The following is a 46,490-nucleotide window of genomic DNA, read 5'->3' on the forward strand; positions in this document are numbered from 1 at the left end:
GGGTTACGGAACAGCTCGCCGGGGGCGGGGGCCTTGCCGCCGGGGAGATAGACGTCGGCCGAGGAGGTCCACTCCGTCTCGAAGAGTTGACGGACGCTCTCGACGGTCTGGCCGACGCGTTCGACGGGGGCGTGGCCGTCCTCGGCGTAGCCGATGGCGTACCGCAGCACCGCGGCGAGGGACTTGGTGCCGTGGTCGCGCAGCAGCACCATCCAGGCGTCGAAGGCGCCGGGCACGGCGGCGGCGAGCGGCCCGGTGCCGGGGACGAGGTCGAGTCCGAGGGAGCGGTAGTGCTCGATGGTGGCGCCCCGGGGCGCGGGGCCCTGTCCGCAGAGCACCCGGACCTCACCGCCGGCCGGGGCGAGGATGATCGGCACCTCGCCCGCGGGACCGTTGAGATGTGGTTCGACGACGTGGAGGACGAAGCCCGCGGCGACCGCGGCGTCGTACGCGTTACCGCCGTCCTCCAGTACGGCCATCGCCGACTGTGAGGCGAGCCAGTGGGTGGAGGACACCATGCCGAAGGTGCCCTGGAGGGTCGGTCGGGTGGTGAACATACGGCCTCTCACCTCGCTGTTGAGTACATCGGCCCGGATGACGGGCGCTCAGGACGGGCCCTGGGGAGAATCCGGGGAGTCTGTGCCGGGGTTCCCCTTCTTTCACTCCCCCAGCAGGCTATCGATCACCCTGCCGCCCGGAGGCGGCGCCGGCGCCTCACGCTGATCGCGGCATGCTCATCTGCATCGCCGACCAGGACGTGCCCGCGAACTGCTCCACGTCGCGAAGTACGCGATCGCACACGAAGCCCAGCCCTTCATAGAGGCGGATCGCGCTGGAGTTGTCGGTCCAGACCCCCAGTTCGACCCGCTCCAGGCCCAGCTCCCCGAATGCGGTGGCCAGCACACTGGCGAGCATCGCGGCGCCAACCCCCTTGCCTCGGGCTTCGGGCGCCACGATGACCCGTCCGATCCGGCCGCCGGACCTCTCCGCGTCGAACCGCACCGAGGCATGGCCCACAACCTGGTCACTGGCCACATCGATCGCCATCCAGCTCCGGCGTAGCGGCGTCGCGGACTCAGCCGCGTACTCGGCAAGCTGCCGCTCGTCCAACGGCCAGCTGAAGCCGATGCCGGACCATGTCCACAGCTCAACGGGTCCGTCGATCCACGCCGCGAGCAGCCGGCCATCGGCGAGCGTGAATTCCCGCAGCTCAATCACCGATCAGCGCTCGGTGCAGAACCATCGTCATGGCCCAGACCCTATAGGCCCCGGTCTCCGAGTGCCCCTCCCCCATGCTCCGTTGAGGTCTGACCGGGTTCCTGCTGTCAGTCTGTTTTGACATCGGCGGATCGTCCCACGGCCTGCGCTCGATACCGCCCCGGTGTGGTGCCGAACTCCCTTTGGAAGGCGTGTGAGAGCGCGTACGGGCTGCCGTAGCCGACTTGGCCGGCGATGGTGGCCAGGGTGTCCGGGGTGTCGCGGAGCAGGGTGGCGGCGCGGATCACGCGCCACCAGGTGAGGTACGCCATCGGAGGGCGGCCGACCAGGGTGGTGAACCGGCGTGCCAGGGTGGGACGGGAGACACCCGCCTCCGCCGCCAGACGGTCATTGCTCCACGGCGCGGCCGGGTTCGAATGCAGCGCCCGCAGGGCGGCGGCCGCCACCGGGTCGCCCAGTACGCGGGGCCAGGCTCCGCTGGGGGCCTCTGTCATCCAGGCGCGGATCATGTAGACGAGGAGGAGGTCGAGCAGGCTCGGGAGCGCCACGCAGGAGCCGGGTCGCGTCTCGTCCAGCTCACCGGCGAGCAGATCGATGGCGGCACGGAGTTCGAGGTGGCTGCTTACTCGGCTGGGAAGGTGGACGACCTCAGGCAGCTCTGCCATGAGCGGGTGCATGCGGCTGCAGTCGAGCCAGTACTTGCCGCAGAGCAGCTCCGTCTCGTAGCGAGCCGACTGGGTTCGCGGCTCTGTCCCCACAAGCCATTGCTCGAACGGCACCGCCTCGTTCTTCGCGACCGCCGAATCGACCGGAGAATCTGCGATCACATGGCCTGTGCCATGGGGCAACAGCACCGCGTCACCCACGCCGAGAGGTATGGGGGCGCCGCCGTCGGTCAGTAGCCAGCAGTGGCCCTTGAGAACGACATAGATGCCCGCGCCGTCGTACGGGTCCAGTCGCGCGCACCAGCTCCCGCTTGTCCGCAGCCGGTGGAACCAGGGGTGCCCGAGGTGCACGGCAGAGATCGCATCGCTCACCACATCCATCCATCGAGGATATCTGTCGTATGAAGGGTGAGACGGATTCGTATCTTCTTGAGCCGGATGCGCATTGAGACGATCGTTGGACCTTCCTTAAGGTCGGTCACGTGACGAACGAGAACAAGAGTATGCAGGGCATGATGCTGGGAGACGTCGAGGTCATCCGGGTTGTCGAGTGGCACGAACCCTTCCTGCCCACCTCCGGCATGTTCCCGGGAGCTGCCGCCGATGTCTGGAAGGACAACAAGGACTGGCTGGCACCGGATCACTGGGAGCCGGACGGTGATTTGGCGGTGCTTGCTCTGCAGAGCTGGGTGCTGCGCAGCGCGGGCCGGACCGTCCTGATCGACACCGGAGCGGGGAACGGGCGCGAGCGGCCGGGCATGGGGCCGTTCCACCACTCCCGGAGTGATTTCCTCGGCCTCCTGGCGGAGGCCGGTGTCCGCCCGCAGGACGTCGACGTCGTGGTCAACACCCACCTCCACGTCGACCACGTCGGCTGGAACACCGTCGACGCGGACGGGCAGTGGGTACCGGCGTTCCCCAACGCCCAATACCTCATTCCGGCTGCCGACGACCTCCACTACGGTCCGGACAACGCGTACGGGAACGGCGCGCAGGAGGTCGACCGCCTGATCTACGAAGACAGCATCGCGCCCATCCACCAGGCTGGACAGGGTGTGCTGTGGGACGGCCTCCACCGCATCGACGAACACCTCACCCTGGAGTCCGCACCCGGTCACACTCCCGGCTCATCCGTGCTGCGACTCGCATCCGGCAGTGACCGGGCGGTCTTCGTCGGAGATCTGCTGCACAGCCCGGTGCAGATCCTGCACCCCTGTTGCAACAGCAGCGCCTGCCTGGCACCGGAACAGGCGGTGGCCAGCCGCCGTCGAATTCTCGGGCGGGCGGCGGACGAAAGGGAGTTGCTCGTTCCCGCGCACTTCGGTGGCGCAGGGGCCCTGGAAGTACGACGCGACGGTGACAGGTTCGCCCTCGGCCCCTGGGCAACAGTCAGCCCGAAGAGGAGTGCCTCCGCCATGGAGTGAGCCCTGCCCTCACCCGCTCACCGCCCGGTCGTCCCGGTGCCGGCCTTCGTGGGCATCGGGGTCGCGGCGACGCAGACCCTGCTCGTCCCGGTGATCGGTGGATTCAAGGGGTCTTTCGGTCCTCTTTGCCCTTGACGGCGTCGGGGTCCCGGAAGGACGGAGGTACGTCCTCACGGCTGCGACTACTGCGGCAGGGTGAGGATTTCCGCTCCGTCGTCGGTGATGGCGATCGTGTGCTCGCTGTGTGCTGTCCGGCAGCCCGTCGCACTTCGGAGCGTCCACCCGTCGGCGTCCGTGACAAGCTGGGCGGTGTCCGCCATGACCCATGGCTCCAGCGCCAGCAGCAGCCCGGGACGCAGTTTGTATCCACGGCCGGGCCGCCCGGTGTTCGCGACGTGCGGGTCCTGGTGCATCGTCGACCCGATGCCATGACCTCCGAACTCGGTGTTGACCGGGTACCCCGCCGCGCCGAGAACCGTGCCGATGGCATGGGAGATGTCGCCGACACGGGCCCCGGGCCCGGCGGCGGCGATCCCCGCGGCCAGCGCGCGTTCGGTCGCGCTGATCAGGGCGACGCTCTGCGGAGTTTTTGTGCTGCCCACGATGAAGCTGATGGCAGCGTCCGCGGCGACTCCGCCCCGGGAGACGGCGAGGTCGAGGGTGAGCAGATCGCCGTCGGCGAGCGTGTAGTCGTGTGGCAGCCCGTGGAGCACGGCGTCGTTGACGGCCGTACAGATGTAGTGGCCGAACGGGCCGCGTCCGAAGGACGGCGCGTAGTCGACGTAACAGGACGACGCTCCCGCCGCGACGATCATTTCCTCGGCCCACCGGTCGATGTCCAGAAGATTCGTGCCGACCGTGCTACGGCTCTTCAGCGTCTGCAGGATGTCACCGACCACGGCGCCGGTGGTTCTCGCCCGGGCCAGCAGGGTGGGGTTGAGGATCTCGATCATGTGGCGCCCTTCTCACGCAACCAATACCTATACCGTCATTACTATACCGGTACGGGAATTGGGGTCATCGCCAGATCGACCTCGCGGATCAAAGGCGCCGAGTTCCGCCTCCCGGTCCGCTCGGGCGGACCCGCGGACGGGGACGCGGGCGGGCACGCGCGACGCCCGCCGATGCCGCCGGCTCGGGCGTCGGCGACCCGGGTCAGAGGGTGTCGAGGCCGTCGGTCAGCCGGTTGAGGAACCGGGTGAAGGTGGCCTCGGGGGTGAGGGAGCGCCCGGGGGCCGCGAGGGCTTCGGCGAGCTCCGGGTGGTGGCCGTCGGCGGCGACGGTGGCGAGATAGCGGGCCTCGGCCGCCAGCCGGTCGGGCGAGCGCGCCGCCGCGGCCTGGGCGAGCTCGTGGCCGACGTGCGCGGCCACGAACGAGGTGAGCTGGGCGAAGATCTCCAGCTTCGCGGAGCCGTCCAGTCCGGTGGGGCGCAGGACGGTGAGCGCGTGTTCCAGGAAGGCCAGGGTGTGGGGCCCGGGGGTGCGGCGGGTGGACAGGGCGGTGGGCAGCCAGGGGTGGCGCAGCATGAGGGCGCGCTGGAGGTGACCGATGACCTTGAGGTCCGCGCGCCAGTCGCCGGTCGGCGCGGGGACGGTCAACGGAGCGCCGCTGGAGAGTCGTTCGGCGCCGGTCGGCGGTTCGCCATCGGTCGGCGGTTCGCCGTCGGCCGGTAGTTCGGCGCCGATCCGGGGTCCCTCATCGGTCAGCGGTTCACCGCCGGTCCGCAGTTCGCCGCTGACGTGGTCGACCATCAGCTCCAGCAGCGTTCCCTTGTCGGGGGCGTAGCTGTAGAGCGACATCACGCTGACGCCGACCTGCGAGGCGACCCTCCGCATGGTGACCGCTTCGAGTCCTTCCGCGTCCGCCAGGACCACGGCCGCCGCGGTGATCGCCTCTCGGCTGTGGGCGGGCCTGCGGCCCCTGCGGGGCTGGGTCGAGCCCAGCCAGAGCCGTTGGGGGTCGACGCCCCCGGCGCCCGGTTGTCCGTCACGGGTCACGGCTCTCGCGCCTCCTTCCCTCGATCACGGCAGCCCCTTGTGGGCGTCATCCAAGCATGCCCTATTCTCGTACACTGTACGTAAATGACGAAGGGGGAACCATGTCATCACGCACGCACGACCCTGTGCCGAAGCCCGCCTGGGCGCCGCCCGCCGGGAAACCACCGCTGTCCGCACGGATGATGAGGGCGACCTGGCGCCGTCTGCCGGCCCGGCAGTACGACGTCGGGTGGGAGCCGGGGCTGGTGGCGCCGGGGGCCGACGGCAGCCCGCTGATCACGGACCACTACTTCCCGCGCGCGGAGGGCGACTTCCCGACCCTTCTCGTGCGCTCGCCGTACGGCAGGGGGCTGCCGTGGTCACCCATGTACGGCCTGCTCTTCGCCGAACAGGGCTTCCACGTGGTCATTCAGAGCTGCCGTGGCACCGGCGGCTCGGGGGGCGAGTTCGATCTGTGGCGCAACGAACCGGCCGACGGCCGGGCCACGGTGTGCTGGCTGCGCGAGCAGCCGTGGTTCAACGGAACGCTGGGGACCATCGGCCCCAGCTACCTGGGCTACACCCAGTGGGCCCTCGCCCTGGAACCGCCGCCGGAGCTCAAGGCGATGGTGGTGCAGGTCGGTCTGCACGATCCCTACGCCCTGTTCCACGCGGACGGCGTGCTCCGCCTGGAGACCGCGCTCGCCGTCGGCGCGGGCATGACGTACCAGCACCAGGGGATGGCACCGTTCCTCAAGTCCACCCTGCGCCTCCAGCGCCGGCTGCGCGACGTCGTCACCGCGCGGCCGCTGCGCGGTGCGTACGTACCCGCCCTCGGGGGCGAAGTCCCCTGGCTGGACGGTGTGATGGCGCACCCGGACGCCGAGGATCCGTACTGGACCAGCGCCGCACTGACGGAGGCGGCGCGGACCCTGCGCGTGCCCACCGCGCTGATCAGCGGATGGCAGGACGCCCTGGTCGACCAGACCTTCGAGCAGTACGGCAGGCTCCGGCGGGCCGGCTGCGAGACCGCCCTGCTCGTCGGCCCCTGGACCCACGCCTCGGCACTGCAGCAGGGGTGGCCCGAGGTGTTCGCCGAGAGCCTCGCGTGGCTGCGCGCGCACCTGTGCGACGACCCCTCCGGGCTGCGTACCACCCGGGTACGCGTGCACGTCGGCGGCGAGGACCGCTGGCGCGACCTCGACGACTGGCCGCCGGCCCCGGCCGCCGACGCCTCCTGGCATCCCTCCCCGGAGGGGGGACTCGTACGGCAGCCCTCCGAGGACTCCCGGCCGCTGGTCTCGTTCCGCTACGACCCGGCCGACCCCACCCCGTCCGTCGGCGGCCCTCTGCTCTCCCCCTCCGCCGGTTCCCGGGACAACGGGGCCCTGGAGGCCCGGGACGACGTCGTGACATTCACCGGTCCTCCGCTGACCGAGCCCCTGGACGTCCTCGGCCCGGTCTCCGCGCGGTTGAGCGTCTCCACGGACACCGGTCACGCCGACATCTTCACCCGCCTGTGCGACGTGGACGCGGAAGGCCGCTCCGTCAACGTCTGCGACGGACTGGGCCGGTTGCGGACAACCGGGCAGGAACCCGCGCGGGTCACCGTGCCGATGAGCTCGACCGCCCACCGTTTCGCGGTCGGTCACCGCATACGCTGGCAGATCAGCGGGGGCGCCCACCCCCGGTACGCCCGCAGTCCCGGCACCGGGGAGTCACCGGTGGAGGCCACCACTTTCACACCGGTGCGCCTCACCCTCCACGCCGACTCGGCGCTGATGCTCGCCGCCGGCGGCGGCGAGCCCGCGTAACCGCGGAAGCGCGCGGTACTGTCACCGGCGGCACACTGCCCACACGGTCTTCCCGCCGGGAGAGTGCGGCCCGATACCCCAGTCGTCGGCCAGAAACCCCACAAGGAGGCTTCCGGCCGTGACCTCGCCGGCGCCCGGTCGGTGATCGGAACGGTGACGAGTGCGAGGCGGGTGGTACGGCATGACGGAACAGCCGGAGGGTGGCACGGAGGACCCGGCGGGCTCGGAGGAGGTGGCGGACCTGTTCCGCGCCATCGGGCGACAGGTCAAGGTCGCGCGGGAACGAGCCGGAATGAGCCAGAAGGAACTGGGGAAGCGGGTCGGGTACGGGGAGGAACAGATCTCGTCCCTGGAGCGGGGACGCCGGACACCGCAACCGGAGTTCCTGGTGACGGTGGACGAACTGCTCGACTGCGGCGGGCTGCTGGCGGTAGCGGCGGAGGATGTGGAGCGGGCGAAGACGCGGCGGCGGGTACGGCATCCGGAGTGGTTCCGGGACTACGCGGCGCTGGAGGCGAAGGCGGTGGAGCTGTGTTATTACGCGGCGCTCGCCCTGCCAGGCCTTCTCCAGACGGAGGAGCACGCGCACGCGGTCTTTGCCAGCCGTCGGCCGTTGCTCGACGAAGAGACCATCGAGCAACGGGTGACGGACCGGCTGGCGCGGCAACAGATCCTGACGTGTTGGCCGTCACCGCTCGTCTCGTTCACCATTGAGGAGTCCGTTCTGCAACGGCCTACCGGATCAACAGCCGTTCAGAGTGACCAGCTGCGTCGGCTGCTCGCCGTGGCATCGCTACGCAACGTGGAACTTCAGGTCATGCCCACGAACCGTCCGGATCATCCGAGCCTGGGTGGCCCGTTCACGTTGCTCACCCCGAAAGGGAAGCCACAGATCGGGTATGTGGAAGTCCAGAACTTCAGCCGACTCGTGACGGATCCGGAGGAGGTCCGTATGCTGGCCGCGCGTTATGGGAGCGTCCGTGCCCAGGCCCTCACCCCGAGCGAGTCCCTGGCCTTGATCGAGAAGTTGCTGGGAGATCAATGAGCACCGAACAGCCCGTAAAGCTCAGGTGGTTCAAGAGCACGTACAGCAGCGGAGAAGGCGGCGAGTGCGTCGAGGTCGCCGCCGGCCGCGCCACGATCCACGTACGGGACTCCAAGGAGCGCGGCGGCCCGCAACTCGCCTTCGCGTCCCGTGCGTGGGCCGGATTCGTCACCGCCGTCGGACGGGGCCGGTCCTACTGACCAGCGGCCTGTACGCGCCCCAGGCCTCGCGGGCCTCTGCCATACGGTCGTGGACGTCGAGAATGATGTCCCGGATACAGGAGTGCGAGGGCAGGCACGTACAGGATCAGACCTCACACACGCCCGCACAAAGCCATGGCCGGCACATCTGTCAGCGGCATCAACAACCCTTTACCATAGACGCGTTGACAGTGTTGAAGCAGCGCACTCGATCAAGGCCGGGGGCGGGAGCGTCCATGACCAGTCTTCCTGAAATCTCCGCTGAACTCGCCACCTATTTCTCGCTGGCGGCCGAGACCTTGGGTGCCGCCATGGTGGCGAGTGCCGCGCAGCGTGTCGCGGACGGGTCGATCGACGCGGGCCAGGGCTACTTTCGCAGGCTCTTCCGCCGTGGCGGCGGCGAGGACACCCCGATCGCCCTGCCCGAGGGCCGCAGCGAAAACCGCGCCGACCAGCTGCTCGGCGCACTCTCCCCCGAGGACAGGCAGCGGCTGGCCGAGGCCCTGACGACGTGGCTCGGCGAGCAGGGGGACGGCCGTCCGGACGAGGCCCGCCTGGCGGAGCTCATGGCCGCTGCCGAGGCGCCCACCCGCACGTACCACGTCACAGCCCACGGACCGAACTCCGCCGCCATCGGCTCGGTGGGGGACGGCGCCACCTTCCACTTCGGCGGAGGCAATCGTCACGGGGACAGACCGTGAACTCCGTCGGCCCCGGTGCGGGCGGAAGCCCCGAGGCCGGCAACGTCAGCTCCAGTGGCGTCGGCTCGTCCGCGTTCGGGTCGGTCGGTGACAACGCCACGTTCAAATGGGAGCTCAAGCGGCCGTTGACGCACGTCGCATGGCTCCCTGTGTCCGCCTGTCTCGTCATCGCCGCGACCGTCGGCTTCGCCGTGTTCGCCGTCGCCCGGTGGCCCGGCGGCCCGCAGATCCAGTATGTGTGGGCCTATGTCCTCGCGGCCCTCGCCCTGCTGATCGCCGGTGCCGCGGCCCTGTACCCGGCCGACCGGACCGGGCAGATCCGCGACGCCGCGCAGCAGGCCGCCGACACGCGGCGGCGCGGAGTGGTCCGCGCCATCCTCGTCGGCGCCGCCGCGCTCTGCTGCGGTAGCGGAGCGCTCGCCTGGGTGGACGTCGACCGCACCGGCGAGTACGACGTGGAGATGGCCATCGAGGGCATCCAGCCCGTGGACGACACCGGCGGCACACTCACGGTGGAGATGGCACGGCCGGCCTCCGGCGACGTACGGGACAGGCTGCGCCTGACGCTGACCATCGTCGACAACGATCCGAGCACACCCACCTGCGTCGGCCGGACCACGGCGACGATCAACGCCCTCACCTCGGGCATCACCCCGAACGCGCGGAAGGTGCCCGCGCAGTCGACCGTCGACTTCGACCTCGGAGGGCGCCAGGGAGCGGTCCGGTTCGCGGTCGACATGCGGCCGAAGACCGGCTGCTCCATGCGCCTTGCGCAGGCCCGTGGAACGCTGCACAACAACTGAGCCCAGACGACTGCGAGGACCGTTCATGGACAGAACCCTGCGCCGTTCCCGCACGATCCGCACGGGGGCCGCCGTGGCGGCCCTTGCGGGAGCTTCCCTGGCCGGCTGCTCCTCGGAGCCCACGTCGCTGTTCGCCGAAGGGAGGATCGAGGTCGGTGCCAAGAGCGACCAGCCGGGCACGAGCTACTCGCCCCACGACGGCGAGTTCAACGGGTTCGACGTCACGGTCGCCCGGGAGGTGCTCGACAGGGTGGGGGTCAAGTCCCCCGATTTCGAAGGCGTCCTGTCCAAGAACCGGGCCCGCGCCCTGCATGAGGGGGACGTCCAGCTCGTCGCGGCCACCTACTCGATCACGAAGGACAGGATGACGCCGAAGTCGAAATCGGGAGACGGTGAGGGGCTCGACTTCGTGGGCCCCTACGCGTCCACCCAACAGGGCATCCTTGTCAGATCCGAGGACTCAGGGAACTACAAGAGCCTGAGGGACCTCAGCGGACGCCTCGTCTGCGTCTGGCAAGGCACCACCTCCGCGGCGGTGCTGGGGGGAAAGGCGTACGGCGACATCCCCACCGTCACGGAGACGGACGCGCGGGACTGTGTCAGAAAACTGCGGGAGGGTGCCGTCGACGCCGTCTCCACCGACCAGCTGATTCTCTACGGATTCATGGAGGACGACTCCAGTCTCACCGTTGAACGGGCCCTGACGTTCGGCCCGTTCAACGACTACGGCATCGCCATGGCCAAGGGCCACCGCGAGGACTGCAAGAAGCTCCAGCAGGCCCTCATGGACTACGCGGGCAGCAACGACTGGGACCGGGACTTCCAGAACAATCTGCCCCGTGTCCCCAAGGCCTCCCGCGACGAGGCCAGGCCCACCGATGACGACATCGAGACCTACTCCTGCCGCGACAAGCCGGGCAACGCGAAGGTCGACGACTGACAGCCGTTCCCGGGCCCGGCCCCACCCGGACGGTCAGGCGTCCTCCTTCAGGAACAGTTCGACGACGGGGACGGCCACGTCGGGGCGGATGATCGGCAGGGTGAGGGTCAGGGTGCCCGCGGGCTGGCCGCCGAGGCCGGTGGTGAGGGCCTTCACCGAGGGGTCGATCTCGCGGAACGGGATCTCCGAGGCATCGTTGAGGAGCTGCGCGTACGCCACCTTGCCGCCGAGCCCCGGCAGGTGCAGGTGCTCGAAGGGCCAGGCGAAGAGGTGCAGGTAGAGGCGGTTGCCGCGCTGGGTGTAGCGGGTGTCGGCCGGGGCGCGGAAGGGGGCGGGGCCGGCGCCGCGGATGGAGCGTTCGTGGCGGCGCATCCACTCCCCCATGCCCTCCAGGGCCGTGACCGCCGTCGCGTCGAACTCGCCGCGTCCGGTGGGGCCGACGTTCAGCAGCATGTTGCCGTTGTTCGAGACACCGTCGACGAGCATCCGGACGAGGAGATCGACGCTCTTCACATTGACGTTGTCACGGTCGTACCCCCAGCTGCCGTTGAGGGTCTGGCACGCCTCCCACACCACGGGGACGCCGTCGACCTCCATCGGGCGGTCGGGCTGGTACTGCTCCGGTGTGACGAGGTCGCCGGGGATGTCGAGCCGGTCGTTGACCACGATCTCCGGCTGGAGCCGACGGGTGAGGGCGAGGAGTTCCTCCGCGCCCCAGTCCTCGGCGCCCTTGCCGTTCCACACGTCGTGGTGGTCGTCCTGCTTGTAGGAGAAGTCGTAGAAGAGGTAGTCGATGGTGCCGTACCCGGTCAGCAACTCCTCGACCTGGCCGTGCAGATAGGCCCGGTACCGGTCCATGTCCCGGCCCGTGTTGAGCCGTTCGATCTCCTCGGGAGCGTCGTCGCGGCGCGGGTGGTGGCCGTCGATCGTGAAGTCGGGGTGGTGCCAGTCGATGAGCGAGTGGTAGAAGCCGACGCGCAGCCCCTCGGCGCGTACGGCGTCGACGAACTCGCGGACGAGGTCCTTGCCGATGGGGGTGTTCATCGACGTGTAGTCGGTGAGCTTGGAGTCCCAGAGGCAGAAGCCGTCGTGGTGCTTGGTGGTGAGGACCACGTACCGCATGCCGGCCTTCTTCGCGGCGCGCGCCCACTCCGTGGGGTCGAAGAGGTCCGGCTCGAAGTGGTCGAAGTACCTGTCGTAGTCCGCGTCCGTGATCCGTTCGCGGTTCTTCACCCACTCGTGGCGGGCGGGCAGGGAGTAGAGGCCCCAGTGGATGAACATGCCGAAGCGGTCCTCGGTGAACCAGGCGGGGACAGTCATGTCGGATCCTTCCGTGCGTACGTGGGTGGGGTGCGGAGCCGGTGTTCAGCGGCCGCCGAGGCCACTGGTGACGATGCCCCTGACGAGGTGCTTCTGGAGGAGGACGAGGATGATCACGGTGGGCAGCATGGAGACCACCGACGCGGCCATGACCAGGTTCCACTGGCTGCCCTGCTGGCCGAAGAAGGCCTGGAGGCCGAGTGGGATGGTGGCGCGGGCGTCCACGTCGTTGATGACGACGAGCGGCCAGAGGAAGGAGTTCCAGTAGCTGATGAAGGTGAAGACGGCCAGGACCGCGAGGGTCGGACGGGCGAGCGGCAGCATCACACTGAAGAAGGTACGGACCGTGCCCGCGCCGTCGACACGGGCCGCGTCGTCCAGTTCCTGGGGGACCGTCAGGAAGAACTGCCGGATGAGGAAGGCACCGAGGGCCGTGAACGCCCACGGCAGGATCAGCGCCTGGAACGTGTCGACCCATCCGACGCCCTGCATCATCACGTACATGGGGATGACGAGGACGTCCTGCGGGATCATCAGGGTGACCAGGAAGAGCAGGAAGACGAGGTTCCTGCCGCGCCAGCGCAGCCGCGAGAAGGCGTAGCCGCTGAACGCCGCGACGGCGAGGTTGACGGCGGTCCCGAGGGTGGCCACGAGCACGCCGTTCAGGATGAAGCGGGCGAAGGGCAGATACGTGAAGACATCCGCGTAGTTCTGCCACTGGATGGCGGAACCCCACAGGGTGGGCGGGGTCGAGAAGGTCTCGTTGTCGGGTTTGAGGCTGGTCGCCACCATGTAGATGAGCGGCGCCATGAAGAGCAGGGCGATGAGGCACAGGAGCGCGTAGCCGATCGCCCGCCGCGCCCGCGAGCCCGCACCGGGCCCCGGGCCGGGGCCGCGGCCGGTCCCGGCGCCGGTCCTCCGGGGCGCGGTCACGGTGCCCGCCCCGCCGGCTGTGATCGTCCGCGTACCGCTACCCATAGTGCACCCAACGCTTCTGGCCGAGGAACTGGACCGCCGTGATCCCGAGGATGATGACGAACAGCACCCACGCGCCCGCCGAGGCGAGTCCGAGCTGCTGGTTCTGGAATCCGGTGTTGTAGATGTACTGGACGAGCGTCTCGGTCGAGGTGCCCGGGCCGCCCTTCGTCAGCAGGAACGGCTGCGCGAACACCTGGAACGAGGTGATGAGCGTCATCATCGTCGCGAAGAAGACCGACGGTGAGATGGCCGGGAACTTGATGCTCCAGAAGGTCTGCCACGGGCCCGCGCCGTCGAGCTGCGCGGCCTCGACCAGGTTCTCCGGCACCGCGTCGAGCGCCGCCGAGAAGATGAGCATGTTGTAGCCGAAGCCCTGCCAGACGCTCATCGCGACGATCGCGAACATCGCCCACGTCTCGTCCGCGAGGAAGTTCGGCGCCTGCGCCCCGACCGTCGACTGAAGCGTCGCGTCGATCAGCCCGTCTGGCTGGTACAGCATCCGCCATACGACGACGTTCGCCACGATCGGGGTCACCGTCGGGATGAAGAACAGCACCCGGAAGATCTGCCGGTGCCGGATCCGCGGGGTCAGCCAGGCCGCGAGCCCGAGCGAGATCACCAGATTCAGCGGCACGTACAGCACCACGAACCCGACCGTGTTGAGGATGACGGTCCGGAAGACCGGGTCCGAGAACAACTTGGCGTAGTTCCCGAACCCGTCCCACGAACGCTCCCCGATCAGGGGCCAGTTCATGAAGCTCACGAAGAGTGACGCGAGGATCGGGACGACCGTGAAGATCGCCAGCCCGATCGAGTGGGGCGCGGCGAACGCCGCTCCCCACCAGGAGCGCCGTACGTCCGCCGGCTCGGTGGCCACCGCGCCCGCCGTGCCCGTCGTGTCTTTCCTGCCCGGCGCGTCCGCCACGCCCGTCACCGCCCGATTTCTTCCGTCCTCGTCACCGGGAGGGACCGGTGACGGCACCACCGCGCTCCTCACTGGGCGAGCTGCCCCGCGATTGATTTCATCGTCTCCGCGCCCGACCCCTGGCCGTTGACCGCCTGGATCCCGTACTGGACGAACAACTGGCTGAGCTGGTCGCTCTGCTTGTTGCCCGGCAGCGGGGTCGCGTTCTTCTGCGCCACGGGGAAGACGGAGTCGGCGCCGTCGATGCCGGCGTTGTCGTACCACGCCTTCTGGGCCGCCGTACGCGCCGGGAACGCCCGGCCCTGCGTGGCCAGTGATGTCAGGGTCTTCTCACTGGTCATCGTCTCGATGGCCCGGTACGCCTGCTCGGGGTACTTGCACTGCTTCGATATGCCGAAGCCGGAGCCGGCCGAGAAGCTCGAAGGACCGGAGGTGCCGGACGGCATGGTGGCCACGCCGATCGGGAACTTGGCCTTCGCCTTCTGGTCGAGCAGGCCCCAGGGGCCGTCGGTGTAGAGGCCGACCTGCTTGCTGACGAACGCGTTGTTGTCGGCAGAGGGGTCCGAACTCGCCTGGGTGGCCTCGCCCTTCTTCACCAGGGAGGAGATCCAGTCGAGCCCCTGCGCGAACTGGGGGTTCTCCGCGTCGAGTCGGCCGTCCGAGGTGAGGACACGGCCGCCGTTGTAGCCGAGGATCATCGACTCCAGGTTGAGGTCCTCGACGGTCGAGCCGAGCATCGTCTTGCCCGCCGCCTTGAACTTCGCGGCGGCGGCCTCGAATTCGGCGACCGTCCACCCCGGCTTCGGTGCCGCCGCGCCGACCTCCTTGAAGAGGTCCTTGTTGTAGAACATCATCAGCGGTCCGGTGTCGTACGGCAGGGCGTAGAGCTTGCCACCGACCTTCATGCCGTCGAGTGCCGCGGAGTCGAACGCCGGCAGATCGGTGCCCGCGCTCTTGGCGTACTCGTCGATCGGGCGCAGGACGTCCGTGTAGTTCGCCGTCCGGAGGCTCTGTACGGTGACGATGCACGGCGCGCTGCCGGTGCCGAGCTGGGTACGGAGCTTGGTCCAGTAGTCGTTGAAGGGGGAGCCCTGGATCGTGACCTTCGGCCCGCCGTCCGCCCCGGCCCCGTCCGCGACCTTCTGCCAGGCCGCCTTGTCCGCTGTCCCCGAGATCCACATCGACCAGACGAGGCTGTCCTTCGACTGACTCGACGTGCCCGTGCTGGAGGAGCATCCCGTCAGTGCGAGCACCATGGCGGCGCCCACCGCCGTGGCACTCACGCAAAGCCGTTGTTTCATTGCGACATCCACTTCATTGTGTATCGGTGCTTCACTGGGGTGGTACGGAGCCGGGCCCTTCCTCGTGCCGCGCCCATGCCGCGCCATCGGGGTAGGAGAAGGTGGTCAGGGACGTGCCGAGCATCTCGGCGCCCGCGCCGGGCGCCGACGGCGGCCAGTAGTGTCCGTCGTGGACGTCGACCGGTGTGACGAAGTGTTCGTGCAGGTGGTCGACGTATTCGAGGAAGCGTCCCTCGTCGGTGCCCGACACCGCGACGCGGTCGAACATCGAGAGGTGCTGGACGGCCTCGCACAGTCCGACGCCGCCCGCGTGCGGGCAGACGCGGATGCCGTGCTTGGCCGCGAGGAGGAGGATGGCGATGTTCTCGTTCACACCCGCGACCCGGGTCGCGTCGATCTGGAGCACCGACACCGCCCGCGCCTGGATGAGCTGCTTGGCGACGACCCGGTTGGGCATGTGCTCGCCGGTCGCGACGGGTACCGGGGCGATCCGGCGGGCGATCTCGGCGTGGCCGAGGACGTCGTCCGGGCTCGTCGGCTCCTCGACCCACGCGAGTCCGTACGGGCTGAGGCGGTCGATCCAGGCGACGGCCTCCTCGACGTCCCACCGCTGATTCGCGTCGACCGCGATGGCGATACCGGCGCCGACGGTCTCCCGGGCGAGGCGCAGCCGTCTGATGTCGTCGTCGAGGTCGCCTCCGACCTTCAGCTTGATCTGCGTGAAGCCGTCCGCGACCGCCTCGCGGCAGCGGGCGACCAGCCGCTCGTCGTCGTAGCCGAGCCACCCCGGCGTCGTCGTGTAGGCCGGGAATCCGCGCGCGAGGAGGTCACGGCGGCGCTCGGGGCGCCCCGGCTCGGCCTTGCGGAGCAGTTCCAGGGCCTCGTCGCGGGTGAGCGCGTCGCTGAGGTAGCGGAAGTCGACCAGGTCGACGATCTCCTCCGGTGACATCCCGGCGAGCAGGTCCCACAGCGGCAGCCCCGCCCGTTTCGCCCGGAGGTCCCACAGTGCGTTGACGACCGCGCCGATCGCCATGTGCATCACGCCCTTCTCCGGGCCGAGCCAGCGGAACTGCGAGTCGTGGACGAGCGAGCGCCACGTACCGCCCATGTCGGCGCAGAGCGCCTCGGCGTCCTCACCGACGAGCCGGTCGCGCAGCGCGTCGACGGCGGCTGTCTGCACCTCGTTGCCCCGGCCGATCGTGAAGACGAAACCGGCCCCGACGTGGCCGTCGGCCGCGTCCGTGGCGATCTCGACGTACGCCGCCGAGTAGTCGGGCGACGGGTTCATGGCGTCCGAGCCGTGCTGCTCCCGGGAGGTGGGAAACCGGACGTCCCGCGTCGACACACTCGTGATCCGGCTCACTGGGGCTCCTTGTCCTGATCCATGCGCTGCCCAGGCATTTACGTTCCTGACCAAGGCGTTCCGCGCATCAAAACATCGGATGTATCGAGTGTCAAGGGATCAGTTCCCCCCTCATTACAGCGTTATTGAGCCGTGAACCGACACAGAGTTGGGATGAATTACCGAGGGTGTTCGATCCTCCGCACACAGATCAGGCCGCTCCCCGGAATCCGGGGAGCGGCCTGATGGAGGCGGTCGGGTGGAGGCGGTCGGGTGGAGGCGGTCCGCGGGTCAGATCGCCTTGCCGGGATTGAGGATGCCGTGCGGGTCGAACGCGGCCTTCAGCCGGTGGTGCAGCGCCACGCTGTCGGGGCCGAGTTCGTCGGCCAGCCACCGGCGCTTGAGGGTGCCGACGCCGTGTTCCCCGGTCAGGGTGCCACCGAGGCGCAGGGCGGTGGCGAAGATGTCGGAGGCGGTGGCCCAGGCCGCGTCCGGCACCTCCGGGAGCGCGGGGTCGATGACGAGGATGGGGTGGAGATTGCCGTCGGCGGCATGGGCGAGGGTGTGGACGGGCACGCCGTGGCGCGCCGAGATCGTCTCGATCTCCCGTACCGCCTCGGCCAGCCGGGAGCGGGGCACGGCGATGTCCTCGATGAGGGGCCGGCCCAGGCGCTCCAGGGACGGCAGCGCGAGCCGGCGCGCGACGAGCAGCTCCTGGGCCTCGTCCTCGTCGTCGGTCAGCTCTACGGAGGTGGCGCGCCCGTGGAGGACTTGGGCGACCCGCGCGGCCTCGGCCGCCGCGCCCACGCCGTCGCACTGGACGAGCAGCAGCGCGCCGCCCCGGCCGCGCAGGCCGGAGCCCGTGGCCTCGTCGATGGCGGCGAGGACCGGACCGTCCAGCAGTTCGGCCATGGCCGGTTCGATCCGGGCGGCGGTGAGCGCGGTCGCGGCGGCCGCCGCGGCGGCGAAGGTGGCGAAGTACGCGGCGAGCGTCGAGGTCGCGACCGGGCGCGGCCGCAGCCGTACGGTCGCCGCCGTGATCACACCGAGCGTGCCCTCCGAGCCGGTGAGCAGCGCGGTGAGGTCGTAGCCGGTGACGCCCTTGACCGTACGGCGGCCGGTGCGCAGGAGGGTCCCGTCGGCGAGTACGGCGTCCAGACCGAGGACGCTGTCGCGGGTGACCCCGTACTTGGCGCAGCGCAGGCCCCCGGCGTTGGTGGCGATGTTGCCGCCGATGGTGGAGAGGGCGGCGCTGGCCGGGTCGGGGGCGTACCGCAGTCCGTGCGCGGCGGCGGCCCGGTCGAGATCGGCGGTGATCACACCGGGTTCGACGACGGCGAGCTGGTCGCCGGGGGCGATCTCGACGATACGGTTCATCCGGGCCAGGTCGAGGACGAGGGAGCCCTCGGGGGCGGTGGCGCCGCCGGAGAGGCCGGTGCCCGCGCCCCGGGGGACGACGGGGACGCGCAGGGCGTCGGCGTGCCGGAGCGTGGTCCGTACGTCGTCGGTGTGCGCGGCGTGCACGACGGCCATGGGCTGGCCGTCGGGGCGGGCGCCGGACCGGTCGATGGCGTACGGGGCGGTGGCGGCCGGGTCGGTGGTGAGACGGTCGGGGGCCAGGTCGCGGGCGAGCAGGCCGAGGAGCTGGGCGGCGGCGGTGGCCTGTTCGGTGCGCTGGTGCACGGGGTGGTGGTGTGGTGGGTAGGGCTGATGCGGTGGCTGGTGAGTGAGGGTCACGCGGGCTCCTCCGTCGGGTCGGACGTCTCGGTCGGCGCGGGATCCGCCGTGCTCGCCCATGTGCTCAGCGCCGCCGCCCCGATGACCTGGAGCGCGGTGTCCTCCTGGGGCGCGTGCACCGGCGCGCACTGGATGTCGCGGACGTGGCGCTCCAGCGGGTTGTCACGGGTGAGACCGGGGTTGCCGAGCAGCCGCAGCGCGGTCCCGACGGCGGTGGTGGCGTGCCGGGTGGCGAGGATCTTGGCGCCGAGCGCCTGCTCCGGCGTGTACGTGGGGTCGGCGAGCGTCTTGTCGGACGCCTCCCAGTTGAAGTTGCCGGAGAGGATGTCGGCGCCGGAGCCGATGGTGGTGGCGCCCTGGGCGTGCGCGGTGGTGATCGCGTTGCCGTACGAGGCGAGGGCGTCGACGGAGCCGCCGGTCAGCGCCGCGAGTCCGGCGTCCGGGAGGAGCGGGACGGCCTGGATGTCGGTCCATCGCAGACCGGCCCGCTTCAGCAACTCGTAGAGGAAGTACTGGGCCGTGGTGTTCTTGACGTAACCGACCTTCTTGCCCTTGAGCTGGGCGATGCCGGTGATCTTCGAACCCTTGGGAGCTACGACCTCCTGTTGCAGGGTGTTGGCCTTCATCACGGCGACGACCTTGAAGTTCGCCTTGCCGTCGGCCGCCGCAAAGACGGGCGGGATCTCGCTGGAGGCGGCGACGTCGAGCGCGCCCGCCCGCATGGCCTGCAGTTGCAGGTCACCGCCCTGGAACACGCTCCACTTGACCTTGTACGGCGTCTCGTCAAGACCCGCGAGCTTCAGTACGGCCTGGTAGCGCGACCAGCCGGTGTCCCCCACCGCGAGGGTGACGGAGGAGAGGTCGGGCGCGCCGTCGGACGAGGTGGCGGACTTCGTCCCGGCGCCCGTACCGCCGCCGCACGCGGTGAGGAGCAGCGAGGGCAGCACGAGCGCGAGCGCGGAGGCGATCAGGGAGGATCTGCGGAAGCGGGGCATGATGGTTCCTTACGGACGAGCGGCCGGGGCGGCGCGGCCGGCCGGGCGGGGTGCCGCAGGAGGGGGCTCAGGCGGCGGTGCGAGTTTCGCGGGAGGCGAGTTCCCGCCGTACCAGCGGCAGTACGTACCGCGCGTAGTCGATCGCGTCGTTGAGCGGGTCCCAGCCGCGGATGGAGAGCAGCTCGCAGCCGATGTCCACGTAGTCCAGCAGCGCGGCGGCGACGGTCTCCGGCGAGCCGACGAGCGCGGTCGAACTGCCCGCCGCGTTGGTGGCGGTGGCCAGCGGCGTCCACAGCGCCCGGTCGTGCAGATCGCCCCGGGCCGCGATGTCCAGCAGCCGCTGCGAGCCGACATTGGCGGGACGGCCCGCGCCCGGCGCCGGGTAGTGGTTGGCGTGCCTGTCGCGGGTGCGCTCGGCGGCGCCCTCCTTGGCCCGCCCAAGAATACGGTGTGCCTTCTCCCAGGCCAGTTCGTCGGTGGGGGCGATGATCGGCCGGAACGACACCCAGATGCGTGGCCGGGGCCGGCCCGCCGCGTCCGCCACGGCGTGGACGGCGGCGATCTGCTCGGAGGTCTCCTTCAGCGGCTCGCCCCAGAGCCCGAAGATGTCGCCCTGCTGCCCGCCGACCCGGTACGCGTCGGCCGAGGAGCCGCCGACGGAGATGGGGATGGTGCCGTGGTGGGGCGCGACGTCGGAGACGAAGTCCTCGAACCGGTAGTGGGTGCCCTCGTGCGAGACGGGTCCGTCGGCGGACCAGACCTTGCGCAGGATCTGGATGTACTCGTCCGACCGGTCGTACCGCTCGCTCTTGCCGAGGTAGTCGCCCTCGCGGCGCTGCTCCTCGTCGCTGCCGCCGGAGATGATGTGCACGGCCAGCCGCCCCTTGCTGATCCGGTCCAGGGTGGCGAAGGCGCGGGCCGCGTGCGTCGGGAAGATGACGCCGGGGCGGTGGGCGAGCATCGGCTTCAGCCGCTCGGTGTGGGTGGCCACGAACTGGGCGAGCTGAAGGGCGTCGGCGGACGACGAGTGATAGGCGACGAGTGTGTAGTCGAAGCCGCCATCGTCCAGGGCGCGGGCGTAACGGCGGGTGAAGTCGGGGTCGATGCCCCGGCCGAAGGTGGAGGTTCCGTCAAAGGCCGGGTTGGGGTGGACGGCGCTGATGAATTCGACAGGCATGGCGGGAGACTCCTGACAACTGGTCCGAAGGCGGGCGGGGTCGACGGGCGGGTTACGGGCCGCCCCGTGATGGGGAGCCCACTCCCTGTCGCGGGGCAGCCCGTTACTTGACGGAGAGGCTTGTGTCGACGGAATCGGCGACCTTGACGTTCGGGTCCAGGACCTTGATGCCGTGCATCGTGTCCGCGACCTTCTGGACCGCCCGCGTCACCTCGGGGGTGATCGGGACCAGTTCGCCGTAGCTCTGGCTCACGATGGTCTTCGCGACCTCGGCGGAGGCGCCGTTGTTCTTCCGGATCGCGGCGGCGTACGCGTCGGGGTGGTTCCTGGCCCACTCCAGGGCGGTGCCGAGGCGCTTGACCGCGTCGGCGAGGGCCGGCTTCTTGGCCCGGTCGGCCAGCGCCTTGTCGGAGGCCCCGATGAACCCGTAGCCGCTGACCCGCCCGTCTTCGCCGTTGACGATCTCCCGGCCGCCCTGCTGGGTGGCCACCGCCTTGTAGACACCGAAGATCGCCCAGGCGTCGATCCTCCCGGCGCCGAAGGCGGCCTGCGCGTCGGTCGGGAGCAGGTACTTGACCTTGACGTCGGCGTACGAAAGACCGGCCTGCTGAAGGGCGTTGGCGAGCAGATACTCGGAGATGCTGCCTTTGGCGGAGGAGACCACGACCGTCTTTCCCTTGAGGTCCGCCACTTTCCTGATCTCCGAGTTCTTCTGGACGACGATGCCGACGGCTGTCCCGTCGTTGCGCAGCGCGGCCACCGCTTTGATCGGCACACCGCCGCTGAGCGCCTGGAGCGTGGGCAGGTCGGCGGCGTACGTGGTGTCCGCCGCGCCTGCCTGCGCCGCCTGGAACAGCGGCGCCGCGCCCTCGAACTCGGCCCATTTCACCTGGTACGGGGCGCCCTTGAAGGCGTCCGAGGCGTTCGCCAGGGTCTGGAGGTTCTTGGCCTGGTCGCCGAGGGTGAGGGTGACGTCGGAGGCGGCGGCGGCCGGTCCGGAGGCCGTACCGTCGCTCTCCGTACCGCATCCGGCCGTCACCAGGGCGAGGACGGAGAGGGCGAGCGCGACGCCAAGGGTGCGGGTGCGGATACGGGTCATGTGAGGGTTCCTTCCAGGGTTTTCGTGCCCGGTGCCGGGTCGTCGGGGGAGGCGGAGGCCGAGGCTGAGGTCGATGCCGTGGCCGAGGTCGAGGCCGAGGCGTCCCGTACGCCGAGCCAGGCCAGCAACTGGCCGCGCAGTGCGACGAATTCGGGCGAGCCGAGGCTCCGGGGGCGGGGCAGGTCCACGGTCACCTCGTGCGCGATTCCGCCCGCGTCCATCACCAGGACGCGGTCGGCCAGCAGCAGCGACTCCTCCACGTCATGGGTGACGAGGAGGATCGAGCAGCCGTGGCGCTGCCACAACTCCCCCACCAATCGCTGCGCCTTGGCCCGGGTCAGCGCGTCGAGTGCTCCGAACGGCTCGTCGAGCAACAGGAGTTCGGGGTCCCGCACCAGAGCCCTGGCGAGCGAGACACGCTGTGCCTCGCCGCCCGACAGGGTCTTGGGCCACACCCCGGCGCGCTGCTCGATGCCGACCTCCGCGAGCTGGCGGGTGGCCAGCTCCTGGTCCGGCTTGCCGGGCAGCCCCAGGACGACATTGCGCCACACCTTCAGCCAGGGCATCAGCCGGGGCGACTGAAAGGCGGCGGAGCGGCGGCTCGGTACGGTGACCTCGCCGCTGATCTCGTCGTCCAGCCCGGCGAGGATGCGCAGCAGGGTGGACTTGCCGCAGCCGCTCTGTCCGAGCAGGGCCACGAACTCGCCCTGCCGGATGGTCAGATCGAGTCCGTCGATGACGGTCCTGCCGTCGAAGGTCCGGGTCAGCCCCCGGATCTCCACACTCGCGTCCGTCTCCCTGCTCGTGCCCGTATCGGCCGTGCCCGTATCGGCCGTGCCCGTATCGGCCGTGCCGGTACCGGTCGTGCTCGTACCGGTCGTGCTCGTACCGGTCGTGCTTGTGCTCGTGTTCGCGCTCATCGCGTGTCCTCACGCCCCGTCGCCGTCGAAGGATGCCCGCCAGGTCAGCAGGCGTCTGGAGAGCACCCGGACGATGAAGTCGCAGATCAGCCCCAGTACCGCGTAGACGGCGAGGCAGAGCACGATCACATCGGTGCGGAAGTACTGCTGGGCGTTGCTCATCAGATAGCCGATGCCGTTGCTGGCGTTGACCTGCTCGGCGAAGACCAGCGCCAGCCACGCCGTGGACAGGGCGTACCGCAGCCCGATCAGCGCGCCGGGCAGGGCGGACGGCAGGATCACGTAGCGGATCAGCCCGAGCCTGCCGAGCCCCAGCATCCGTGCGGCCTCGATGAGCTGGGAGTCGGCGGAGCGGATGCCGCCGTAGATGTTGAAGTAGAGGGGGTAGGTGACGCCGAGCGCCACCAGGGCGATCTTCGGGGTCTCCTCGATGCCGAACCAGACGATGAACAGCGGGATCAGGCCCACCCACGGGATCGCCCGGAGCATGCCCATCGAGGAGTCGATGACGTCCTCGCCCAGCCGGAAGAGTCCGGCGGTCAGGGCGAGGGAGAGCGCGATCACGGCTCCGATCACAAAGCCGGTAGCCGCCCGTTTCCCGGACGCGGTGATGGCGCTGGGGAGTTCGCCGTTGGCGGTGAGTTCCCCTGCCTGACGTACGACATCGACCGGCGAGGCGAGGACGCTCGAAGGCAGGACGCCGGTCGCGCTCGCCACGTACCAGACGAGGAGTACCCCGACGGGTCCGCTGGCGCGCCGCGCCCACCGGGGGACGCCCACCCCGCCCCGGGCCTGCCGGCCGGGCCGGATGGTGAGACGGGGGGCCCGGCCCGGGGCCGCGCCCGGGGCGGTGTCCTGGGGCACGGCGGGCGGAGAGGCGGCGCCGGGGGCGGTGTGCTCCTGCACTGACATCTCGGTTCCTCTCGATCAGCCCGGCTGGTGGCCGGTGGCTGCGGGGCGGGCGGGGTCTGCGGACCAGGCGGACCAGGAGCCGGGGAAGAGGGCCGCGTCGGTACCGGCGAGGGCCAGCGCGGCGATCTGGTGGGCCGCGGTGACGCCCGAGCCGCAGTAGACGGCGACGGGCGCGCCGTCGCCCGCGCCGAGCGCCGCGAAGCGGGAGCGGAGGGCGTCCGGCGGCAGGAAGGTGCCGTCGGCGGCGAGGTTCTCGCCGGTGGGTGCCGAGCGGGCACCCGGGATGTGGCCGGCGCGGGGGTCGACGGGCTCGGTCTCGCCCCGGTAGCGCTCGGCGGCGCGGGCGTCCAGCAGGGTGCCCGCGCGGGCCAGGGCGGCGGCCTCGTCCGCGTCCACGGTGGGCAGATGGCCCGCGGTGAGGGTGACGTCCCCGGGTTCCACCGCCGCCTCGCCGGACTCCAGCGGCAGCCCGGCGGCCCGCCAGGCGCCGAGCGCGCCGTCGAGCAGTGTCACCTCCGCGACGCCCGCCCAGCGCAGCAGCCACCAGGCGCGGGCCGCGGCGGTGTTGCCGCTGTCGTCGTGGACGACGACAGGACGCCCGGCGCTGATACCCCAGCGGCGGGCCGCCGCCTGGAGGACGCCGAGGTCCGGCAGCGGGTGCCGGCCCTCGTGCGGGGAGGCGGGAGCGGCGAGTTCGGTGTCGAGGTCGGCGTAGACGGCGCCGGGGACGTGCCCCGCGCGGTGATGGGCACGGCCGTGCGGGTCGCCGAGGGCCCACCGTACGTCCAGCACGACGGGCGGTTCGGCGGAGGCGAGCAGATCCACCAGTTCGGAGACCGTGGTCAGGACACGGGGGGTCGTGGCGCGGAGGGTCGTGGCGCGGGGCGGGACGGGGGCGTGGGCGGGCATACGGTCGCCTCCAGCGGGGTGAGGACGTCTCGGCGGTCTCGGCAAGGGCGGCGGACGTCGGCCGGACCACGCGCGTACGGCGGTGGACGCGCGCCGGGTCGGACAGGCGGGGGATACGGAGTGGTACGGCGGAGTGGGAGCCGCGACGGGGGGGATCACCCCGGGCGGAGGAGCCGGGTCGGCGCGTCCGCCCGTCCGCCCGTCCCCCGGACCCGCTCGCCCCGCTCGTTCCGGCAGCCCGACGGGCGCACGGCGCGGTACGGCACGGCGCGCCGCCCGGCCACGGGCGGGGGTGGCGGGATCAGCGGATGACCGGAGGGTTCCGAGTGATCGGAGCGATCGGAGTGATCAGGATGTTCAGCGACAGCGAGCGCTGTTGACGAGGCCGAAGTCGACCACGCGGCGTTGCGTCAGCGGCGCGCCCACGGCGGCGGCCCGCCGGGCGTCGAAGGGGTTCGGCTCGACGGCCACCCCGTACACGGTTCGCAACATGACCCCAGCATGGCTGACGTACATGTCACACGTCCAACGACGATTCGCACTCATCATCGATCACGTTTCCTGATCGATCGGTGTTAGCGTGCGGCCATGGCACCCGTTCTGGACATCACCGCGCTGCGCAGCCTCGTCGCGGTCGCGGACCGCGGCGGCTTCCACCGCGCCGCCGAGGTCCTGGCGTTGAGCCAGTCCGCGGTCAGTCAGCATGTGCGACGGCTGGAGAAGACCCTGGGGCGTCCGGTGGTCGAGCGCGCGGGCCGCGGCACCCGGTTCACGGCCGACGGCGCCCGCCTGCTCGAACAGGCCCGACGCATCATCGCCGTACACGACGAGGCGGTCCGTACGCTGCTCGGGGACGCCGGGGACTCCGTCGTCATCGGTTCCACCGAGCATGCCGCCGACCAGATCCTGCCGCTGCTCACCGCCGCCGTGCGCGAGGCACGGCCCGAGTGCCGGGTGCGGTTCCGGATCGACCGCTCGGCCCGGCTGGTGGAGGCCGTGGAGCGGGGCACGGTGGATCTGGCGGTGTACGTGACCGAGGCTGCCGGCACGGAGGGCACACCGGTCGGCGGCCTGCCGCTGAGCTGGTACGCGGCGCCCGGCTGGGTGCTGCCCGAGGCGCCGGCGCCGCTGCCGCTGGTGGCCATCGAGGACCCGTGCGCGATCCGGCGCCGGGCCCTGGGCGTGCTGGCGGAACGCGCCATCCCCACCACCGTGGTCTGTGACGCGGGCTATCTCGCCGGGGTCCTGGACGCCGCCCGCGCCGGTCTCGGCGCCGCGCTGCTGGCCTCGGTCGGCCAGGGGCCCGACGGCCTGACCGAGCGCCATGACCTGCCGCCGGTGCCGGCGATCCGGATGAGCGCGCACGCCAGGCGGGGCGCCGACCCCGTGATGGTGGCGGGCGCGGTCGCGGCGGTCAGCGCGCTGCTCTCCACGGATTCAGCCCGGATGTGAGGCCGGCCGCGCACGGCGGGCGGGGGCCCCGGCGTCCGGTGCGGTGCCCTCGTCGGTGACGAGATGGCACGACACCTGCCGGCCGCCGGGCACGCCCGCCGCGTACGGCAGGGTCCGCGGCTCGGGGGCCTCGGTGCGGCAGCGGTCCACCACGACCGGGCAGCGGGTGTGGAAGCGGCAGCCGGGCGGCGGCGAGAGCGGGCTCGGCAGTTCGCCGCTGAGGACGATGCGCTCACGGGAGCGCTGGACGACCGGGTCGGGCACGGGCGCGGCGGAGAGCAGCGCCTGCGTGTACGGGTGCTTGGGCGAGGCGAACAGCTCGGCGGTCGGGGCCAGTTCGACGATCTCCCCGAGGTACATCACGGCGATCCGGTCGGCGAGGAACTCCACGGCCGCGAGGTCGTGCGTGATGAAGAGGCAGCCGAAGCCCCGGTCGCGCTGGAGGTCGGCGAGCAGATTGAGGACGGCCGCCTGGACGGAGACGTCGAGCGCCGAGGTCGGCTCGTCGGCGATCAGCAGATCCGGGTCGACGGAGAGGGCACGGGCGAGGGAGACGCGCTGCCGCTGGCCGCCGGAGAGTTCATGGGGGTGCCGGTCGATGTGTTCGGGCCGCAGCCCCACCTGGGCGAGGAGCCCGGCGACCCGCGCGCGGGCGGCCTCGCCGCGGGCGATGCCGTGGAGGCGCAGCGGTTCGGCGACGATCCGGCCGACGGTCATCCGGGGGTCGAGCGAGGACGACGGATCCTGGAAGACGAGATGGAACTTCTCGCGCAACGGCCGCAGGGCCCGGCGCGAAAGGCGCGTGATGTCGGTCCCGTTGATCCGTACGGTCCCGGAGGTCGGCTCGTCGAGCCGTACGGCGCACCGCCCGACCGTGGACTTCCCGCTCCCCGACTCCCCCACCAGGCCGAGGACTTCGCCTCGGGCGACGGTGAGGGTGACCCCGTCGACGGCGCGGACCGTGCCCCGGCCCGCCGGGAAGTGCCGTGTCAGGGAGGTGAGTTCGAGGACGGGTGGTGTTTCTTCCGTACGTTCCGGGCGGGCGCCCCGGGCCGAGGTGACCGGTTCGGTTGTCACGCGCTCTCCTCCTCGCCTGCCGGCGGTCGGGTGGCGGAGGTGTCATCGGTACCGGGCGCCGCACCGGACGGGTGCCAGCAGGCGACCCGGTGGTGCCCGGCGTCCCGCGCGGGCCCGAAGGCGGGCCGGGCTCCCGTGCACCGGTCGTCGGCGCGGGCGCAGCGGGGGGCGAAGGTGCAGGCATCCGGTTGTTCGTCCAGGCTGGGGACGAGTCCGGGGATCTCCGTCAGCCGGCGCTTGACGGCCCCGGTCTCCGTACGAGCACCCACGCCCATGCCCACACCGGCGGCACCCGCACCCACACCCGCACTCACACCGGCGCCCGGTCGCAGCACCGCGCCCAGCAGGCCCGCCGTGTACGGGTGCCGGGGCGCGGCGAACAGCTCGTGCACCGGGGCCTGTTCGACGGCGCGGCCCGCGTACATCACCAGCACCCGGTCGGCGGTGTCGGCGACGACCCCGAGGTCGTGCGTGATCAGGACGATCGCCGTGCCGAGCCGCTCCCGCAGGGAGTGCAGGACCTCCAGGATGCCCGCCTGTACGGTGACGTCCAGCGCGGTGGTGGGTTCGTCGGCGATCAGCACCCCGGGGTCGCAGGCCACGGCGACGGCGATCATCACGCGCTGCCGCATGCCGCCGCTGAGCTGGTGCGGGTACTCCCGGGCGCGCCGGGCGGGGTCCGGGATGCCGACCAGTTCGAGCAGTTCCACGGTCCGCTCCCTGGCCCGGCGCCTGCCGAGCCCCTGGTGTCCGCGCAGCACCTCACCGATCTGCCGGCCGACGGTGAGGACCGGGTTCAGCGAGGTCATCGGCTCCTGGAAGATCATCGCGATGTCCTTGCCGCGTACCTTCCGCAGCTCCTTGTCCGGCGCGCCCGCCAGCTCCCGGCCGCCGAGCCTGATGGAGCCCGTCACCGTCGCGGTGGGCGGCAGGAGGCCCATGACGGCCAGGGAGGTGACGGACTTGCCGCACCCCGACTCCCCCACCACGGCGAGGACTTCACGGGGTGCGAGGTCGAAGGAGACGGAGTCCACGGCGTGTACGGTCCGGGGGGAGGCGGGCTCACCTCCCGCATGGCCGGAGCGGAACGCCACCGACAGATCACGCACGCTCAGCACGGGCGGCGGGCTCATCGGGTGCCTCCCCGGGGGTCGAGGACATCGCGCAGCCCGTCGCCGAGCAGGTTGAAGGCGAGCGTCGCGGCCACGATCGCCAGCCCGGGGAAGACCGCCAGCCAGGGCGCGGGGGCGAGGAAGGACTGGGCGCCGGAGAGCATCACGCCGAGCGAGGGTTCGGGGGGCTGGACCCCGAGGCCGAGAAAGCTGAGCAGGGCCTCGCCGATGATGGCGGTGGGGATGCCGATGGTGGCCTGGACGAGGAGCGCGGAGGACGCGTTGGGCAGGATGTGCCGGCCGAGGACGGTGGCGTCGCCGCCCCCGTTGGCCACCGCCGCCGCCACGTAGTCGGTGTGTTTGAGCCGGAGCGTCTCGGCGCGGCTGATCCGGATGACGGCGGGGATCTGCGCGATGCCGATGGCGATGGTGGCGTTGGTCAGCGAGGGGCCGAGGACGGCGGCGAGGCCGACCGCCAGCACCAGGAAGGGGAAGGCCAGCATGGTGTCGGTGAGCCGGGAGACCGCGCTGTCCGCGAACCGGCCGTAGTACCCGGCGAGCAGGCCGAGCGGTACGCCGACCGCGAAGGCGAACGCCACCGCGACCACGCCCACCTGGAGCGAGGCGCGGGCGCCGTACATCATGCGGGAGAGCTGGTCGCGCCCGAGGTCGTCGGTGCCGAGCCAGTGCCCGAGCCCCGGCGGGGCCAGGGCGTCGGTGAAGTCCGGCCGGGCCGGGTCGTACGGGGCGATCAGCGGGGCGAGGAGTCCGGCGAGGACGAACACCGCGGCGATGACCGACCCGGTGAGCGCGAGCCGGTTCGCCCGCAGGGCCCGCGCCCGGGGGCCGTACACCACGGCCCGCGCGGCTCGTACCACCACGGCCGGCGCGGCTCGTACCGCCGCCGCGGCCCCGGCGGCGGCCGGCCCGCGCGCCGTACGGACGGATGGGGTCACCGGGCACCTCCGAGCCTGATCCGCGGGTCGATCACCGAATAGACCGTGTCGACCAGCAGGTTGATGAGGATGTACGCCGTGGCGGTGCACAACACCACGGCCTGCAGCGTCGCGTAGTCGCGGGTGAAGACGGCGTCGATGGTGAGTTTGCCGAACCCGGGCAGGACGAAGATCTGCTCGGTGACGACGGCGCCGGAGATGAGATGGCCGAGTTGGAGACCGAGCACGGTTACCACGGTGACGAGGGAGTTGCGCAGCGCGTGTCCGCCGATGACCTGGCGTCGCGTCAGTCCCTTGGCGCGTGCGGTACGGACATAGTCGGCGGAGAGCGAGTCGAGCATGGCGGCGCGGGTCTGGCGCATCACGACCGCCGCGAGTCCGGATCCGAGCACGATCGAGGGGAGCACCATCCGGCGCAGGTTGTCGAACGGGTCGGTGGTGAACGGCACGTATCCGGACGCGGCGAAGACCGGCAGGGCGACCGCGAAGGCGAGCACCAGCACCATGCCGAGCCAGAAGGTGGGCACGGAGAGCCCGAGCAGGGCGATGGCGTTGGCGAGCCATTCCTCGGGCCGGCCGCGCCGTACGGCGGCGACCACCCCCGCTCCGATGCCGATGACGACGGCCAGCAGCAGGGAGAGCGCGGCCAGTTCGAGGGTGACGGGCAGCGCCTCGGTGATGGCGTCGGCGACCGGGAGTCCGGTGCGGGAGGAGGTGCCCAGGTCGCCGGTGAGGGCGCGCCCGAGGTAACGCCCGTACTGGACCACGATGTTGTCGTCGAGTCCGTAGCTCTCCCGGACGGCGGCCAGCGCCTCGGGGCTGCGCTCCTCCCCGGCGAGGGCGAGGGCGGGGTCGCCGGGCAGGGCCCTGATGCCCGCGAAGACGACGACGCTGACCAGGAAGAGGGTGATCAGGGACTGGCGCAGCCGGGTGAGCAGATAGCGCGTCATCGGACGTATCCGGCGGTCGAGACGCGGACCAGCCCGTCGCCGTAGATCCGCAGCCCCGCGACCGTCCTGCCGGCGACGGCGTAGTTCTTCTGCCGGTAGACGTAGACGAGGGCGTGTTCGGCGTTCACCCGGCGGGTCAACTCCTCGTAGATCTCCGCCCGTTCGCCGGGATCGCTTTCGGTGCGGCCGCGGGCGATCAGCTCGTCGATCCGGGGGTCGGAGAGTCCGTAGGCGTTCATCGCGCCCTGGGTGCGGAGGAAGCTGGCGATGTTGCCGTCGGGGTCGAGCCGGCCCGACCAGCCGCTGGTGAAGGCGTCGTACGCGCCGTTGTCGGTCTCCTCCAGCAGTGTGGCGTACTCGGTGGGGCGCAGTGTGACGGCGAACCCCGCCTCCTTGGCCATGGCCTGGACGACCTGGCCCAGTCTGCCGGACTCCGGGGTCGTGGAGACCTTCAGCTCCATCCGTACGGGCGTCTTCACCCCGGCCTCGGCCAGCAGTCGCCTGGCCCGTTCGGCGTCCCGTTTCGGGCACTGCTCGGGCCGGGCGCCGGGGGCGATGGCGGAGCCGGGTGAGATGGGGCCGCAGGCCGGTTCGTACATGCCCTGGAAGACGACCTTGTTGATCAGCTCCCGGTCGAGGGAGAGCGCGAACGCCTCGCGGACCCGGACGTCCCGGGCGAGGGGGGTGCCGATCGGCCCCGGCTTCTCGCCGAGCCCCTTCACGTTGCCGACGTTGAGGCCGATGCCCTGGTAGCCGAGGGACGGCGAGTTGAAGACCTGGAGCTTCGGCTCGGTCAGCGCGCCACGGACGTCGACGGGGGCCATCTGGTCGCCGACCTGGATGTCGCCGGAGCGCAGATTGGCGAGGCGTACGGTGCCGTCGGGGATGGGCCGGTAGATCACCCGGTCGAGGTGGACGCGGTCCGCGTCGTAGTAGCGGGGGTCCTTGCGGAGCACGATCCGGTCGCCGCCGACCCGCTCGACGAAGCGGAACGGCCCGACGCAGGACGGGTGGTTGGTGAAGTCCTTGCCGTACTTCCGCAGCGCCGCCGGGGACATGACCATCCCCGACCGGTCGGCGAGGACCCCGGTGAGCGGCACGTACGGCTGCTTGAGGGTGATGCGTACGGTGTCGGGGCCGGTGGCCTCGGCCCGTTCCAGCGGGGCGAGTTCGGTGGCGCGGGCGGAGCCCGGCAGATCGCGGTGGCGCAGCAGGGAGCCGACGACGGCGCGGGCGTCGAGCCGGGTGCCGTCGCTGAACCGGGCGTCGCGGCGGACCCGTACGGTGACGGTCAGGCCGTCCGCCGAGACGTCGGGCAGCGCGGTGGCGAGCTGCGGGACGATCGTGCCGTCCTGGTCGATGTCGTACAGCTTCTCGCACATGCCGGCGAAGACGGTGCGCCCGACGAGGGTCTGGGCGAGGCTCGGATCGAGTTTGTCGGGGTCCGAGTTGAGGGCGACGGTGAGTGTGCCGCCGTCGCGTACGGGCCGGTCGTCGGTCATCCGCACCCCGCCGACCTCGGTGGCGGAGGACTGGAGCGAGGCGCAGCCGGTAAGAAGCACCGTCAGAGCGACGGCGGCGGTCCCAAGAGGTGTACGGCGCACGAGGTTCTGCCTCCCGCCAGGAGCCGATCAAGGAATACCGACGACCGTATTTCGCATACAGACCCACGACAAGAGCGATGCCCGTGCTCCGTCGGTGTTTTCCATGAAGATCGGGTTACCCGGCGCGGCAATTCGGGCGCCGTCCCCCATTCGGACGGCGCCCCGGACGGGACGCCTCCCGCCCGGTCTCCCACCTGTCTCCCGCCCGGTCTCCTGCCCGTCTACCGCCCGGTCGCCCGCCCGTCTACCGGCGGTCGAGGTAGGCCAGGCCGGGGTGTACGGCCCGGTAGCCGTCCAGCAGCCGGTGCGCGACGCCGACCGAGTCCACCAGCGGGTGCAGCGCGAAGGCCGCGACGGCCGAGGCGCGCGAGCCGCTCTCGGCGGCGGCCAGTACCTCGCGCTCGACCGCCTTGACCGCGCAGACCAGGCCGGTGGCGTGGTACGGCAGCGGGTCGACCGTGACGGGGTGCGCGCCGTTGCCGTCCACGAGACAGGGCACCTCGATGACGGCGTCGGCGTCGAGTGCCGCGAGGGTGGACCGGTTGCGGACGTTGAGGATGAGTGTGGTCCGCTCGTCGCGGGCGACGGCCCGCATCAGCGCGAGGGCGACCTGCTCGTAGCCGCCGGACTCCAGGTCGTCGTCGTCCCGCTCGCCGGCCCCCGCGGCCTCGCGGTTCTCCGCCATGTACGTGGCCTCCCGCTCGGCGCGGGTACGGTCCCAGGTGCCCAGCGCGGGGGCGCCCGGGCGGGCCACCTCCTCGTAGAAGCGGGCCTGCTGGTCGCGGAGGAAGGCGCCGCGGGTCTGCTCGGCCTGCTGGTAGGCGAGGACGGCCTCGCGGTTGAAGTAGTAGTAGTGCAGGTACTCGTTGGGGATGGCGCCGAGCGAGCGGAGCCAGTCGGTGCCGAAGAGCTTGCCCTCCTCGAACGAGCCGAGGGCGTCGGGGTCCCCGAGCAGCCGGGGCAGTTCGTCGCGGCCGTCCACGCGCAGTCCGCGCAGCCAGCCCAGGTGGTTGAGGCCGACGTAGTCGATCCAGGCGCGGTCGGGGTCGGCCCCGAGCACCCGGGCGACCCGGCGCCCCAGGCCGACCGGCGAGTCGCAGATGCCGATGACACGGTCGCCGAGGTGGCGGGACATTGCCTCGGTGACCAGCCCGGCCGGGTTGGTGAAGTTGATGACCCAGGCATCCGGCGCGAGGCGTGCCACCCGCCGGGCGATGTCGACGGCGACGGGCACGGTGCGCAGCCCGTACGCGATGCCGCCCGCGCCGACCGTCTCCTGCCCGAGGACGCCCTCGGCCAGCGCGATCCGCTCGTCGGCCGCGCGTCCTTCGAGCCCGCCGACGCGGATGGCGGAGAAGACGAAGTCGGCGCCGCGCAGCGCCTCGTCGAGGTCGGTGGTGGCGGTGACGGCGGGGGCGTCGGGGACGTCCGCGGCCTGTTCGGCGAGGACGCGGGCGATGGCGCCGAGCCGGCCGGCGTCCAGGTCGTGGAGGGTGACATGGGTGACCCGCCCCTCCGCGTGGTCGCCGAGGAGGGCGCCGTACACCAGGGGGACCCGGAACCCGCCGCCGCCGAGAATCGTCAGCTTCACGCCTGCACCACTTTCACACCGGCCTCCGCGAGCGCGGCGCGGTCGGCCGGGCTCGCGGGGCGTTGGTCACTCGTACGGGACCATCTTCGCGCCCCCACGCCCCGACGGCAGTGTCAGGACCAGATACACCGCCGCCGAGGCGACCAGCCCCACCGCCCAGCCGTAGTCAGCGAGCGGCTTGAGCAGGGGGATCAGCCCGTCCTCGGGGAACGGGCCCGTGCCGGGGAGGGAGTGGGAGCCGCCCACCGCCAGCACCCCGCCGACGACGAAGGCGATCACGGCCCGCGGGTTCCAGCCGCCCGCGTACCAGTACCGTCCGCCCGGCCGGTAGAGGTCGGCGAGGTCGAGGACGGTGCGCCGGACGATCCAGTAGTCGGCGATCAGGATGCCCGCGACCGTACCGAGCAGTCCGCCGACCAGACCCAGCCAGGTGAAGATGTACAGCTCGGGCGTGGCGGTGAGTTTCCACGGCATGACGAGGACGCCGATGACGCCCGTGATCAGCGCGCCGGTACGGAAGTTGATGCGTTTCGGGGCGAGGTTGGCGAGGTCGTAGGCCGGTGAGACGACATTGGCGGCGATGTTCACCGAGATGGTCGCGACCAGCACGGTCACCAGCGCGAAGACCAGTCCGAAGACGTTGTCCGTCTTCGCCGCCAGCTCGACCGGGTCCCAGACGGCGGCGCCGTACACCGCCTGCGACCCGGAGGTGACGAAGACCGAGAGCAGCGCGAAGAGCGTCATCGTCGTGGGCAGTCCGAGCGCCTGGCCCCGGATCTGGGCGCGCTGGCCCGCGCCGAACCGGGTGAAGTCGGGGATGTTCAGCGACAGGGTGGACCAGAAGGCGATCATCCCCATCAGGGACGGGAAGAAGACGGGCCAGAACTCGGCGCCCCAGCCCAGCTCGGACGGCTGGTCGAGCAGCGGGCCGAGGCCGCCCGCCTTGACGGTGATCCAGACCAGCAGCACCAGCGCGCCGACGATCACGAAGGGCGCCGCCCAGTTCTCGAACCGCCGCAGAGTGTCCATCCCCCGGTAGATGATGGCGAGTTCGAGTGCCCAGAAGAGCAGGAAGCAGAGCCAGAGCGTCCAGGGCTGGCCGCCGATCCGGGACGCGTCCGTCCAGCCGCCGAAGATCTTGCCGAGCAGCACGAAGATGCCCTGCCCGCCGATCCAGGTCTGGATCCCGAACCACGCGCAGGCGACGGCGGCGCGGATCAGCGCGGGCAGGTTGGCGCCGCGCAGCCCGAAGGAGGCGCGGGCGAGCACCGGGAAGGGGATGCCGTACTTGGGTCCCGCGTGCCCCGTCAGCAGCATCGGGAGGAGCACGATCACATTGGCCAGGGCGATGGTGAGGACCGCCTGCTTCCAGTCCATGCCCAGGGTGACCAGGCCGGACGCGAGCAGCCAGGACGGGATGTTGTGCGCCATGCCGATCCACAGGGCGGCGAAGTTGTACGTCGTCCAGCGGCGCCCCGCCACCGGGACGGGCAGCAGATCGGCGTTGACGAAGCGGCTGTCCTCGGGGAGCGCGCCGGGCGGCAGCTCGACGCGGCCCCGAGGGTCGCCTATCGGTCCTTCGGCGGAGGGAGCGGGCGGTACGGTCGCGGTCATGGCGGCGGAACCCTTCGTTCGAGGGCGGGTGTCGGGGACGTCGAACGAGGCCGTGCGGGGCGCGGGTCGACCGGGGGATCAGTCCTGGAGCGCCGGGATGATCTCGGCGCCGTACGCGTCGATCACCGCCTCCTTCGCGTCGTGCATGTCGTAGACGGCGAACTGGTCGACGCCGAGCGCGCGCAGCGCCTTCAGCTTCTCGATGTGCGCCTCGGCGGGACCGAGCAGACAGAAGCGGTCCACGATCTCGTCGGGGACGAAGTCCGCGGACGGGTTGCCCGTCCGGCCGTGGTGGCTGTAGTCGTACCCCTCGCGCGCCTTGATGTACGTGGTCAGCGCGTCCGGTACGAGCCCGGAGTGCTCCCCGTAGCGCGCGACGAGGTCGGCGACGTGGTTGCCGACCATCCCGCCGAACCACCGGCACTGCTCCCGCGCGTGGGTGAGGTCGTCGCTCACGTAGGCGGGCGCGGCGACACAGATGGTGATCGCGTCCGGGTCCCGTCCGGCGTCGGAGGCCGCGGTGCGGACGGCCTTGACCATCCACTCGGTGAGGAACGGGTCGGCGAGCTGGAGGATGAAGCCGTCGGCCTTCCGTCCGGCGAGCGCGAGCGCCTTGGGCCCGTACGCCGCCATCCACACCGGCAGTTTCCCGTCCCGGACCCAGGGCAGCCGCAGGGTGCTGCCGTCGACGGTGGCCTCGCGGCCCTCGGCCAGATCGCGGATGACCCCGATCGACTCGCCGAGGGTGGCGAGGGTGTTGGGCTTGCGGCCCGCGACGCGCATCGCCGAGTCGCCGCGGCCGATACCGCACACGGTGCGATTGCCGTACATCTCGTTGAGTGTGGCGAAGGTGGAGGCGGTCACCTCCCAGGTCCGGGTGGACGGGTTGGTGACCATGGGGCCCACGGTCAGGGTGGTGGTGTGTTCCAGGATGCGGCTGTAGATGACGAACGGCTCCTGCCAGAGCACGGCCGAGTCGAAGGTCCAGCCGTACCGGAAGCCGTTGCCCTCCGCGCGCCGCATGAGATCGACGACGTCGGAGGAGGGCGGGTCGGTCTGGAGGACGAGTCCGAAGTCCATGGCGGTCGCTCCCGGGTTCAGAGGTACTGGCAGAGGGCGCGGGGGGTGTACTGGCCGTGTCCGGCCCGTCCGGTGAACTGCCGCCGGTCGATGACGAGTTCACCTCGCGAGAGCACCGTCTCGACCCGGCCGGTGAGGCGCTTGCCCTCGTACGCGGAGTAGTCCACGTCCATGTGGTGGGTCTCGGCGGACACGGTCTGCTCGGTGCCCGGGTCGTAGATGACGACGTCCGCGTCGGCGCCCGGCGCGATGGTGCCCTTGCGGGGGTAGAGGCCGAACATCCGGGCCGGCGCGGCGCAGGCGATGTCGATCCAGCGGCGCCGGGTGATGTGCCCGTCGACCACGGCCTGGTGGAGCAGGTCCATGCGGTTCTCCACGCCGGGCAGCCCGTTGGGGATCTTGGAGAAGTCGCCGCGGCCCATCTCCTTCTGCCCGGAGAAGCAGAACGGGCAGTGGTCCGTGGAGACCACCTGGAGGTCGTCGGTGCGCAGCCCCCGCCACAGGGCCGCCTGGTGCTCCTTGGGCCGCAGCGGGGTGGAGCACACGTACTTGGCGCCCTCGAAGTCCGGTTCCGCCAGGTTGTCGGTGGAGAGGAAGAGGTACTGCGGGCAGGTCTCGCCGAAGACGGGCAGCCCCTTGTCCCGGGCGGCGGCCAGTTCGGCGACGGCCTCCTCGGCGGAGACATGGACGACGTAGAGCGGCGCGTCCGCGACCCGCGCGAGCTGGATGGCCCGGTGGGTGGCCTCGGCCTCCAGCAGGACCTTGCGTACCTCGCCGTGGTAGCGGGGGTCGGTGTGGCCGGCGGCCAAGGCCTGTTCGACGAGGACGTCGATGGCGATGCCGTTCTCGGCGTGCATCATGATCAGCCCGCCGTTGTGCGAGGCGCGCTGCATGGCCCGCAGGATCTGGCCGTCGTCGCTGTAGAAGACGCCCGGATAGGCCATGAACAGCTTGAAGCTGGTGACGCCCTCCTGGACGAGGAGATCCATCTCCTTGAGGGAGCTCTCGTTCACGTCCGCCATGATCATGTGGAAGCCGTAGTCGATGGCGCAGTTGCCGTCGGCCTTGGCGAACCAGGCGTCGAGCCCGGCGCGCAGCGACTGGCCCGGGGACTGGATGGCGAAGTCCACGATGGTGGTGGTGCCGCCCCAGGCGGCGGCCCGGGTGCCGGTCCCGAAGGTGTCGGCGGCGAAGGTGCCGCCGAACGGCATCTCCATGTGGGTGTGCGCGTCGACACCGCCCGGGATGACGTACTTGCCGGTGGCGTCGATCGTACGGCCGGCGGTCCAGCCCTCGGCCACGTCGGAGCCGCTCGCGGCGAGGGCGACGATCCTGCTGTCCTCGATCAGGACATCGGCGTGGGTCTCGTCGGCGGCGGTGACGACGAGCCCGCCGCGGATCAGGGTGCGGGTGCTGCTCATGGTGGTGGCGCTCCCTTTCGTACGGTCGGTGGAGGGGGCGGGGTGCGGGCCGGCCGCGTACGACCCGGTCCGGACCGGGAAGGACCGGGGCGTACGCGGCCGGGGGGAGCGCCGGATCAGGCGCTCCGCAGGGCCAGTTCCAGGATCGCGGCGCCTTCTTCCGCCTCGGCGACGGTCAGCGAGAGGGGCGGGGCGATCCGCAGCACGCTGGTGTGATGGCCGCCGCCCTTGCCGATCAGCAGCCCGCCCTCGCGGGCCGCCTCCAGGACGGCCGAGGCCGTGCGCGGCGCCGCCTCCCCGGTCACCGGGTTGATCAGCTCGATGCCGATCATCAGCCCCCTGCCGCGTACCTCGCGTACGGAGTCGACGCCCGCGCCGATGGCCCGCAGCCGCTCGATGAGCAGGCCGCCGACCCGGCGGGCGTTGCCCTGGAGGTCGTGCTCCTGGAGGTACGAGAGGTTGGCGAGGCCCGCCGCCATGGTGACGGGGCTGCCGCCGAAGGTCGAAATGGAGTTGGCGTCCAGGCAGTTCATGATGTCGGCACGGGCGACGACGCCCCCGATGGACATGCCGTTGCCGATGCCCTTGGCGAAGGTGAGCAGGTCCGGCGGGCCGTTCCCGGCGTGCGCCTGCCAGCCCCAGAAGTGGTCGCCGGTGCGGCCCCAGCCGGTCTGCACCTCGTCGCTGATCCACAGGATGCCGTGCCGGTCGAGGACTTCGCGGAAGGCGGCGTACAGACCGTCCGGCGGGGCGGTGAACCCGCCGACGCCCTGCACCGGTTCGGCGATCAGCGCGGCGGGCGTACGGACGTGGCCGAGCAGGTCCTCCAGGTCGGCGACGCACGCCTCGATGAACCGCTCGTCGGTGAGCCCCGCGTACGGGCCTCGGTTGCGGACGCCGCCGTGCACGTAGAGCGTCTGGAGCGGGGAGAGCCCGGTGGGCGACCAGCCTCGGTTGCCGGTGACGGCGACGGTCGAGAAGGACCGGCCGTGGTAGCTGTTGCGCATCGCGAGGACCTGGTTCGAGCCGCGGTGGGCGGTCGCCAGCATCAGCGCGGTGTCGTTGGCCTCGGTGCCGGAGGTGGTGAAGAAGACCCGGGCGTCCGGGATTCCCGACAACGCCGCGATGCGCTCGGCGAGTTCGACCATCGGGCGGTTGAGGTAGAGCGTGGAGGAGTGGATGATCCGGCCCGCCTGCTCGGTCACCGCCTTGGTGACCTCGGGGAGCGCGTGGGCGGTCATCGTGGTGAGGATGCCGCCGAAGAAGTCGAGGTAGCGGTTGCCCTCCGTGTCCCAGACATGGCGGCCCTCGCCGTGGGTGATCTCGATCGGCTCGTCGTAGTAGAGCGCGAGCCAGTCGGGCAGGACGGCGCGGTGCCGGTCGTGGAGGTCGCTCACGGCCGCACCAGCCCCTCGTACGCGTCGGGCCGCCGGTCGCGGTAGAACGCCCACTGTTGGCGCACCTCCTCGATCAGCGCGAAGTCCAGGTCGCGTACGACCAGTTCCTCGGCCTTGTCGCTCGCGGGCTCCCCGACGAACTGGCCACGCGGGTCGACGAAGTAGCTCGTGCCGTAGAAGTCGTTGTCGCCGTACTCCTCCTGGCCCACCCGGTTGATCGCGGCGATGAAGTACTCGTTGGCGACGGCGGCGGCGGGCTGTTCGAGCTGCCAGAGGTAGCTGGAGAGACCGCGCGAGGTGGCCGACGGGTTGTACACGATCTCGGCGCCGTTCAGGCCGAGCTGGCGCCATCCCTCGGGGAAGTGGCGGTCGTAGCAGATGTAGACGCCGACCTTGCCGACGGCGGTGTCGAAGACGGGCCAGCCGGCGTTGCCGGGCTTGAAGTAGTACTTCTCCCAGAACCCCTTGACCTGCGGAATGTGGTGCTTGCGGTACTTGCCGAGGTACGAGCCGTCGGCGTCGATCACCGCCGCGGTGTTGTAGTAGAAGCCGGACTGCTCGATCTCGAAGACCGGGACCACCACGACCATCCCGGTCTCCCGGGCCAGCTCGCGCATCCTGGTGACGGTCGGACCGTCCGGGACGGGCTCGGCCCAGCGGTAGTGCTCGGGCTCCTGCACCTGGCAGAAGTAGGGGGCGTTGAAGACTTCCTGGAATCCGATGATCTCCGCGCCCTGCCGGGCCGCCTCGCGGGCGTGCTCCTCATGCTTGGCGATCATGGATTCGGTGTCGCCCGTCCAGGTCGCCTGGACGAGTGCGGCGCGTACGACTCGGGCCACGAGCTGCTCCTTCGGCGGATGCTCCGGTCAGCTGCCTCGGTCAGCTGCTTCGGTCAGCTCTACGCACGTAGATCTGCGTAGGAGGAGAACGTAAGCCCCGGTTCACACGGGGGCAAGACCATCGTCGTTAACCCGCAGAGTCGAGTCTGTTTCACACCCGAGCGGTCGACACCGGTCAGCCCGGCCGGAAGCGGGCCGACCGGATCTCAGCCTGCCGCGATTCCCGCCACCCGCAGAGCATGCACCACATCGCGCTCACGGGAGGCCGACACGGCGCGCGCCGCGTCGAGAAGGCGCGGGACGAGCCGGCGCGGATCGGGTGCGGCGACGAGCGCGGAGTCCGCCGGCGGACGCGCCTGTACGAACGCGCTGAGCAGTGCCCGCGCCTCGGGTGCGCGGCCCGCCTCGTCCAGCGCGAGCACGGCGTCGGTGATCTCCTCGGCCGGCCGCGAGACGCCCTGGCGCAGCAGCTGACCGCAGTCGTCGTCGCGCCCGGCGGCGGCGAGCGCCCCGGCCGCCGCGGCGAGTTGCGCGGGCGGCAGGAAGGCGGCCTCCCAGAGGAGTTCGGCCCAGTCGGCGCCGAGCCCGGCGCGGCGCAGCTCGGCGGCGAGCAGGGGCAGCTGCTCCGGCGGGCTGCCCGCGGCCTCGCAGAGCACGACGTGCGCCTCACCCGTCCGCCCCTCGGCGCGCAGCCTGCGCAGCGCGCCGACGATCCGGTCGGCGGCGCGCCGGTCCTCCGGCGAGGGCGAGGCCGACGGCGACGCCGCGGGCCCGGCGGACGCGGTACGCGGCGCGGCGACGGGCGCGCCGCCGAACCGGGCGCCACGCGGAGTGGCGTACGCGGCGGGCGGCGGCGCCGGGAGGACGGTCGCGGGCGGCGGCTGCTCGGCCCGCCGGGCCCCGTCGGTGTCATGGGCCTCATCGGCATGGCCGGACCCGTAGGGCTCATAGGCGGCCTCGGAGGCCTCGTAAGCCTCGGAGGCCTCGTAAGCCTCGTCGATCTCAAGCCCGGCGAAGCGGGCGCCCCGCGGCTTGCGCTTCTTCCTCGGGGGCTCGGCCCGACTCCCGGCGGTGCCGGGGCCCGCGCCCTCCCCGGCGGTGCCGGGGCCCGGGGCCGTCCCGTCGGTGCGGCGGCGGCCGCCCCAACGTGTCCGGCCCCGCTCGGTCCGGCCGGACGCATCGCCGCGGGCCGCCGGTTCACGACCGTACGCGCCCGGATCCGCACCGGTGTCCGGATCGGCGCCGACGCCCGGATCCGCGTCCGTACGCATGCCGTTGCCGGTGCCTTCGCCCATGCCGGTGTCCGCGCCCGGATCCGCCGCCGGTGCCGGCAACGCCGTGATCCTGGCGCGGAGTTCGGCGCAGCGGGCGGTGGCGCGGGCGAGGTCGTCGCGGACCCACGCGAGATCGTGGGTGAGCTGCTGCTCGCCCGGCGCGCCCTCGGGGGTGGTGCGGAGCAGCCGGACCAGCTCCTCGGCCCGGCCCGCCGCGGCGGTCCGCTCACGGTCCATCAGCCGCAGCCGCTCCGCGAGCGCCGCGCCGTTGCCGGGGAGCCGGTCGTACGCCAGGGCGGAGGCGGTGTGGAGCCGCCGGGCCCGCCCGGCCTCGGCGGTCGCGTCGACGGAATGCGTGTCGCGTCCGGCCGCGAAGTCCTGGAGCAGCGACTCCACCACGTCCCACGGCGGGATCTCGGCACCGCCGAGGCAGGCCCGCAGCCCCTCGGGGTCGCGGTGGAGGAAGACTCCGTACCAGCCGGCGCCTGGGTCGAGCAGCGTCGTCAGATCCTTTAAGTACCGAGCGAACGTCCCGATCTCCACCGGGAGTTGCCGCACCGCCATCGCTGTCCCGCCCCTCCCGCCCGGAGAGGACTCTCCGGTCCGAGGCATTCGACCCCAGCCGTGTTACAGGACGAATACAGACAGTTTTCCGGGAGGGTGCGATGCCCTCAGCGGCGGGACGTCAGAACGTGACGGCGATCCCGGTGTGCGGCCGCTTGCCGCGCCGTACGACCATGGCGGGCCAGTCGGTCAGCCAGAACTGCCAGGTGTACTTGCGGGCGAGGAGCCGCCTGACCCGCTCCAGATCCGCCCCGTCGAGCAGCCGCGCCGTCCCCTCGGCGCTCGGCGCGCCCGGGGCGATCCGTCCGCGTACCGTGCACGGGGTGACCACGGCGCGGGGGTTGTCGCGGATCCGCTTGACCTTCCAGGAGTCGGACCGGGTCCAGACGAACAGCTCACCCCCGTCCACGGCATGCCAGACGGGGGTGGCGACGCCCGTCCCGTCCTTGCGGTAGGTGGTGAGACTGACATAGCGGCTGCGGCCGAGCTCATCAAGGGTCGTCACGCACGCGAGCGTACGCGAGGGGACACCGCCCCGGCCACGGCCTCAGGCCGCCGGCAGCGACACCAGCGCGCAGCTCTCGGCGATCCGGTCCATGGAGAGGCCCAGCGCTCCGGCCAGCGCGGCCACCGTGAAGAAGGCGGGCGTCGGGGCCCGGCCGGTCTCGATCTTGCGCAGCGTCTCCGCGGAGAGCCCGGCGACGGCGGCGACCTCCACCATGCTCCGTGAGCCGCGCGCCTCGCGGAGCAGACGGCCGAGCCGTTCGCCGCGCTCACGCTCTTCCGGGGTGAGGGGGGTTCGCACCATTGCGTCATTGTAATACCGCCCCGGCGATTCCCGCACACCCCGCCGACCGGTAAAGTTATTGGAATGGTGGAGATCAAAACCGATGCGTCCCTGGACGCCATGCGGGCAGCGGGCCGAGTCGTCGCCCAGGCACTGACGGCCGTACGCGAGGCCGCCGCCGTCGGGGTCTCACTGCGCGCCCTCGACGAGACCGCCCACGCCGTGCTGCGCGAGGCGGGGGCCGGCTCCCCCTTCCTCGACTATCACCCCCACTGGGCACCCACCCCCTTCCCCGCCGTCATCTGCGCCTCCGTCAACGACGCGATCGTGCACGGCATCCCCGGCTCCTACCGGCTGGTCGACGGCGACCTCGTGTCGATCGACTGCGGCGCGGTCCTCGACGGCTGGGTGGGGGACGCGGCGGTCAGCTTCACGGTCGGCCGCGCCCGCCCGGACGACCTCCGGCTGATCGACGCGTCGTACGAGGCGCTGGAGGCGGGCATCGCCGCGGCCCGGGTCGGCAACCGGATCGGCGACATCGCGCACGCGATCGGCCGGGTCTGCCGCGCGGCGGGGTACGGCATCCCCCACGGCTTCGGCGGCCATGGCGTGGGCCGCACCATGCACGAGGACCCGGGCGTCCCCAACGAGGGACGCCCGGGTCGCGGCCTGCGGCTGCGCCACGGCATGGTGCTGGCGATCGAGCCGATGCTGACGGGCAGCGGAACGGACCGCAGTTACACGGCCCGCGACGGCTGGACGGTCCGCACCCTCGACTCCAGCCGTGCCTCCCACGCGGAGCACACGGTGGCGATCACCGACGAGGGCCCCCGGATCCTGACGGCGCTCTGAGACACCCGCGCCCGCCGCGCCGGACGTCCGGCCCCGCACCGGACGTCCACCGCGTCGTTCCGTCAACTCCCCCGCACCGCAGGTCAGTTCATCGGTTCGATCCAGACGTTCCTGAAGCGCACCTTGTTGCCGTGGTCCTGGAGCCGGATCGCACCCGCCGCGGCCGACTCGGCGTCGCCGGAGCCGGTCGGCCCGTTCACCGCCACCTTGTCGTGGACCGTACGGCCGTTCCACTCCACGGTGATCCTGGCGTCCTCGGTCTTCCGGCCCTCGGCGTCGAAACGGACCGCGCGGAAGACGATGTCGTAGGTCTGCCAGGTTTCCGGCGGTGTGCCGGCGTTCAGGTCCGCGGCCTTCTTGTTGTAGATGGCCCCGGCCTCGTTCATCGCCAGTTTCTCCACACCGTACGAGTCCAGGATCTGGATCTCGTACCGCTCCTGGAGGTAGACGCCGCTGTTGCCGCGGTCCTGTCCCGTGACGTCGTCCGGCAGCTTCGGCACCCGGAATTCGGCGTGCAGCCTGAAGTCACGGAAGGACTGTTTGGTGCGGATGTCCCCGCAGCACACCTCGATGGAGTTCTCGGCGGTGCGCGGCCATTCGACACTGCGGCCGTCGGTGTGCTGCCAGGCGGTGGAGACGCTGCCGCCGGAGAACAGGTCGATACGGCTGCCCGCCTTGCGCACCTCGATCATGTCGAGGTTGACGTGGCCGGTGTCCTCGGGCCGGTACGTGTAGGTGACGGTGTTGCGGCCCTTGTTCAGGGTGAACCGCTCCGTCTGCGTGGACCAGCGGTTCCAGGCGCCGGTGGAGGGGAGGCTGGTCTGTCGCGCCGGCCCGTCGTTGACGGCGACACCGATGGTCTTGGTCCCGGTGAAGGGGTTGGGGCCGTTGGCGTAGCGCAGTGCCACGTCGTAGTCGCCCTTCGCGGGTGCGCCGATCTCGAAGGTGGCGGTGGCGCCCTGGGTGCCGAAGCCGTCCACGAAGCCGCCACCGGTGTACCCGGCGTGCTCGGTGTCGATGTCCGCCCCGCCGGAGAGCCGCGCCGACTCGGCGTCGTACGAGGTGACGGGCTGCTCGGGGCCCGGGCGGGCGTTCAGTGTGTACCAGGCCTCGGTGGACCAGAGCTGCTCACCCGTGTCCGAGGCGAACGGGCGCGGCGAGCGGAGGTGCACCACCCGGTCGGTCTTCAGGCCCGGGATGGTGAGCCGTACCGTGCGCCGGTCGTCGGAGAGCCGGGCGGCCTCGACGGGCAGGACCTCTTCGTCGATCTTGGGGCCCCCGTACGCCGGGGTGGGGACGTAGCGCCACTGCTCGACGGAGTAGGCGCCGTCGGCCAGTCGTGCGGCCGTCTCCTCCGACAGGGGCTTGGTGTAGGTGAGTTCGAAGCCGTCGCGGGTGGCGCGCATGGTCTTGATGTCGAAGGCGGTCTTGCCGTTCGGCGTGAGTTTCTGCAGGCCGAAGCGGAGCTTGCCCTCCTGGCCCCAGTTGCCCTCGGCGCCGAGACCGCCCGCGTAGATCGCGCCGTCCGGGCCGGTGCTGATCCGGGTGATGCCCGCTTCCAGGCCCTGGGTGTGCCGGAACACCGCGCCCTGGTACTCGCCCTTCACCTTCTCCAGGTCGGCGCGCTGGATGCCGCCGTAGGTGACGTCGCCGAAGAGCATCTGCCCGGCGAAGGGCCCCTTCTTCAGCAGCATCGGGGTGCTGGGCGAGTTGGCTATCTCGTTCTGCGGCAGCCAGAGCACCGGCTTGGTGACCGTACGGTCGTCGAACGGGCCGTCCGGGTTGGTGTAGTGGTTGAAGAACCGGTCCTTCTTGACGTGGAGCAGCTTGGAGGCGGGCAGCCAGCCGCCCTGGTTGTCGGTGACGAACAGCTCGTCTCCCGGGCCCCGGCCGATCCCGTTCGGTGTGCGGAGGCCGCCGGCCAGGTAACTGACCTTCCCGGTCTTCCTGTTCACCTTGACGGTGGTGCCGCGGTTGGGGGCGGGCTGCGGGTTGGTCGTCGCGCCGCCCTGGTTGATGGCGACGGACAGGTTCAGATAGAAGTTCCCGTCCTCGTAGAGCAGTCCGAAGGCGAACTCGTGGAAGTTGCCCCCGTACGGCCACTCGGCGATCTTGCGGATCTCGTCCGGGGAGTTGTCACCCTTGGTGTCGGACAACTCGGTCAGCTGGTGCTTCTCGGAGACGTACAGCTTTCCGTCGACGTACTTGATCCCCATCGGCTCCTTGAGGCCGCCGGCGATCTTCGTGTACGTGACCTTCTCCGGACCGGTGTCCCCCGTCACGTTGTCGAGGACGTACACCGCCCCTTCCGTCTTGGTGCTGCCGCCCCAGGTGGTCACGGCGAGCCGGCCGCCCGGCAGCCAGTCCATGGCGGAGACCTGCGGCTCGAAGCCCTCCGGGCGCAGATCGGTCAGGGTGTAGCCGGGGTTGACCGAGGTCAGCGGGAGGCCGTCACCGGGGGTGTCGTACGTCCCCTCGCACTCCTTGCGGCCGGGGGCGGTGACCCGTACGACGCCGGCGTCGGTGCTGAGCACGGAGTTCGGGACGAGGGTGAAGGAGTCCGCGCCCGGCGGCTTCCACTGGAGGGTGACCTGCTGTTCGCCGGCCCGGTCGAAGTGGTCGATCCGCAGGGGGTGGTAGCCGGGGAGCAGGGAGATCTCGCCGTCCTTGGGCTCGGCGCCGTGCAGCCCGTCGTGGTCGATGACCTTCTTGTCACCGATGAAGAGCCGGGAGCCGTCGTCGCTGATCAGGCGGAAGGCGTAGGTGCCGTCCGCGGGGACGTTGATGTTGCCGATGATCTGCGAGACGAAGTTGTCGTTGAAACCGAAGCCCTCGGTGGAGGACCAGTCGACGGTGGGGATCAGCTTGTCGACGTTGGGGGTCTGGGCGGGCTTGAGGTCGCACAGCTTGCTCAGCGGGGACTGGATGTCGAAGACCCGGAGGGTGACCCCGGGTTCCTGGGGCGGCAGATCCCCGAAGGGTCTCTCCTCCGCCTCGGCGGCCGGCGCCGTGAGACCGCCGGTGAGAAGCGCCGCGAGGAACAGCCCGGCGAGTCTTCGGGGGCTACGGCGATGGCTGGGGGCGCTCTGGTGCGTGCGGGGCGTCACTCTTCCTCCTGCTGTGCGCTGCGAGGCAGCGCGGCCGGGGACGGACCTTCCGTGCGGTGCCGCGATCGGCAATGTCTGCCCCGGAGGAGCGTCGTCCAGCGCGTGCGATCGCAAGGCGGCCGGAAGCCCTTGTAGCGGAGCTACCAGGGCTATTGGCCAACGCCGCGAGCGTGCGTGCTGGGCGGCGTGACGGGGCAGAGCTTGCCGGGAGGGGCACAGGAGCGACGCCCAGCGTACGAAGAGTGCAGGGAACCGTCCACACTTTGTCCTCGATGAGTTGAAACTCGCGGGGCGCTCGGTGCGGACGGTGCCGCCACCCCGATCCGCCGCCGGCACATGGACGCCCAGCGCCACGCCCGAGGTCAGAACGGCGATCACAGGGCGCTCCCGGTCCACGGCCGCGCTCCTTTC

Annotated in this window: 42 protein-coding genes (1 of these 42 only partly in view); 9 read left to right on the forward strand and 33 right to left on the reverse strand. The window is 71.2% G+C overall.

Features of this window, described 5'->3' with window-relative positions:
- The 3 genes from AB0P17_RS09245 to AB0P17_RS09255 form a co-directional block, all read right to left on the reverse strand.
- A protein-coding gene (locus tag AB0P17_RS09245; RefSeq protein ID WP_365809049.1) for a gamma-glutamyltransferase crosses the window boundary here: on the reverse strand, nt 1-557 show its start. The gene continues 1,258 nt to the left of window position 1, outside the view; 557 of the gene's 1,815 nt are visible here — the first part of the coding sequence; the start codon lies at nt 555-557; its stop codon lies off the left edge, out of view.
- A gap of 157 nt (nt 558-714) precedes the next feature.
- The gene (locus AB0P17_RS09250; protein WP_365809051.1) at nt 715-1,218 is read right to left on the reverse strand and encodes a GNAT family protein; all 504 of its coding nucleotides are present in this window, start codon (nt 1,216-1,218) and stop codon (nt 715-717) included.
- 107 nt (nt 1,219-1,325) lie between these two features.
- A complete protein-coding gene (locus AB0P17_RS09255) occupies nt 1,326-2,264 on the reverse strand; it encodes an AraC family transcriptional regulator (protein ID WP_365809053.1) in 939 nt (312 codons plus the stop codon).
- A 101-nt stretch (nt 2,265-2,365) separates the two neighbouring features.
- On the opposite strand from AB0P17_RS09255, the gene AB0P17_RS09260 reads away from it, so the two are divergent.
- A complete protein-coding gene (locus AB0P17_RS09260) occupies nt 2,366-3,307 on the forward strand; it encodes an MBL fold metallo-hydrolase (protein ID WP_365809055.1) in 942 nt (313 codons plus the stop codon).
- A gap of 182 nt (nt 3,308-3,489) precedes the next feature.
- Here AB0P17_RS09260 and map (AB0P17_RS09265) read toward each other — a convergent pair whose 3' ends face one another.
- Together map (AB0P17_RS09265) and AB0P17_RS09270 are read right to left on the reverse strand one after the other, a co-directional pair.
- Nucleotides 3,490-4,260 (reverse strand): type I methionyl aminopeptidase, encoded by a 771-nt coding sequence (gene map, locus AB0P17_RS09265; protein WP_365809057.1) that lies wholly within the window; start codon nt 4,258-4,260, stop codon nt 3,490-3,492.
- A gap of 202 nt (nt 4,261-4,462) precedes the next feature.
- Complete coding sequence (locus AB0P17_RS09270; RefSeq protein ID WP_365809059.1) at nt 4,463-5,305, reverse strand: TetR/AcrR family transcriptional regulator; 843 nt, start codon at nt 5,303-5,305, stop codon at nt 4,463-4,465.
- Nucleotides 5,306-5,487: 182 nt separating this feature from the next.
- Here AB0P17_RS09270 and AB0P17_RS09275 point away from each other — a divergent pair, with 182 nt between their 5' ends.
- From AB0P17_RS09275 to AB0P17_RS09300, 6 genes are all read left to right on the forward strand, one after another.
- Nucleotides 5,488-7,098 carry a CocE/NonD family hydrolase gene (locus tag AB0P17_RS09275; RefSeq protein ID WP_365809144.1) on the forward strand — a complete coding sequence of 537 codons (1,611 nt, stop codon included), beginning with the start codon at nt 5,488-5,490 and terminating at the stop codon, nt 7,096-7,098.
- 181 nt (nt 7,099-7,279) lie between these two features.
- Complete coding sequence (locus tag AB0P17_RS09280) at nt 7,280-8,143, forward strand: helix-turn-helix transcriptional regulator (protein WP_365809061.1); 864 nt, start codon at nt 7,280-7,282, stop codon at nt 8,141-8,143.
- Nucleotides 8,140-8,343 carry a DUF397 domain-containing protein gene (locus AB0P17_RS09285; RefSeq protein ID WP_365809063.1) on the forward strand — a complete coding sequence of 68 codons (204 nt, stop codon included), beginning with the start codon at nt 8,140-8,142 and terminating at the stop codon, nt 8,341-8,343. Before AB0P17_RS09280 ends, AB0P17_RS09285 begins: the two co-directional genes overlap by 4 nt.
- A 236-nt stretch (nt 8,344-8,579) precedes the next feature.
- On the forward strand, nt 8,580-9,044 hold the full coding sequence (locus AB0P17_RS09290; protein WP_365809065.1) for a hypothetical protein: 465 nt from the start codon (nt 8,580-8,582) through the stop codon (nt 9,042-9,044).
- A complete protein-coding gene (locus AB0P17_RS09295) occupies nt 9,041-9,847 on the forward strand; it encodes a hypothetical protein (protein ID WP_365809067.1) in 807 nt (268 codons plus the stop codon). The genes AB0P17_RS09290 and AB0P17_RS09295 overlap by 4 nt, the downstream gene beginning before the upstream one ends.
- 25 nt (nt 9,848-9,872) lie before the next feature.
- Nucleotides 9,873-10,787 (forward strand): transporter substrate-binding domain-containing protein, encoded by a 915-nt coding sequence (locus tag AB0P17_RS09300; RefSeq protein ID WP_365809069.1) that lies wholly within the window; start codon nt 9,873-9,875, stop codon nt 10,785-10,787.
- Nucleotides 10,788-10,820: 33 nt separating this feature from the next.
- Here AB0P17_RS09300 and AB0P17_RS09305 read toward each other — a convergent pair whose 3' ends face one another.
- The 13 genes from AB0P17_RS09305 to AB0P17_RS09365 form a co-directional block, all read right to left on the reverse strand.
- Nucleotides 10,821-12,107: an alpha-L-fucosidase gene (locus tag AB0P17_RS09305; protein WP_365809070.1), complete on the reverse strand. Its 1,287-nt coding sequence runs from the start codon at nt 12,105-12,107 to the stop codon at nt 10,821-10,823.
- Nucleotides 12,108-12,152: 45 nt separating this feature from the next.
- The gene (locus AB0P17_RS09310) at nt 12,153-13,040 is read right to left on the reverse strand and encodes a carbohydrate ABC transporter permease (RefSeq protein WP_365809072.1); all 888 of its coding nucleotides are present in this window, start codon (nt 13,038-13,040) and stop codon (nt 12,153-12,155) included.
- Between the two features lie 37 nt (nt 13,041-13,077).
- Complete coding sequence (locus AB0P17_RS09315) at nt 13,078-14,067, reverse strand: sugar ABC transporter permease (RefSeq protein WP_365809073.1); 990 nt, start codon at nt 14,065-14,067, stop codon at nt 13,078-13,080.
- Between the two features lie 11 nt (nt 14,068-14,078).
- Nucleotides 14,079-15,293, reverse strand: a complete 1,215-nt coding sequence (locus AB0P17_RS09320) for an extracellular solute-binding protein (protein ID WP_365809075.1) — start codon at nt 15,291-15,293, stop codon at nt 14,079-14,081.
- Between the two features lie 49 nt (nt 15,294-15,342).
- Nucleotides 15,343-16,674: an enolase C-terminal domain-like protein gene (locus tag AB0P17_RS09325; protein WP_365809077.1), complete on the reverse strand. Its 1,332-nt coding sequence runs from the start codon at nt 16,672-16,674 to the stop codon at nt 15,343-15,345.
- A 270-nt stretch (nt 16,675-16,944) separates the two neighbouring features.
- Nucleotides 16,945-18,390, reverse strand: a complete 1,446-nt coding sequence (locus AB0P17_RS09330; protein WP_365809079.1) for an FAD-linked oxidase C-terminal domain-containing protein — start codon at nt 18,388-18,390, stop codon at nt 16,945-16,947.
- Nucleotides 18,387-19,385 (reverse strand): ABC transporter substrate-binding protein, encoded by a 999-nt coding sequence (locus AB0P17_RS09335; RefSeq protein WP_365809081.1) that lies wholly within the window; start codon nt 19,383-19,385, stop codon nt 18,387-18,389. The genes AB0P17_RS09330 and AB0P17_RS09335 overlap by 4 nt, the downstream gene beginning before the upstream one ends.
- A gap of 67 nt (nt 19,386-19,452) precedes the next feature.
- Nucleotides 19,453-20,562: an LLM class flavin-dependent oxidoreductase gene (locus AB0P17_RS09340; protein WP_365809083.1), complete on the reverse strand. Its 1,110-nt coding sequence runs from the start codon at nt 20,560-20,562 to the stop codon at nt 19,453-19,455.
- Between the two features lie 103 nt (nt 20,563-20,665).
- Complete coding sequence (locus tag AB0P17_RS09345) at nt 20,666-21,661, reverse strand: ABC transporter substrate-binding protein (protein ID WP_365809085.1); 996 nt, start codon at nt 21,659-21,661, stop codon at nt 20,666-20,668.
- A complete protein-coding gene (locus AB0P17_RS09350; protein ID WP_365809086.1) occupies nt 21,658-22,581 on the reverse strand; it encodes an ABC transporter ATP-binding protein in 924 nt (307 codons plus the stop codon). The genes AB0P17_RS09345 and AB0P17_RS09350 overlap by 4 nt, the downstream gene beginning before the upstream one ends.
- Nucleotides 22,582-22,590: 9 nt before the next feature.
- Nucleotides 22,591-23,493, reverse strand: a complete 903-nt coding sequence (locus AB0P17_RS09355) for an ABC transporter permease (RefSeq protein WP_365809087.1) — start codon at nt 23,491-23,493, stop codon at nt 22,591-22,593.
- Between the two features lie 15 nt (nt 23,494-23,508).
- On the reverse strand, nt 23,509-24,402 hold the full coding sequence (locus AB0P17_RS09360; protein ID WP_365809088.1) for a sulfurtransferase: 894 nt from the start codon (nt 24,400-24,402) through the stop codon (nt 23,509-23,511).
- Nucleotides 24,403-24,759: 357 nt separating this feature from the next.
- Nucleotides 24,760-24,894 carry a hypothetical protein gene (locus tag AB0P17_RS09365; protein WP_365809090.1) on the reverse strand — a complete coding sequence of 45 codons (135 nt, stop codon included), beginning with the start codon at nt 24,892-24,894 and terminating at the stop codon, nt 24,760-24,762.
- Between the two features lie 96 nt (nt 24,895-24,990).
- On the opposite strand from AB0P17_RS09365, the gene AB0P17_RS09370 reads away from it, so the two are divergent.
- Nucleotides 24,991-25,854: a LysR family transcriptional regulator gene (locus AB0P17_RS09370; protein WP_365809092.1), complete on the forward strand. Its 864-nt coding sequence runs from the start codon at nt 24,991-24,993 to the stop codon at nt 25,852-25,854.
- Here AB0P17_RS09370 and AB0P17_RS09375 read toward each other — a convergent pair.
- The 14 genes from AB0P17_RS09375 to AB0P17_RS09440 form a co-directional block, all read right to left on the reverse strand.
- Nucleotides 25,840-26,847, reverse strand: coding sequence for an oligopeptide/dipeptide ABC transporter ATP-binding protein (locus tag AB0P17_RS09375; protein ID WP_365809146.1), 1,008 nt, complete (start codon nt 26,845-26,847; stop codon nt 25,840-25,842). The two genes, AB0P17_RS09370 and AB0P17_RS09375, sit on opposite strands and share 15 nt — an antisense overlap.
- Nucleotides 26,848-26,927: 80 nt before the next feature.
- Nucleotides 26,928-28,064 carry an ABC transporter ATP-binding protein gene (locus AB0P17_RS09380; RefSeq protein WP_365809094.1) on the reverse strand — a complete coding sequence of 379 codons (1,137 nt, stop codon included), beginning with the start codon at nt 28,062-28,064 and terminating at the stop codon, nt 26,928-26,930.
- Entirely contained in the window at nt 28,061-28,897 is an 837-nt protein-coding gene (locus AB0P17_RS09385) for an ABC transporter permease (RefSeq protein ID WP_365809148.1), read from the reverse strand. The genes AB0P17_RS09380 and AB0P17_RS09385 overlap by 4 nt, the downstream gene beginning before the upstream one ends.
- A gap of 98 nt (nt 28,898-28,995) precedes the next feature.
- Nucleotides 28,996-29,949, reverse strand: a complete 954-nt coding sequence (locus tag AB0P17_RS09390; protein WP_365809095.1) for an ABC transporter permease — start codon at nt 29,947-29,949, stop codon at nt 28,996-28,998.
- Nucleotides 29,946-31,553: an ABC transporter substrate-binding protein gene (locus tag AB0P17_RS09395; protein ID WP_365809097.1), complete on the reverse strand. Its 1,608-nt coding sequence runs from the start codon at nt 31,551-31,553 to the stop codon at nt 29,946-29,948. The genes AB0P17_RS09390 and AB0P17_RS09395 overlap by 4 nt, the downstream gene beginning before the upstream one ends.
- A gap of 244 nt (nt 31,554-31,797) precedes the next feature.
- Nucleotides 31,798-33,144 (reverse strand): 6-phospho-beta-glucosidase, encoded by a 1,347-nt coding sequence (locus AB0P17_RS09400; protein ID WP_365809099.1) that lies wholly within the window; start codon nt 33,142-33,144, stop codon nt 31,798-31,800.
- A gap of 66 nt (nt 33,145-33,210) precedes the next feature.
- A complete protein-coding gene (locus AB0P17_RS09405; protein ID WP_365809101.1) occupies nt 33,211-34,758 on the reverse strand; it encodes an NCS1 family nucleobase:cation symporter-1 in 1,548 nt (515 codons plus the stop codon).
- A 78-nt stretch (nt 34,759-34,836) separates the two neighbouring features.
- Nucleotides 34,837-35,838 carry a TIGR03842 family LLM class F420-dependent oxidoreductase gene (locus tag AB0P17_RS09410; RefSeq protein ID WP_365809102.1) on the reverse strand — a complete coding sequence of 334 codons (1,002 nt, stop codon included), beginning with the start codon at nt 35,836-35,838 and terminating at the stop codon, nt 34,837-34,839.
- 17 nt (nt 35,839-35,855) lie between these two features.
- Nucleotides 35,856-37,259 carry a dihydropyrimidinase gene (hydA, locus tag AB0P17_RS09415; protein WP_365809103.1) on the reverse strand — a complete coding sequence of 468 codons (1,404 nt, stop codon included), beginning with the start codon at nt 37,257-37,259 and terminating at the stop codon, nt 35,856-35,858.
- Between the two features lie 116 nt (nt 37,260-37,375).
- Nucleotides 37,376-38,656, reverse strand: coding sequence for an aspartate aminotransferase family protein (locus AB0P17_RS09420; RefSeq protein ID WP_365809105.1), 1,281 nt, complete (start codon nt 38,654-38,656; stop codon nt 37,376-37,378).
- Nucleotides 38,653-39,495, reverse strand: a complete 843-nt coding sequence (locus AB0P17_RS09425; protein ID WP_365809107.1) for a nitrilase-related carbon-nitrogen hydrolase — start codon at nt 39,493-39,495, stop codon at nt 38,653-38,655. Before AB0P17_RS09425 ends, AB0P17_RS09420 begins: the two co-directional genes overlap by 4 nt.
- Nucleotides 39,496-39,701: 206 nt before the next feature.
- The gene (locus AB0P17_RS09430; RefSeq protein WP_365809109.1) at nt 39,702-41,333 is read right to left on the reverse strand and encodes a UL36 very large tegument protein; all 1,632 of its coding nucleotides are present in this window, start codon (nt 41,331-41,333) and stop codon (nt 39,702-39,704) included.
- Nucleotides 41,334-41,454: 121 nt separating this feature from the next.
- Entirely contained in the window at nt 41,455-41,838 is a 384-nt protein-coding gene (locus AB0P17_RS09435; protein WP_365809111.1) for a PPOX class F420-dependent oxidoreductase, read from the reverse strand.
- Between the two features lie 42 nt (nt 41,839-41,880).
- The gene (locus AB0P17_RS09440; protein ID WP_365809113.1) at nt 41,881-42,141 is read right to left on the reverse strand and encodes a helix-turn-helix transcriptional regulator; all 261 of its coding nucleotides are present in this window, start codon (nt 42,139-42,141) and stop codon (nt 41,881-41,883) included.
- Nucleotides 42,142-42,204: 63 nt separating this feature from the next.
- Between AB0P17_RS09440 and map (AB0P17_RS09445) the strand changes: the two genes are divergently transcribed.
- On the forward strand, nt 42,205-42,972 hold the full coding sequence (gene map, locus AB0P17_RS09445; protein WP_365809114.1) for a type I methionyl aminopeptidase: 768 nt from the start codon (nt 42,205-42,207) through the stop codon (nt 42,970-42,972).
- An 83-nt stretch (nt 42,973-43,055) separates the two neighbouring features.
- On the opposite strand, the gene AB0P17_RS09450 is transcribed toward map (AB0P17_RS09445), so the two are convergent.
- Nucleotides 43,056-46,079 (reverse strand): family 16 glycoside hydrolase, encoded by a 3,024-nt coding sequence (locus AB0P17_RS09450; protein ID WP_365809116.1) that lies wholly within the window; start codon nt 46,077-46,079, stop codon nt 43,056-43,058.
- Between the last annotated feature and the right edge of the window lie 411 nt (nt 46,080-46,490).

The sequence above is a fragment of the Streptomyces sp. NPDC088124 genome, from assembly GCF_040685895.1.
Lineage (GTDB): Bacteria > Actinomycetota > Actinomycetes > Streptomycetales > Streptomycetaceae > Streptomyces.

Bases quoted from the DNA above. Each gene is read 5' to 3' on its own strand.
- AB0P17_RS09390 (WP_365809095.1), bottom strand. From the start codon at position 29,949: ATGACGCGCTATCTGCTCACCCGGCTGCGCCAGTCCCTGATCACCCTC.
- AB0P17_RS09410 (WP_365809102.1), bottom strand. From the start codon at position 35,838: ATGGACTTCGGACTCGTCCTCCAGACCGACCCGCCCTCCTCCGACGTC.
- AB0P17_RS09360 (WP_365809088.1), bottom strand. From the start codon at position 24,402: ATGCCCGCCCACGCCCCCGTCCCGCCCCGCGCCACGACCCTCCGCGCC.
- AB0P17_RS09275 (WP_365809144.1), top strand. From the start codon at position 5,488: ATGAGGGCGACCTGGCGCCGTCTGCCGGCCCGGCAGTACGACGTCGGG.
- AB0P17_RS09340 (WP_365809083.1), bottom strand. From the start codon at position 20,562: ATGCCTGTCGAATTCATCAGCGCCGTCCACCCCAACCCGGCCTTTGAC.
- AB0P17_RS09405 (WP_365809101.1), bottom strand. From the start codon at position 34,758: ATGACCGCGACCGTACCGCCCGCTCCCTCCGCCGAAGGACCGATAGGC.
- AB0P17_RS09350 (WP_365809086.1), bottom strand. From the start codon at position 22,581: ATGAGCGCGAACACGAGCACAAGCACGACCGGTACGAGCACGACCGGT.
- AB0P17_RS09345 (WP_365809085.1), bottom strand. From the start codon at position 21,661: ATGACCCGTATCCGCACCCGCACCCTTGGCGTCGCGCTCGCCCTCTCC.
- AB0P17_RS09285 (WP_365809063.1), top strand. From the start codon at position 8,140: ATGAGCACCGAACAGCCCGTAAAGCTCAGGTGGTTCAAGAGCACGTAC.
- AB0P17_RS09255 (WP_365809053.1), bottom strand. From the start codon at position 2,264: ATGGATGTGGTGAGCGATGCGATCTCTGCCGTGCACCTCGGGCACCCC.
- AB0P17_RS09355 (WP_365809087.1), bottom strand. From the start codon at position 23,493: ATGTCAGTGCAGGAGCACACCGCCCCCGGCGCCGCCTCTCCGCCCGCC.
- AB0P17_RS09370 (WP_365809092.1), top strand. From the start codon at position 24,991: ATGGCACCCGTTCTGGACATCACCGCGCTGCGCAGCCTCGTCGCGGTC.
- AB0P17_RS09430 (WP_365809109.1), bottom strand. From the start codon at position 41,333: ATGGCGGTGCGGCAACTCCCGGTGGAGATCGGGACGTTCGCTCGGTAC.
- hydA (WP_365809103.1), bottom strand. From the start codon at position 37,259: ATGAGCAGCACCCGCACCCTGATCCGCGGCGGGCTCGTCGTCACCGCC.
- AB0P17_RS09300 (WP_365809069.1), top strand. From the start codon at position 9,873: ATGGACAGAACCCTGCGCCGTTCCCGCACGATCCGCACGGGGGCCGCC.
- AB0P17_RS09380 (WP_365809094.1), bottom strand. From the start codon at position 28,064: ATGAGCCCGCCGCCCGTGCTGAGCGTGCGTGATCTGTCGGTGGCGTTC.
- AB0P17_RS09305 (WP_365809070.1), bottom strand. From the start codon at position 12,107: ATGACTGTCCCCGCCTGGTTCACCGAGGACCGCTTCGGCATGTTCATC.
- map (WP_365809114.1), top strand. From the start codon at position 42,205: ATGGTGGAGATCAAAACCGATGCGTCCCTGGACGCCATGCGGGCAGCG.
- map (WP_365809057.1), bottom strand. From the start codon at position 4,260: ATGATCGAGATCCTCAACCCCACCCTGCTGGCCCGGGCGAGAACCACC.
- AB0P17_RS09365 (WP_365809090.1), bottom strand. From the start codon at position 24,894: ATGTTGCGAACCGTGTACGGGGTGGCCGTCGAGCCGAACCCCTTCGAC.
- AB0P17_RS09440 (WP_365809113.1), bottom strand. From the start codon at position 42,141: ATGGTGCGAACCCCCCTCACCCCGGAAGAGCGTGAGCGCGGCGAACGG.
- AB0P17_RS09290 (WP_365809065.1), top strand. From the start codon at position 8,580: ATGACCAGTCTTCCTGAAATCTCCGCTGAACTCGCCACCTATTTCTCG.
- AB0P17_RS09280 (WP_365809061.1), top strand. From the start codon at position 7,280: ATGACGGAACAGCCGGAGGGTGGCACGGAGGACCCGGCGGGCTCGGAG.
- AB0P17_RS09335 (WP_365809081.1), bottom strand. From the start codon at position 19,385: ATGCCCCGCTTCCGCAGATCCTCCCTGATCGCCTCCGCGCTCGCGCTC.